This is a genomic window from Mycobacterium sp. E2479, assembly GCF_001667925.1.
In the GTDB taxonomy this organism is placed as follows: domain Bacteria; phylum Actinomycetota; class Actinomycetes; order Mycobacteriales; family Mycobacteriaceae; genus Mycobacterium.
Genome location: NZ_LZJR01000006.1, coordinates 56,152 through 96,649 on the forward strand (window position 1 = coordinate 56,152; position 40,498 = coordinate 96,649).

Below are 40,498 nucleotides of genomic sequence, written 5' to 3' on the forward strand. Positions count from 1 at the left end.
AACCAACGCGCCCCTCTACCCGCGCTTGCACGACTACTTCCGGGCCAGCCGGGTGCCGCTACTGGCGGTCTGGGGCCGCGGCGACGAAATCTTCGGCCCGGCCGGCGCCGAAGCGTTCGCCGAGGACCTGCCCGACGCCGAGATCCACCTGCTCGACGGCGGACACTTTCTGTTGGAGTCCGCGCTCGACGAAGTCGTCCCGCTGATCCGGAACTTCCTCGGACGGCGGGCCGCGGCCTGATCTGTTGTTTGGGCTGGATATCCCATAAATGGGAGCGCTCCCGGGTTAGCCTGACGCGATGGCCCATCCCGATGTTCGTGACGAACAACGGTTGACCGCCAAGGGGCGTGCCACCCGCGACCGGATCGTGCAGGCCGCCGCCCAGCTGATCGTCACCGAGGGGTTAACCGCGTCCAACATGGACAGCGTGCGCCGGGCGGCTTGGGTCAGCGGCTCACAGCTCGCTCACTATTTCGCCGACAAGGCGGCGCTCATCCGCGCGGTGATCAGGCGGCAGATCGACGTGGTCTTGGACTTTCACCGCCAGCCCACACTTCGGGGCCTGGGGTCGTTTGACGACTTCGAGCGGTGGATCGACCTCAACATGCGCTACCTGCGGCGCATCGGCTATTTCGGCACCCCCACCTACCACGCGCTGACCGCCCAGTTGGCGAAGTCCGACGACGCTACGCGCGACGCGTTGGCCGCCGGTTACCGACAGTGGATCGCGTTACTGGAGCAGGCAATTGCGCGAATGAAAGACGATGGGCTGCTAATTCGCGATGCCGATCCACACCAGCTGGCGCTGGTGATCGTCACCGCGCACCAGGGCGGTGGGGTGCTGACCTTCACCTATCACGAGCAGTGGCCGCACGCCGATGCGATTCGCTTCGCGGTGAACTACCTACGTCTGTTCGCCACCGACACCGCCGAACGAGCACCCCGTCCGCCGCGCCGGTCCCGTGGGCGTCGCACGGCACGACAGGTCGGCTGACCGATTGGTGGCTAAGGCGGCGAAGTGACCGAACGCAACTCAACGCGCTTCACGCGCAAGGGACTGGCGACGCGCGCGCGCATCATCGAGGTCGCCGCCCGGCTGATGTTCGAGCACGGCGTGGCCAACACCAGCATTGACCGGGTCCGGCGCGCGGCCGGGGTGAGTGGATCGCAGATCTCGCACTACTTCGAGGACAAACGCGACCTGACCCGTCATGTCATCGGCGCGCGCCGCAATGACGTGCAGGCCTTTCACACTCGGGCGCAGCTCGCCGGACTCGACAGCCTCGATGCCCTGCAGGCGTGGGCCGATGCCTGCGTGGCCGACATCGACGCCGTATACCGCGTCGGCGGTTGTGTCTACGGATCCCTGGCCGGTGAGCTGATCGAGGCCGACCGCGAAATACACGATGATTTGGCGGCGGGATACGACCAATGGATCGAGCTGTTCCGGGCCGGCCTGGAGTCGATGCGCGAGCGCGGCTACCTGCGTCCGGAGGCCGACGCGCGGCACCTGGCCGTAGCGCTGGTCGCCGCGCACCAGGGGGGCGCGATGCTCACCCACGTCACCGGCGATCCGCAACCACTGCGGGCCGCCGTCAATGCCGCCGTCGGATACGTGCGTTCCTTTGCTTCCCACACCCAGCCGGGCAGGGAGCGGTCCACGTTGTCTCGCAGTCGGATGACATCTTGAGCGGTGACATCCGCTGGACATAGTGAGTACGGTCGAACATAATAATGGGTCAGTTGGCCCATTATTTGCGGCGGCTACCCATCGTCGGCGCCGGCCAACACTTTGAAAGAGGCGTCAATGTCCATGCTCGAGTCACCTCAGCCACCGACCGCCCCGGCGGTCGTACGAGAGCAACCGGGCGGACAAACCATGCGGGCGATCATCTTGGAGAAGTTCGGCGGGCTGGACAGCCTGGTCTACAGCGACATCCCCAAGCCGCTGCCGAAGGACGGCGAAGTCGTCATTGCGATAAAGGGTTTCGGTGTCAATCACGCCGAGATGCACATGCGTCGGGGTGAATGGGCCGAAGCCGCGGAAGTGAGCGGCATCGAATGCGTCGGGCTCGTCGACTCGTGCCCGGGTGGTGAGTTCCCGGTCGGGGCCAAGGTGGCCGCGCTCATGGGAGGCCTGGGCCGAACCATCAACGGCAGCTATGCCGAATACACCCGTGTGCGCGCGGCCAACGTCGCGCTCATCGAATCCGACTTGCCGTGGTGGCAGCTGGCCGCGCTCCCGGAAACCTATGCGGTGGCCTGGACATGCCTCTTCCGCAATCTGGACCTCAAAGAGGGTCAGACCTTGGTGGTGCGGGGCGCGACGTCGTCTCTCGGCCAGGCTGCGCTCAAGATGGCGGTCGCCGCCGGCGCCCGGGTCATCGCAACCACACGCAGTAGCGCCCGGTTTGCCATGCTCGAGAAGCTGGGCGCCTCGCGTATCGAGTTGGAGCGCGGTGACCTGGCGACGCATATCGCCGAGAGCAAGCGGGTCGACGCCGTCCTCGATCTCGTGGGCAACAGCACCATCCTGGACTCCCTGGACATGCTGCGCCGTGGCGGCACGGCCTGCCTGGCGGGTTGGCTGGGCGGGCTGGATCCGCTCGGGGATTTCAACCCTTTGCTGCGCATGGCCTCAGGTGTGAACTGGAACTTCTTCGGCAGCTTTGTGTTTGGCACACCAGGCTTCCCGCTGTCCGATGTCCCCCTACAGCGCATCGCCCAGCAGGTCGCCGAAGGCGCGCTGGAGGCGAAACCATCTCGAGTCTTTTCTTTTGACCAGATTCATGAGGCACACCGGGTGATGGAGGCCGGAGAATCCGGCGGCAAGATGGTCGTTGCGATGGAGTGATTCCGCGTGAAACCGTCTGTCGGAGAACACGAGGAAGGACACGAAATGGGTCTGGCATGGCAGCAGGGCCCGCTGGCGGCGGGATCGCTAGGACACTTTTTGACCGAACAGCCCATGCCACCACGGCTGCTGTTCGCCGAGCCGCTGCGCCGCCGGATGCGGGTGCGTTTCGCGGATCGGTGGATCGCCGACAGCGAGGATGTGATCCTCCTGCACGAACCGGGTCGCTACCCGGTCGCCTACTTCCCCCGAGCTGATATCGAAGAGGAAACGCTGCTCGCCGAGGACCGGGTGACGCAGCACCGCGACCTTGGGGCCACACACTGGTTCACCGTCTCCGCCGCAGGACGCGAAACAAACCACAGCGCTTGGGAACACACCGGGCTGCCCGCCCACGCGGCCGTGCTCGCCGGCCGGGTGGCGTTTGCCTGGCGTGGCATGGACGCCTTCTACGAAGAAGAGGAACGGATCGTCGGACACGCGGCAGACGCCTACCATCGCATCGACATCCGTTCCACCGCAAGGCATCTCGTCGTCCGAGATGGCGACCAAGTGATCGCCGACACCCATCGCCCGCTGGCGCTGTATGAGTCCGGTTTTGCCCCCCGATGGTACGTGCCGCGCGAAGATACCGACGAATCCGCTCTGAAACTCATTGATATCCAAACTTTTTGCCCATACAAGGGGATCTGTAGCTATTACGACATCGGTGACCATCAGCGGGCCGCATGGTCTTACGTCGACGCCTGGACGGAGGTCGCACGGGTGCGCAATCTGGTGTCCTTCGAACCCGACAAGATCGAAGTGCACCTCGACGGCAGGCAACTTCAGCTGGAACCCGGCCAGACCGTTATCCCGCATGGTGTCGACCGCGGGCTCGACACCGACGAGGTGTTGGAGAAGAAGCCGGCGCGGGGCACCTCATGAGGGCGTCCATCGAAGTCGTCATTCTGCCGGTCGCGGATCCCGATCGCTCGTTACGGTTCTACCGTGACCAGGTTGGCTTCAACCTCGACGTCGATTACGCGCCCACCCCCCATTTCCGGGTCATCCAGTTGACGCCCGAGGGCTCGGGCACCTCAATCCAGTTCGGCGTGGGCCTTACCGATGCGCCGAGTGGGTCGGTGCGGGGCCTGTATCTCGTGGTCTTCGACATCGAGGCCTGTCGCGCAGAGTTGACCGGTCGCGGCATAACCGTCAGCGAGATACGTCATAAGGACACCGACGGCGGCTGGAGCGGCAGGTTCCTCCCGGGTACCGATCCCGGTCGCGGTGACTATGCGAGCGTCGCTGACTTCCACGATCCCGACGGCAATGCTTGGGTGGTGCAGGAGCGGAACCATCAGCCGGCCTGACGGCGGCTCAGGCACAAAGCGGCAGATCGGAAGGTAGCGGTGGCGGAACGAGACACCACTCCTGAGCGGGTGCGCGGGTTCTCCGATGGCGTCTTCGCGGTGCTCATCACCATCCTGGTGTTAGAGCTCAGGCCGCCGAGCGACCACGGTTTCCGCGCCCTGCTTCCGCTGTGGCCCACCGGGCTGAGCTACGTGGTGAGCTATTTGTTCATCGCGATCGTCTGGGTCAATCATCATCACCTGTTCAACTACGCTCAGGTCGCGACGCCACGATTGGTGTGGTCGAACTTCGCGCACCTGTTTTCGGCGTCGCTGATCCCGTTCACCACCGAGTGGATCGCCGACAGTAGGCTGGCCCCGGCGCCGGTATCCCTGTACGCCGCAGTCTTCGTCCTGGTCAACATCACCTACCTGGCGCTGTGTTGGGAAGCGGTGGATCGGCCGTCGCACCAAGGTGTTTCGGCGCGGATGCGCCGCATGCTGCAAATGAGATCGTTCATCACCCTCGGGGTTTTCGTGACGGCAGCGCTGATCGCCCTATGGTGGCCGGTGGCGGCGATGGCACTGATTGTGCTGTGCCTCGTGGGGTACCTGAGACCGGATGTTCCGCAACGAAAGAATGTTGAGCACTAACCATGGCGCCAGCACCCGCACCGTCCGTCCTCGTCTTCGACGTGAACGAGACGCTACTCGACATCGAGTCCCTCGCACCACTTTTCGGTGGGCTATTCGGTGACGAACGGATGGTGCGCGAATGGTTCGCGCAGCTGGTCATGTACTCGATGACCATCACGCTGGCCGAGCGCTATGTGACGTTTCCCGTGTTGGGTCAGGGGGTGCTGCGCATGCTGGGCGGCATCCACCGGGTGGGCGTCACGGACGACGACCTGGACCGCCTGAAGACCGCGCTGCTCACCATGCCGGCACACCCCGATGCCGCCGACGGCCTCGCCGTCCTGCGTGACAACGGTTTTCGGCTGGTCACGTTGAGTAACTCCCCGCCGAATCCGGATGGCCCGACGGCACTGCAAAGATCCGGGCTGGCAGACTTTTTCGAACACCAACTCAGTGTCGATGCTCGCAGCGTGTTCAAACCCTCGCCCGCCGTGTATCGGTACGTGTGCGAGACGCTCGGGGTGGCTCCCCCGGATTGCATGATGGTGGCCGCGCACGTCTGGGACATCATCGGTGCGCAGAACGTCGGCTTCAGTGGAGCTCTGCTCACCCGCCGCGGCAACACACCGCTACCGGTCGACGGACTACCGCAGCCGAATATCGTCGCCAATGATCTGCGTGAGCTCGCCGAGCTACTCGGGCCCCGCGATAATTGACCCATGGCCACTTCAGACGGATTTCATCCAGACTTCGACGACACGGCAAGGCCGGTCGCGCTGAACCGGATACGTCACATCAAGGCGTCGGAGATCAGCTCCGACACAGCACAATCGGAGGGGCTACGACGCTTCGCCGCCCTGTCCGGCAGCTCGGTCGGCGCGGAGAAGCTCTGGATGGGCGAGACGCACGCGTCGCCGCAATCGGCCTCGGACAACCACCATCACGGTGACTCCGAGACCGCCATCTACGTGCGAACCGGCAACCCGGAATTCGTCTTTCATGACGGCACCGGCGAGGTCCGCATCGCCGCTGCGCCTGGTGACTATGTTTTCATTCCGCCGTATCTGCCGCACCGGGAGGAAAACCCCGACCCCAACACCACTGCCGAGGTCGTGATCGCCCGCAGCAGCCAGGAAGCCATCGTGATCAATCTCCCGGCCCTGTATCCGCTGACCGACCCTCAGTAGACGGCGATCTCGATCAGGTTGCCGTCGACGTCACGGCAGTAGTGCGAGGTCATCTCCCCGAGCGCACCCACCTTGGTCACCGGTCCGCGGATCACTTCCACTCCACACGCGGCGAGATGGGCACGAACGTCCTGCGCGCCTGCACGGGTGACGAAACACAGGTCTTCGGAACCGGCGGCCTCCACCGACCCGGTGAACCAATTCGGATCGTCGGCCAGCGCCCCGACGGGTCGCAGATTGATCTTCTGATCCCCGAAGCGCAGGGCCGTCCTCTGCGACGGGCCGAACGTCTCGCGCCGCATGCCCAGCACCCGCTCGTACCACGCGGCGGTCGCCTCGACGTCGCGGCAATTCAAGACAATGTGGTCGAACCGCTCCACGGCGATCGGCACCTTCAACCCTCCCGACCCGCGCAAGGCCCGTACCCACCTGTGGTCGGCTGACCACGCGCGAAAACCATTCGCTACCAGAGTAATCCGTTCAACTGCCGCTTGCGCCACGGAGCCTCCCTTCACCCCCGGGCGGACAGAACGTTTTAATACATCTTGTGGCTTTTGATCAGTTGGACCTCGACATTGCCGACCTTCGGATATCCCGTGGCAGCGTGCCGGCCAGCACTCAACTCGCCGAAGGGCTCAAGGCGGCCATCGTCAAACAGCGTCTGCCCCGCGGCGCGCGATTGCCCACCGAGCGAGAACTCATCGATCGCACCCGCCTGAGCAGGGTGACCGTGCGCGCCGCCGTCGGGCTGCTCGAACGCCAGGGGTGGCTGGTACGAAAGCAAGGCCTGGGCACGTTTGTAGCCAACCCGGTGAAGCAAGAACTCGGGCCCGGCGTGCGCACCATCACCGAGGTGCTGGCGGGCTCCGGGATCACGCCGAACGTCGACGTCTTGTCGCATCGTGTCGAGGACGCGCCACAACGCGTTGCCGAGGCATTGGGCCTGTCCAAAGTCCTGTGTGTGCACCGGCGTTTTCGCGATGGTGAGCATCCCCTTGCCCTGATGATCGCCTACCTGCCACCGGGTGTGGGCAAGGCCGCGGAGCCACTTCTGAAGAGCGCGACCGACGAGCAGACCGCGCAGGCGATGGAAAGCACCTACACCATGTGGGAGCGGCGACTGGACGTTCCCATCTCCCGAGCCAACTACGAGATTCACGCGGCCGGTGCCTCGCTGGAAGTGGCCGGCGCTCTGAATCTGCCGTTGGGGTCTCCCGTGCTGGTGCTCGAGCGCACCAGCTACGGCCACGACGACAAGCCGCTCGAGGTGGTGGAGTTCCATTACCGTCCCGAGCGGTACAGATTTTCGGTCACGTTGCCGCGCTCGGTGCCCAGCCCCGGCGCCGGAATCGTGGAACGGCGCGAGTCGACCTGAGCGTGGGCCGAAACTCCCGCGAGGACGCGCTCACTCAGCGAATTCTCAACCGATTCTTCGGTGCCGCTTGGCTTGGCTCCAAGCATTCCCAAAGTCACGGGCCGGACCATCGAACTCATGACGAATGAGCAGCTGTGCGCGAACCTGGTCGAGCGTTACCTGCGCACCCGCGGGCGCCGATATTTTCGCGGCCACCACGACGGCGAATACTTCTTCGTCAGCAACGCTCCGCGGCGCCTGCATGTTCACTTCGAGATCTCTCCCGCGCACGACGACGTGTTGGTCATCCGCATCAGTCCCGCGTGCTACTTCCCGGCGGTCGATCGACCGTGGGTGACGTACTTCTGCGACCGATGGAACCGGCTTGACCGCCAGGTCACCGCGATCGTGCACGGCTCGTCGGATCCGCAGCGCGTTGGCGTAATGGCCCGCAAGTCGCAATGGATCCGAGACGACGTCACCTTCAACGATTTCGCTTCGTTCCTAGACCAGACCATCGCGGACGCCACCGAGCTTTTCGAGGAGCTGAACCCCCCGGTCGAATCGCCGCCCATGGAACGGCCGTTGCTGCGCGACGTCGGCTGACGTCAGCCTACCCCTTTTCCAGCAAACGGATATGGCATTCTCTCAAATGGAGAGGATGATATGCCAACCGGACGCTGAGGTTTGAGAGCGGCGTCGCATCGGCAACAACTAGCACGAGCCGGAACAGACAGCGAGGGGCCATGACGGGCAACGGTGTTGACGCGGCGGACAACTACGAAACCGCCAAATGGGATCCCGCTTTCACCGAGCAGGTGGCAAAGATGCTCGGACCGGCCATCAAGCGGTACTACCGGGCCGAGGTGCGAAACCTGGACAACATCCCATCCTCGGGCGGAGTCCTCTTGGTCTCCAATCACTCGGGCGGCATGCTGACCCCGGACGTGCTGATCTTCTCGCCGGCCTTCTACGACAGGTTCGGCTATGACCGCCCCGTCTACACGCTGGGCCACTACGGGCTGTTCATGGGGCCGTTGGACGGCTGGTTGCGCCGCCTCGGAGTGATCGAGGCCAGCCGCGAAAACGCCGCCACCGCCCTGCACTCCGGCGCGGTAGTGCTGGTATTCCCCGGCGGCGACTACGACTCCTACCGGCCGACCTTCAGTGCGAACACCATCGACTTCAATGGCCGCACCGGCTACGTGCGGACCGCCATCGAGGCCGGGGTGCCGATCGTGCCGACCGTATCCATCGGCGCCCAGGAGACTCAGCTGTTCCTGACCCGGGGCAACTGGCTGGCCCGCAAGCTGGGGCTGACCAAAGCGCGAATGGACATTCTGCCGATCAGCTTCGGGTTCCCCTTCGGCTTGAGCGTCATCTTCCCGCCCAACGTGCCCCTGCCGGCGAAGGTTGTCACCGAGGTTCTCGAGCCGATCGACATCACTGCCCAATTCGGCCGTGACCCCGACGTCGACGAGGTCGACGCCCACGTCCGTGCCGTCATGGAAGCCGCGCTCAAGCGGCTCGCCGGTGAGCGCCGGTTCCCGATCCTGGGCTGACCGTGAACGGGCCACGGGAGGTGGCGTGTGAAAAGACTCGACGGCGTGGACCCGAAGCCGCCCTACAGCCAGACGCCCAACCTACACACGCACTGAAGGTGGCAGTCATCGACCGGTCAACATCACGGTGTGGAGTTACGTGGACCGGCTCGGCGTCGCGGTGCTCACCGACGACCGGACCTTCAACGACCCGCACGAGGCGACGGATGCCATTGCCGCGTCATTCGCCGAATTGCGCGATGCCGCAGGCATTTCCGCTCAGCCGGCGAGCACGCCGTCCAGCACCGAATAGAACAGGCCCAGGCCGTCATCGGAGGGCCCGGTCAGCGCCTCGATGGCGTGCTCGGGATGCGGCATCAAACCCACCACGCGGCCGTTGGCCGAACTGACCCCAGCGATGTCATGCAGCGAGCCGTTGGCGTTCTCGTGGTATCGGAACACCACCCGCCCCTCGCCCTCGAGTTCCTCGATCACGTCAGCAGGCGCTACGTAGCGTCCCTCTCCCGATTTCAGCGGGACCAACAGGTCGGCGTCGGGCTCGAAGCGCGACGTCCAGGCCGTCGAAGTCGACGCCACCCGCAGCCACACGTCGCGGCAGATAAAGTGCAGACCCACATTTCGGGTCAGTGCCCCCGGCAACAGTCCTGCCTCGCAGAGCACCTGAAATCCGTTGCAAATGCCCAACACCGGCATGCCCCGCCGCGCGGCCGCCACCACCTCGGTCATCACCGGGGCGAACCGGGCGATCGCACCGGCCCGCAGATAGTCGCCGTAGGAGAACCCGCCGGGCACCACCACGGCATCCACGTTCTTCAGATCGGCGTCTGCATGCCACAGATTGACGGCCTCGGCGCCGACCCGCCGCGCCGCGCGTGCAGCGTCCACGTCGTCGAGCGTGCCGGGAAACGTGATGATCCCAATGCGTGCCGTCACTGCTTCTCCCGGCTGATCGTCCAGTCTTCGATCACGGTGTTCGCCAACAGCGATTCCGCGATCTCGGCGAGCGCCGAATCGTCGACACTGTCGTCCACTTCGAGCTCAAATCGCTTGCCCTGCCGCACATCTGAGATTCCCGGATGTCCGAGGCGACCCAGTGCGCCTACAATCGCTTGACCTTGCGGATCGAGAATCTCCGCTTTGGGCATCACGCTTACGATCACCCGGGCCACCGGCGCTCCTCCTCAGTTGGCGTTCCGGCGTCACTCTACCGGCGAAAGCGCAGCTCGGGGGTCACGGGCACGAGGCAATGTAGGCCTCGCACAGGGGTGCGCCCATGCCATTGAGCACCGGATCGTCGGCCATCGACGGCCAGGCCACCTGCGGCGGCGCCGTGGACCAGAGCGTGACCTCGCTGATCGTGCTGCTGGCCGGGTGGGCGAACAGGTAGGTGTGCATCACCACCGGGCCTCTGATCACGGCGGCCATCCGGTTCGCTTCGTCGCTGGTCAGCGACGGTGACTCCTGCGGTGCGCGCTGTTGGCAGGCCCGCAGGGCGGCGACGGCACTGCTGAAGGCCGTGGTCGCGATGGCCCCACCTCGGGCGGTGTCACCCCGCCAGTGCAAGACCTGGGCCTGCAGTTGCCACTGTCCGTCGGGATGCTGAACCGTCGCGCGAGCCGAGACGGCCGAGTCTCGAGGATCCCGGGGTATCGCCGGCGCCGCGCACAACTCCTCGAACCGGAACCGGGGGCCGGGCGCCGAACCGGTCGTCTGCGCGGCCTGGTCGGCGAGCGCTGGCCAGTGGTACACGGCGTCAAGTGGCACGGCATGCTGATCGATCCACGCGGTGTTCGGGATCCGATCGCACACGCTCGGGCAAGTCTCCGGGTCTGCGTGTGCAGGGATGACGACGGTCAGAGCAACGGCAAAAGTGCCGGCGACCAGCATCGTGGCCAGGATCACGCGCATCGGCAGCTTGTCCATCAAGGCACAATCGTAGATATGCAACTGACGCATTTCGGCCATTCGTGCCTACTTGCCGAGTTCGACCACACCCGCGTGCTCTTTGACCCCGGTACCTTCGCGCACGGTTTCGAGGGAATCACCGGCTTGACCGCCATCTTGATCACCCATCAGCACCCCGACCATGTCGACGCCAACCGGCTGCCGGCCTTGCTCGACGGCAACCCGGATGCCGCGCTGTATGCGGATCCGCAAACCACCGCGCAACTGGGCGCGCCCTGCCGCGAGGTCCGTGTCGGCGACGAGCTGCACATCGGTGAACTGACCGTTCGCGCCGTCGGCGGCAAACACGCGGTCATCCACCCGGAAATCCCTGTGATAGAGAACATCTCGTTTTTGGTCGGCGATGCCGACCACCGCGCCCGGTTGATGCACCCCGGTGACGCGCTGTTTGTGCCCGACGAGCCGGTGGACGTCTTGGCCACCCCGGCGGCCGCGCCCTGGATGAAGGTGTCCGAGGCGGTCGATTACCTGCGTGCGGTGGCTCCGGAGCGCGCCGTTCCCATTCACCAGGGGATCATCGCCCCGGACGCGCGGGGGATCTATTACGGCCGGCTCACCGAGATGACCAGCACCGACTTCCAGGTGCTGCCCGAAGAAGACGCCGTCACGTTCTAGCGCGGGGTAGCTCGGCCGTCGAGTGTGGGCCCCATGGACGAGTTGCGACGGGTAAACATACCTGTCCCCTACAGTTGGCGCCGGCTCGCCCCGTATCCGGCTACGTGATGTCGTCGGCGGCGCCGCGCCCGGCGGCGCGGCCCGAGAAGATGCAGCCACCCAGAAACGTGCCCTCCAAAGCGCGGTAGCCGTGCACGCCGCCGCCACCGAACCCGGCCACCTCGCCGGCGGCATACAGGCCGGTCAGCGGCGTGCCGTCGGACTTCAACACCCGCGAGGCGAGGTCGGTCTCGATGCCGCCCAACGTTTTTCTGGTCAGGATGTGCAGCTTGACCGCGATCATCGGTCCCGCCTTCGGATCGGTCAGCCGGTGCGGCGCCACCACCCGGCCCAGCCGATCGCCCAGATAGCTTCGCGCGGCATGGATCGCCGTGATCTGCCCGTCCTTGCTGAACTTGTTCGCCACCTCGCGATCCCGGGCGGTGACCTCGGCCTCCACCGTGGCGTAGTCCAGTGGCTGCACATCGGGCAGCTTGTTCATCGCGCTCACCAAGTCGCGCAACGAGTTTGCGCTGACGAAGTCCACACCCCGATCGACAAACGCCTGAACCGGGCCCGGCGGCCCGGAACGAGCCCGGTTTCGCAGCAGTTCGCGGATGCTCTGTCCGGTCAGGTCCGGATTCTGTTCCTGTCCGGAGAGCGCGAACTCCTTCTCAATGATCTTGGCGTTCAACACAAACCAGGTGTAGTCGAACCCTGATTTGGTGATGTACTCCAACGTGCCCAGCGTATCGAAACCGGGGTAGAGCGGGACCGGCAACCGCTTGCCACTCGCATCCAGCCACAGCGACGACGGACCCGGAATGATCCGGATCCCGTGCAGCGGCCAGATCGGGTCGTAGTTGGTGATGCCCTCGGTGTAGTGCCACATCCGGTCGGGATTGATAACCCGCGCGCCGGCCTGCTGCGCGATGGCGATCATCCGGCCGTCGACATGGGCGGGCACCCCGCTCAGGAGTTGCTCGGGGACGCGACCCATGCGTTTGGGCCAGTTCTTTCGCACCAGTTCGTGATTGGCACCGATGCCGCCACTGGTCACGATCACCGCGTCGGCACGGAATTCGAACTGCCCTACCGGTTTCCGCGATGACGCGACTCCCCTCGGCGTGGCCGTGGGCTCCAGCACCGTGCCCCGCACGCCGACCACCGCTTCGCCCTCGACGATCAACTCATCGACTTGGTGGCGGTGCGCAAAGCGCACCGATGAGCGGTCGCGCAGTTGACGAGCGAAAACCTCGACCAGCGCGGGTCCGGTGCCCCAGGTGATGTGGAAGCGGGGAACCGAATTGCCATGCCCCTGTGCGTCATACCCCCCGCGCTCGGCCCAGCCCACCAACGGGAAAAGCTTGAGTCCCCGCGTCCGCAGCCAACTGCGCTTCTCCCCGGCAGCGAAATCGACGTAGGCGTGTGCCCATTGGCGTGGCCAGTAGTCCTCGGGACGATCGAAGGCCGCGGTACCCAGCCAGTCCTGCAGCGCGAGTTCATGGCTGTCGCGGATACCCAGCCGACGTTGCTCGGGGCTGTCGACGAAGAACAGGCCGCCGAACGACCAAAACGCCTGCCCGCCCAGGTTGGCGCTGTTCTCCTGATCGACGATGAGCACCCGCAAGCCGCGGTCGACCAGTTCGCAGGCGGCGACCAAGCCGGCCAGGCCCGCCCCGACGACGATGGCATCAGCGTCGAAGCCGGCTACCGAAGAATCGCTCATATCGGACCAGGGTAATGCCCCGACGACCAGGTAAGACAGTCGCTTGGTCAGGCGGCGTGAAGCGCCGCTCTGGCCGGCTGCCAGCGGTACACGGTGGGCGTGCAGCCGTGCATCAACGCCAAGTCGACCGCGTCCACCATGGCCTGCAGCGGCCCGGGTTTGCGGAGGTGGCGTGCCGCGACCGCAACCCGCACGACGCCGCCGCGCCGGGCGATCCGCTCGGCGGACAGCACCATCATCCGGCACCACCACGGTTCGGTGAGGAAGCCCTCGCCGATGCCGAGCACGCGGGCGCGGACGGTGGTGTGGCGCACCAGATCGGTGATCCCATGCAGATCGGCCAGCAAGCGGAATCCGTTGTCCGGCAATGCTTTGACAACACCGGGCGACACCACCCAGCCGGGCGCCGCGAACAGGCGGGTCCGCAGCCCGAGGTGCTCGAGCACCCGGTCGGCGGCCATCAGTCGCAGGTTGGCCTCGTGCGCCCGCAGGATCGCGAATTCGCCGCGGCGCTTCTTGGTGGCCGCGTCGTCATAGCCGTGCAGCACAATGGCGTCGCCGCCGGCGCGGCGGTTGGTCAGCCAGTCGACGGTTCCCGGGTCCTGGTCGAGCCGGTAGTCACCGGACAGCCGCGGAGCCACGAGTAACGACACCGGTACGTCGCGGGCCTCCATCTGCGCGCAGAACGCCTCCACGTCGGGCAGGGTGCGTTCCCCAATCCCCGAGACCGAGACGATCAATTTTCCAGACACACCAGCAGTTTGCCGATCCCAGGTGTCGCAACGGTGAAGGACACGCAGACAGCAGGCGTATATGCACCCGCGCGCACACTAAGGTTTCGGCGCCCGCCGGGCCCGCGCCGACCACAACCGCCGCGCATCAGGGCCAACGCGATCAGTTCGATATGCTAACCAACGCCATGGATGAGGCCTCGTACGCGGCGGCCGGAACGCCGCCGCCCCACGCGCCGGCGGGGCAGCCGGGCGTCGAGGAACGGGAATATCCCGACAAGCTCGATGCCGCGCTGTTGCGGATCTCGGGTGTGTGCATCTTGGCCACGGTGATGGCGATCCTCGACGTCACGGTCGTCAGCGTCGCGCAACGGACCTTCATCGACCAATTTGCGTCCTCGCAGGCCGTCGTCGCCTGGACGATGACGGGCTACACGCTCGCGTTGGCAACCGTGATCCCGATAACCGGCTGGGCGGCCGACCGGTTCGGCACCAAACGGCTCTTCATGGGCTCCGTGGTGGCCTTTGTGCTGGGCTCGCTGCTATGCGCGATTGCGGCAAACATCGTGCAGCTCATCGCCTTTCGTGTGGTGCAGGGCATCGGCGGTGGCATGTTGCTGCCGTTGGGTTTCATGATCATGACTCGCGAAGCGGGCCCGGGCCGGCTCGGGCGCCTGATGTCGATACTGAGCATCCCGATGCTGCTCGCCCCGATCGCGGGACCCATCCTGGGCGGTTGGCTGATCGACACCTCGAGCTGGCGGTGGATCTTCCTGATCAATGTGCCGATCGGGTTTCTCACCATCGCCCTGGCCGCCGTCATCTTCCCGCGGGATCACCCGGCGCGGTCGGAGACCTTCGACGCCGTCGGCGTGCTGCTGCTCTCGCCGGGACTGGCGACGTTTTTGTTCGCGGTGTCCTCCATCCCGGGCCGCGGTACCGTGGCGGATCGCCACGTGGTGATACCGGCGATGATTGGGCTGGCATTGATCGCGGGTTTTGTCACGCACGCGTGGCGTTACGCCGATCATCCCCTGATTGACCTGCGGCTATTCCGCAATCCCGTGCTCACGCACGCCAACGTGACGATGCTGGTCTTCGCCGGCGCATTCTTCGGCGCCGGCCTGCTGCTGCCGAGCTATTTCCAGCAGGTTGCCCACCAAACGCCGATGCAGGCGGGAGTGCACATGATCCCTCAGGGGCTGGGCGCCATGCTGACCATGCGGCTGACCGGACCGCTGGTGGACAGGCAGGGGCCGGGAAAGATCGTGCTGGTCGGGATCGCCTTGATCACCACCGGTCTCGGCGCCTTCGCCTTCGGGACGGCCACCCAGGCGCACTATCTACCCACGCTGCTGGTCGGGCTGGCGATCATGGGCCTGGGCCTGGGCTGCACGATGATGCCGCTGTCGGTCGCCTCGGTGCAGGCACTGGCGCCCCATCAGATCGCCCGGGGAACGACGCTGATGAGCGTCAGTCACCAAGTGGGTGGCTCGATCGGGACCGCGCTGATGTCGATGATCCTGACAAACCAGTTCAATCGGAGCCCCGACATCCTCGCGGCTAACAAGCTCGCCGCACTGCGTCAGAGGGCGGCCGTCGACGGGGTGCCGGTCGACCAGTCCGCGATACCCGCGCAGTCGCTCGCCCCCGGGTTTTCGAGCAATGTGCTACACGACCTTTCGCACGCCTACACCGCGGTGTTCGTGATCGCCGTCGTCCTGGTGGTGTGCACCCTCGTTCCGGCGTGGTTCCTGCCGAAGAAGCCGGCAAGCGAAACGGCCGGGGAATAGCGCAGCTCCCCCGGTCCGTGGCCCGCATCGAGTGGCCTACGTCGACGGCTGGACCCCGGCGGCGGCCAACACCCAGGCGTATTGGAACGCGGTTTCCTCCCAGCCCTTGTAGCGACCGCTGACGCCGCCGTGCCCAGCGTTCATCTGGGTCTTCAACAGGACCGGATTACCGTCGCCGTTGGCGTGGCGCAGCGCCGCGACCCACTTGGCCGGCTCCACGTAGTAAACCCGCGTATCGTTCAGCGACGTCATCGCCAGAATCGCCGGATATCGCTTGGCCTCGACATTCTCATACGGTGAATAAGACTTCATGTAGGAGTAAACCTCCTTGTCCGCCAACGGGTTTCCCCATTCATCCCACTCGGTGACCGTCAGCGGCAACGAGGGATCCAGGATAGTGGTCAGCGGGTCGACGAACGGGACCAGCGCGAGAATGCCGGCGAAAAGCTCCGGCGCCAGATTGGCCACCGCTCCCATCAACAAACCGCCGGCGCTACCCCCCAGTGCCACAAGCTGATGCGCCCGGGTGACGCCAGCATCCACCAAATGCCGTGCGACCGCTACGAAGTCAGTGAAGGTGTTCTTCTTCTCCAAGAGCTTGCCGTGCTCGTACCACGGCCGGCCCATCTCGCCGCCGCCACGCACGTGGGCGATGGCGAACACCATGCCGCGGTCCAGCAGCGACAGCCGAGCAATGGAGAAGCTCGGATCGGTGCACAGCTCATAAGCGCCGTAACCGCATAGCAAAGCGGGAGATGGGAATTGGATGTCGGCGCGGTGCACGATGGACACCGGGATGCGGGTGCCGTCGTCGGCAACCGCCCAGTCACGCCGTTCTACGTAGTCGTCGGTTCGGTAATCGCCGAGTACGGGTTGCTCGCGCAGCAAGGTGCGTTCACCGGTGGCGAGGTCGATGTCGTAGACCCGTGCCGGGGTGACGAGTGATCCCACCCTGATCCGCAGCTTGGGTGCCGCCCAGTTGGGGTTGCCGGCCATTCCGGCGGTCATCAGCTCGGAATCAAACGAAATCTCTTCGGGCTCTGCGTATGTGCCGTCTGCGTTGATGGGCCACAGCTGCATCCGGGGCAGCGCCTCGCGCCGATAGCTGACGACCAGGAGGCCGGCGAAAGCATCCACCCCATCGAGCCGGACATCGTCGCGGTGCGGGATGAGGGTGCGCTGCTGTGCCGGATCACTGACTGGCGCCTCGGTGAGGGTGAAGTTGACCGCACCGTCGTTGTGCAGGATCAAGAACCGGTCCTGCCCGCCGATGACGGCATGCTCGACCGAATACTCGACGCCCTCGCGGCGCGGCAGCACGACGGTGAACTCGGCCTGCGGATCGGCGGCGTCGGCGTAGCGATATTCGGAGGTGATCGAGGATCCCGAGGCGATGAAGACGTAGGCCTCGCTGCGGGTGAGCCCCACGCCAAGCCAATATTTTTCGTCCGTTTCGTGATACACCAGCTCCGAGTCCGCACCGGAGCCCACCCGATACCGCCACACTTTGTCGGGACGGTGAGCGTCATCCAGGGTCGAGTAATACACGGTGCGGTTGTCGGCGGCCCACGTCGCGCCGGCCCCGATGTCGGCGATCTCGTCGGGGAACAGCTGGCCGTTGCGTAAGTCCTTGAACCGCAACGTGTAACGCTCATCACCGAGGGTGTCTACCGAGTACGCCAGCAGGTTGCCATCCAGACTCACCGTTGCGGCACCCAGGGAGAAGAACTCGTGGCCCTCGGCTTCGGCATTGGAATCGAGCAGGATCTGCTCGCCCGGGATCTCGGTGTCCTCGTCCAGGATCGGCGGATCCCAGTCGTCAGATCCGCTTATCGGACAACGGCATTGGACGCGATACTGCTTGCCCTCGTAGGTGCGCGCGTAGTACCACCAGTCGCCCTGCCGGGTCGGTACCGACAGATCCGTCTCTTTGGTGCGCGCCTTGATCTCGCCGAAAATCTGCTGCCGCAGCGGTTCGAGGTGGGCGGTCAGCTGATCGACGTAGGCGTTTTCGGCCTCGAGGTGGGCAATGACTTCCGGGTTGGTCTTTTCGCGCAGCCACTCATACGGGTCGATGAAGACGTCGCCGTGATGCTCACGCTGACTGTTTACTCGCTTGGCGACAGGGGGTACCGACCCCTCCAGGTGCGCTTCGGTCATGCGCTGGGGCCAATCCAGTCTGCGAAGCTCAAGCTGGAAATGCGTTCGTAGGCTTCGATGTACCGATCCCGGGTGGCGTCGATGATGTGTTCGGGCAGTGGCGGCGGGGGTTGTGAGCCGTGGCGGTCCCAACCCGAGTCGGGGCCGGTCAGCCAGTTGCGGACGAACTGTTTGTCGAAGCTCTTCTGGACGACGCCGACCTGGTACTCGTCGGCCGGCCAGTACCGCGACGAATCGGGCGTGAAGATCTCGTCGGCCAGCAGCAGGTTGCCTTCACGGTCGGTGCCGAACTCGAACTTGGTGTCGGCGATGATGATTCCCTTTCGGAGAGCGTGATCGGCGGCCTGAATATAGGTCTGTATCGTGCGGTCGCGCAGCTGGTTGGCGGGCACGGCACCGACCATCTCGATCACCCGCGCGAAGGGTATGTTTTCGTCGTGGTCGCCCAGTGCGGCTTTGGTCGCGGGGGTGAACAGTGGTTCGGCGAACCTGCTGGCTTCGACCAGTCCCGGCGGCAGCGCGATGCCGCAGACCGTTCCGGTCGCCTGGTAATCCAGCAATCCCGATCCGGTCAGGTAGCCGCGCGCCACACATTCCACGGGAAGCATTTCCAGCCGGCGCACCACCAGCGCGCGGCCCAGGACCTCGTCGGGGATGCGCGGATCATCAGGCGGGCCGGCCAGATGGTTGGGTGCGTCGACGAGTCCGAAGAAGAAGACGCTCATCGCGGTGAGGATGCGGCCCTTGTCCGGGATGGTGCTGTCCAGGACGAAGTCATACGCCGAGATCCGGTCGGTGGCGACGAGCAGCAGGTGATCGTCGTCGACGCGATACAGCTCGCGGACCTTGCCGCTGGCCAGATGCTGGTAGTCGGACAGTGCAGGCATCCGGTCAGCCTATCGGGCACCCTTAGATAGCCTTTGTGCTGGGATCGGGGCTATGACACCGCGGTTTCTGCCCTATTCCACCAGGCCCGGCCGGTTGGCTGTCCAGCTGTTCAGCGACTTCGTCGTCGTCGTGTGGACGGCGCTCTGGCTGCTCGTCGGCCTGGCCGTCTACGACGCCATCGCTACCATCGCCGACGCCGGCCGCCAGGTCGAGAGCGGCGCGAACGGGATCGCCGGCGACCTCGCGTCCGCCGGGCACGGCGCCCAGCACATTCCGGTGGTGGGTGACACGGTCAGCAAGCCGCTCAACTCCGCCAGCCACGCCGCGCTGGACATCGCCGGCGCAGGCCATGATCTGGACAGCGCGGCGAGCTGGCTCGCGGTGCTGCTCGCCATGGCCGTCGTGGCGGTCCCAATCCTCATCGCGGTGCTCCCGTGGTTGTTTCTGCGGCTGCGCTTCTTTCGGCGCAAGTTGGCCGTGACCGCACTGGCCGCAACACCGGCCGGTGCGCAATTGCTTGCGCTGCGCGCGTTGACCAACCGTCCGCCGCGGAAGTTGATCGCCGTGAGCGCGGATCCGGTCGGCGGTTGGCGGCGCGAGGATCCGGCCACCATCGGGGCGCTCGCCGCGCTCGAACTACGGTCGGCCGGAATCGCGATCCGCGGGAGTCAGCAGCACCCGCCGAGATAGGAGCAGCAGCCCCGCGACCACCAAAGTGAGCCACGCGGCCAGCCCATCCCAGAAAAACACCAGCGAAACGGTGAACAGCGAGGGCTGATTGATCTCGCGTGCCATGGCAAAACTTGCCGCGGAGTACATGCCCAACGGAAAGACAAAGGCCCACCACACACCGGCGAAACGCAGCACGTTGGGATACCGCCTGATGCGGTGCAGCGCGAAATAAATCAGCGGCGGTATCCACAACGTGGCCGCCACCCAGGTCACGATGGTGACCGCACGGACCGGCCCGGCCAGCCAGGCGGGAGCCACGGCGTCGATGTTGTCGCCGGCCAGCGTCGCAATCGCCATGCCCCCCATCAGGATCCAGGTATCGGGTTCGAAGCCGTCGCGGTCCTGCCGTTCGTTCACCACACGCCACATGGTCAGCCACGTCATCAGGCCGTAGATGCCCAGCGCCGCCACCCATCCGGTCACGGCCACCGCGAGCCACCAGTGATGACCGGTGTGACGAGCCGCCCGGGCGATGACGATCGCCAGACCTGAGGTTCCGACGCTGCCCAGTTGCCAGGCCCCGTGTGCGCGGTCACGCAGGTCTGTCCATCGCTGCGCCAACATGTTTCGCGCGCTGAACAGGATCAGTATCAGCCAGGACGCCAGGCCGACCCCGCCCAGTATCCGCGCCACCCAGACGTTGGACGACAGACGGGTGTCGATCACCGCACAGGCCGCCACGAAAGTGATCAGTCGCAGGGTGACGTCGGGATCGGTCAGGTCCCAGCACAACTTCTGGCCGGGGATGGCGGCCTTCGCGACGACCAGCGCAACCAGAAAAAGCAACCCGACGGTGGCGATGACACCCATCGTGTCGCTGATCAACCGGTAACCGTGATTGCGCGCGCCGATCGACAAAATCCCCGTCGCCATCACCGCGGCGAACACATCGGGCGAGGGCTCGACATCAGCGAACCGGATCGTCACGGTTGTCCGCGGAGCTCCACGACGAGGTGCCGGATGCCGGTGTGCCGATTGCTGCGGGTCCATTCGACCGGCCGGACGACTTGCACCCCGCCGAACCGAGACAGCAGCTCTTCGAACAACACCCGCAGCTCCAGCCGGGCCAGATTGGCACCCAGGCAGTAGTGCACTCCCTGGCCGAATCCCAGGTGTGGGTTCGGCTTTCGGGAAAAATCGAATTGGTCGGCGTTCGCGAACACGCCGGCATCGCGATTCGCCGAGCCTTCCCAGATCTGTATCTTCTGGCCGGCCTGGATCGACTGCCCGCCCAGCGTCACGTCGCGCGTGGCGGTGCGGCGTTTGGAGGGCGATGGCGATGTCCACCGCACCATCTCCTCGACGGCCGTGGGCAGCGCGTCGAGATCGGCGCGCAGCGACCGCAATTGGTCCGGATGGTGGGCCAACGCCAGCAGGCCGCCCCCGACCGCGTTGCGCGTGGTCTCCGCGCCGGCGCTGAACAACAGGCTGAAGAACAGGTACAGCTCGAGGTCGGACAGGGCCGATCCGGCACCGCCGTCGGAGTCATCCAGCATCGCGTTCGCCACGACCGACAGCATGTCGTCGGTCGGGTTCTCGCGCTTGGACGCGATCAGCTGCTGGCCATACTCATACATCCGCGATCCGGCCGCTGCGTCCCGTTCGGTGACCGACAGCTGCGATAGTGCGGCCTTGCGCGAGCCGCCGAAATCGAATTGCGGCTCAATGGCCTCGAACAGCCAATGTCGTTCGGATTCAGGGACTCCCAGCAGGATGCAGATCATCTGCATCGGCAATTCGGCGGCGATGTCCACCAGGAAGTCGAACGGCTCGCCCGGCACCACCGCGTCCAGCAGCCGCCGTGCCCTGGTCCGCAGGTCGTCTTCGACCAGCCGAATCATCCGCGGTGTCAGCCCCGAGCTGACCAGCCGCCGAATCTGCGAATGCCGCGGATCGTCCATCATGTTGAGCACCTGGCCCGCGATTGCCAGGTCCTGCAACAGCGTGCCGCCGTACGGCCGCGTGCCACCGGTGACCGATGAATACGTCACCGGATCTTTCAGCACCTCAAGCGTTTCCGCGTAGGTGGCCACCGACCAGAAGCCTTCGCCGTCCGGGGTGTTGTCGGTCGGTGAGTGCCAGTACACCGGCGCCTCACGGCGATGGATCGCGAACAGATCGTGCGGGAATCCGTTCGCAAAGTTGTCCAGATCGGTGAAGTCGATCTGGGCGAGCGCGTCGGCCAGCGTCACAGGATCGCGCCCGGGGCGTACTTGGCCGCGTCCGGATAGCGGCTTACCAGCGCGTCCACCTGCGCCGCTACCTCGTCCACCTGGTCACCGGCGGCGCCGGTGAACGCCTTCTTGTCTTCCAGCGCGGCATCCAGCGCGGCCCGGTCCAGCGGCAGCCGCTCGTCGGCGGCCAAGCGCTCGAGCAGGTCGGGCTCGGCTCCGCGTTCGCGCATGGCCAGCGCGGTGGCGACCGCGTGTTCGCGGATCACGTGATGTGCGGTCTCGCGCCCCACGCCGGCGCGCACCGCGGCGATCAACACCTTGGTGGTGGCCAAAAACGGCAGGTAGCGATCCAGCTCGCGACCGATCACCGCCGGATAGGCGCCGAATTCGTCGAGCACCGTCAAAAACGTCTCGATCTGGCCGTCGATCGCAAAGAAGCTGTCCGGCAACGCCACTCGTCGCACCACCGAGCAGAACACGTCGCCCTCGTTCCACTGCGCACCCGCCAGCTCGGCGGCCATCGAGGCGTAGCCACGCAGCACCACCTGCAGCCCGTTGACGCGTTCGCAGCTGCGTGTGTTCATCTTGTGCGGCATCGCCGAGGAGCCGACCTGCCCGGGCGCGAATCCCTCGGTGACCAGTTCGTGCCCGGCCATCAGCCGGATGGTGTGAGCCATCGACGACGGCCCCGCACCCAGCTGCACCAGCGCCGAGAGCACGTCGTGGTCCAGCGAGCGCGGATACACCTGCCCGATGCTGGTCAATACCGTTGCGAAGCCCAAGAACTCGGCTACGCGACGTTCGAGCTCGGCCAGCTTGGCCGCGTCCCCGCCGAGCAAATCGAGCATGTCCTGCGAGGTGCCCATCGGGCCCTTGATGCCGCGCAGCGGGTAGCGGTCGATCAATTCGCGCAGCCTGGTCAAGGCGATCAGTGTTTCCTGGGCCGCCGAGGCGAACCTCTTGCCCAACGTGGTGGCCTGCGCGGCGACGTTGTGGCTGCGTCCGGCCATCACCAGGTCGCGGTAGGCCACGGCCCGCTCCGCCAGCCTGGCGGCGACCGCCACGCCGTGGGCGAAGACCAACTCGAGCGAACGCCGAATCTGCAGTTGCTCCACATTCTCGGTCAGATCGCGACTGGTCATGCCCTTGTGCACGTGCTCGTGACCGGCCAGCGCATTGAACTCCTCGATGCGGGCCTTGACGTCGTGGCGCAGCACCCGCTCGCGGTCCGCGATCGACGCCAGGTCGACGTCCTCGATCACCCGCTCGTAGTCGGCGATGGCTTCGGCAGGTACCGAAACGCCCATTTCCGCCTGCGCGCGCAGCACCGCCAGCCACAGTCGCCGCTCGGCGATCACCTTGGCCTCCGGCGACCAGATCGCGACCATCTCGGCACTGGCGTACCGGTTGGCCAGCACATTCGGAATGCTCACTTGGTCCTCACGAACACACAGCTTACGGTCGCGCTGGTAGCGGCGGTCCGGCACCGCGAGAGTGCGATCGGCGACGTATCGCCCGAGCGAAGCGGTGGGTGGTTGCACTTTCGCGGCACAATGTGGCGGGTGTACTTCGTCGGCGTCGACCTCGCGTGGGCGGGCCGCAACCCGACCGGCGTCGCCGTCGTAGACTCCGGCGGCGATCTGGTGAGCGTGTGTGCGGTCCGCGACGACGAAGAGATCCTCTCCGCGCTGCACCCCTACGTACGCGGCGATTGCCTGGTTGCCTTCGATGCGCCGCTCGTGGTGAACAACCCGACTGGCCAGCGTCCCGCCGAGACCGCGCTCAACCGCGATTTCCGCAGGTACGAGGCCGGTGCCCACCCCTGCAACACGAGAAAACCCGAATTCGCCGACGGCCCCCGCGCGGGCCGGTTGGCCGTGGCACTGGGTCTGGATCTCGATCCGCGCTCGCCGGCCGCCCGGCGCGCCATCGAGGTCTATCCGCATGCGGCGACCGTCGCGCTTTTCCGCCTGGAGCGCACACTGAAGTACAAGGCAAGGCCCGGCCGCACCGTCGACCGGCTCAAATCCGAGCTATTGCTGCTGATGGACGGCGTCGAGCGGCTGGCTCATGCTCCCGCCCCGCTTCGCGTCGACGGGCATGAGGGATGGGTCGCGCTGCGCCGGGCCGTGACGGCCGCGCAGCGCAAAAGCGAGCTGCGCCGCGCGGAGGATCCGATCGACGCCGTCGTGTGCGCCTACGTGGCACTGTATGCGCAGCGCAAACCGAGGGATGTGACGATCTACGGCGACCTCGACACCGGGTACATCGTGACGCCGTCGCTGCCGGCAAGTCCGGTCCGCGCGTAGGGGTGGCTCAGATCTGCACGGGCCGCTGATCGATGGGCGCGAGCACCTCGATGAGGTCGACCACCGCACCCTGCGCCGCCGCGCGCGGATCGCGCCCCTCCACCAGGGCCGACACCACAGAACCGTCGACTGCGCAGATCAGCGTGCACACCAGTTCGATGTGCACCGAGCGGCCGGAGCGCTCGATGGCCTCGGCCACCGCCTCGGCTCGCTGGCGAAGGCTGCGCCGCATGGTCTCGCGCAGGGCGGGCAGGCGGATGCAGGCGACGTGCCGCTCATAGCGCGAGATCAGCTGTTCGGTAAGGCCCGGACCGGACACGTCACCCACGAGCAGATCGGCCAACACCTCCGCGATGGTCTCCGGCCCCCGGCGCCGCCGCGACAATGTGCTGACCCGCGACCGCAACTGCGCCACCTCGATCATGGCGATGTGTTCGACGGCGCGCGCGATCAGATCATCGAGCGAGGAGAAGTAATAAGTGGTCGATGCCAACGGCAATCCGGCCCGCCGCGCGACCGCCCGGTGTCGCACCGCTTCGAACCCGCCCTCGGCCAGCAGCTCGGCGGCGGCGCTCACGAGCGCATACCGCCGACGTTCTCCTTTTGGAGTAACCGCTGCAGTCACGAGTAGCCATCGTGCCAGCCAAAGTGGTACTGCATTGCCATTTCGGCCAAACGGCCAGGGCATAATGGCCCGCATGCCCGACTTGACCCGACGCGCCCTGCTCGGCCTCGGCGCCAGCGCGGCCATGGGGGCGGTGGGTGCCTACGGGTTCGACATCCTGTTAAGGCCCCGCACATCTCACGCCATGCCGGTAGCGACGGCCGGCACCCAGGTGCCGTTGGCACCGGCGCCGAACCCACCTCGCGATCCGGCTCCCCCGGCGGCGCCCGCACCGACCATGGTGACCGGTTCCTTCGTCTCAGCCGCGCGTGGCGGGGCGAACACGAATTGGGCGATCGCACGTCCGCCGGGTCAGACGAGGCCGCTGCGGCCCGTGATCGCGCTGCACGGCAAGGGCAGTGACGCCTCCACCGTGATGGCGGGCGGGGTCGAACACGGTCTGGCACAGGCCGTCGATGCCGGACTACCGCCGTTCGCGGTCGTTGCCGTCGACGGCGGCGGCGGGTATTGGCACAAGCGGTCTTCCGGTGAGGACAGCGGCGCCATGGTGCTCGACGAGCTCATCCCAATGCTGGGCAACCAGAATCTGGACACCTCGCGGGTGGCGTTCTTGGGCTGGTCGATGGGCGGCTACGGCGCGTTGCTGCTGGGCGGCCGGTTTGGACCGGCGCGTACCGCGGCGATCTGCGCAGTCAGCCCGGCGCTGTGGCTGTCTTCGGGTGCCGCCGCACCGGGAGCCTTCGACGGCCCGGACGACTTCGCGGCGAACTCGGTGTTCGGCATGCCCGCCCTGGCCTCCATCCCCATCCGGATCGACTGCGGCGACGGCGATCCGTTCTACGCCGCGACAAAGCAGTTCATTGCGCAACTGCCCAATCCGCCGGCCGGCGGGTTCTCGCCCGGCGGACACGACGGGGCATTCTGGAGTTCGCAGTTGCCTGCCGAGCTGACCTGGATGGCACCGCTGCTGACGGCGTAACGCTCAGACCGCGGGCTGGGCACTGCCCCGCAAACGGCGCGCCGCGATAGCACGCCGAAAGTCGCAGTGGCGTTACGCTCGCGAAGGTGACCACACCTTTCGACTGGACCTTCCCGTACGCCTGGCCACGCAAGCCCATCCTGGCGGAAAACGTTGTGTGCACATCGCAACCGCTTGCGGCTCAGGCTGGCCTGCGGATGCTCGCGCAGGGCGGCAGTGCGGTGGATGCGGCCATCGCCACGGCCGTCGCCCTGACGATCGTGGAGCCGGTATCCAATGGGATCGGTTCGGACGCGTTCGCCATCGTGTGGGATGGCACGAAGCTGCACGGACTGAACGCCTCGGGTCGTTCGCCCGCGGCGTGGACGCCGCAATACTTCGGCGGCAAGGGTGTTCCGATTTTTGGTTGGAATGCGGTGACCGTGCCCGGCGCGGTGTCTGCGTGGACCGAACTCCATACGAAGTTCGGCAAGCTCCCGTTCCAGCGGCTCTTCGAACCCGCAATAGACTACGGCCGCAACGGCTTTCTGGTCTCCCCGACGGTTGCCGAGCAATGGGCGGCGCAGCAGCCGGTATTTGAGAACCAGCCCGGTTTCGCCCAGGCGTTTCTGCCGGGCGGACGAGCGCCGAAACCCGGTGAGCGATTCAGCTTGCCCGATCATGCCACCACGCTCGAAGCGATCGCCACGACCAACGGCGAGGCGTTCTACCGCGGGGAACTGGCCACCAAACTCGAGGCGCACGCGCTGGACAACGACGGCGCCATGCGGGCCAGCGACCTGGCGGCTCACCGTGCCGACTGGGTCGGCACGGTCGACGGCGACTACCGCGGGTACACGGTGCACGAGATCCCACCCAACGGGCAGGGAATCGTCGCGCTGATCGCCCTGGGTATCCTGGAGCATTTCGACATGGGTTCGCTGCCAGCGGATTCCGCCGACAGCGTGCACCTGCAGATCGAAGCGGTGAAGCTGGCGTTCGCCGACGCGCAGGCCTACGTCGCCGACATCGAGCACATGCCACTGGGGCCGGAACGGCTGTTGGACAAGGAATATCTGAGGCAGCGCGCGGCGCTGATCGAGCGCGGTCGAGCCAAGCCCGCATCCGCCGGAGCGCCGGTGGGTGGAACCGTCTATCTGACCGCGGCCGACGCCGCCGGAATGATGGTGTCGATGATCCAGTCGAACTACATGGGGTTCGGTTCGGGCGTGGTGGTGCCACGCACCGGAATATCGCTGCAGAATCGGGGTGCGAATTTCGTTGCGACCCCCGGCCATCCGAACACCGTGGGCCCGAACAAGCGTCCTTACCACACCATCATCCCGGGGTTTGTGACCAAAGGCGGCGCCCCGGTCATGAGTTTCGGGGTGATGGGCGGAATGATGCAGCCCCAGGGTCATGTGCAAGTGCTGGTGCGCATCGCCGACCACGGGCAGAACCCGCAGGCGGCATGCGATGCCCCGAGGTTCCGCTGGGTGGAGGGTATGCAGGTCAGCTGCGAAACGGGTTTCCCGGGTGCGACGCTGGACGAGTTGCGCCGGCGCGGACACGATTTGGTTGCCGTCGACGACTACAACCAATTTGGCAGCTGTCAGGCGATCTGGCGTCTCGAGGGCGGCTACTTGGCGGCCAGCGATCCGCGTCGGGACGGTCAGGCCGCCGCGTTTTAGACGTGGATCTTCCCGTCGGCCGCCAGCAGGGCGATGTCGCTGCGGAAATGGCTGCCCGGCAGTCGAATTGAACGCACGACCTCGTAGGCTTTGGCCCGCGCGGCCGTCAGGTCGGCGCCCATGCCCACCACCGACAGCACCCGCCCGCCCGACGAGACGATCTCGCCATCGTCGCGCCGCGCCGTTCCGGCGTGCAGCACCCCGTCGGCTTCCGAGCCGACGATGACGTCACCCACCCGGGGGCGTCCGGGGTAGCTCTCCGCCGCCACCACCACCGTCACGGCGGCACCGCCGTGCCAGCGCAGCTCACCGAAGTCCGCCAATGTGCCACTGCCCGCGGCATACAACAGCTGCCCGAGCGGCGATTCCAGCAGCGCCAGCACGGCCTGTGTCTCGGGATCGCCGAAACGACAATTGAATTCAACGACCGCAGGTCCGTTCGCCGTGATGGCGAGTCCGGCATACAGCAGGCCGCAAAACGGGCTGCCGCGCGCAACCATCTCGGCCGCAACGGGTTCGACGATGTTGCTGACCACATCGCGATACATCTCATCGGGAAGCCACGGAACCGGCGCGTAGGCACCCATACCACCGGTGTTGGGCCCGCTGTCGCCGTCACCGACACGCTTGAAATCCTGCGCCGGCAGCAAGGGGACCACGGTTGCGCCGTCGACCACGCAGAACAGTGATACCTCGGGGCCGTCCAGGTAGGACTCCAGCAGTACCGGGTGTCCGGCCTCGAGGAGCCCGGCGGCGTGCGCGCGTGCGACACCGCGATCCGCGGTCACCACCACGCCCTTCCCCGCCGCCAGGCGGTCGTCCTTCACCACCCAGGCGGCATCCCCCACCGGGGGGCCGAACCGGTTTAGCGCCGCATCCAAATGCGCGGGGGTATCGACGATTTTAGTGGTCGCGGTGCGCACCCCCGCTGCGGCCATCACCTCTTTGGCGAATGCCTTTGAGCCTTCGATGCGAGCGGCGTCCTTGCTGGGGCCGAAGCAGACGATGCCGGCGGCTCGCACCGCGTCGGCCACCCCGAGGACAAGCGGCACTTCGGGACCGATGACCACGAGGTCGGCGCGGACCTCGCGAGCCAGGGCAACGACGTCTTCGGCCGAGGTGACATCGACCTCGTGCTGGTCGGCGAGCCGGGCCGTTCCGGCGTTGCCGGGAGCGATGGCGAGCCCCGTGACCTGGGGGTCTTTGCGAAGCGCCAAGAGCAACGCATGCTCACGGGCACCGGAGCCGATCACCAGGACGCGCACGACACGTCAGACTAGCCCGGTCAAATGTCTCACGCCCACACTCCCCGGATTCAGAGGATTTTTTCGAGCAGCGTCTTGAGGTCGTTGCGCTGCGAGGCGGTGAGGCGGCCGAGGCGCTTGTCGAACTCGTCGGAGAGCACGGTCAGGCCTTTTTTCGCGGCCTGACGCCCGGCCGGGGTGCGTAGCAGCCGATGGCGACGCAAATCGGACGGGTCGATCTCGCGACGCACGAACCCGGCGGCCTCGAGCCGCTTCAGGTAGAGGGTCACCGTCGCCTTGGGCATGCTCAGTGTCGCGGCCAGTTCAGCCGGATAAGGATGCTCGTCGATCTCTGCGAGCACAAACAGCTCCTTGGACTCGAGGCCCAGCGCGCGGATGTCGGCCTCGGCGCCCGAGATGACCGAGAGCAGCACCCGGTAGTTCAGTGACCAGATCTTGGCCGCATCGACTGCAGTCATCGACTTGCCATATTGTTCAGCTATGAACTAGTTTAGTAATGAACAACCCCATGGTCGAACAATCTACCAGGAAGTGGGCCCCATGCCGCTGGATCAATATGTGACACTCGGGCGATCCGGTTTGCGCGTCAGCCCCCTGTGTCTGGGCGCGATGACGTTCGGCGAAGACCTCGGCTGGGGCACCAGTGTGGAAGAGTCCCACCAGATCATCGATCGATACTTCGAGCTCGGCGGCAACTTCATCGACACCGCCAACTTCTACACCCGAAGCCACTCCGAAAAGATCATCGGCGACCACATCGGTCGCCACCCCGCCCGTCGCGATCGGGTGGCGATCGCGACCAAATTCAGCGGCAACCTGTATCCCGGTGATCCCAACGGCGGCGGCTCGGGCCGCAAGTCGCTGATCAACGCGTGCGAAAACTCGTTGCGGCGCTTGCAAACCGACTACATCGACCTGTACTGGCTGCACATCTGGGATGCGAACACCCCCATCGAGGAGACCATGGCGGCACTCGAGGACCTCGTTCGCGCCGGCAAGGTGCGTTACATCGGCGTTTCGGACACCCCGGCGTGGAAGATCGCCCAGGCCAACCTCATCGCCCTTTTCCGCGGCTGGTCGGCGTTCGTCGGATTGCAGGTCGAATACTCGTTGCTCGAGCGCGCCATCGAACAGGAACTCGTGCCGATGGCGTCCGAATTCGGTCTGGGTATCACGCCGTGGTCGCCGTTGAAGGGCGGCGTCCTCAGCGGAAAGTACACCCGCGCCAACGCCGGCCAGCACAACGCCGACCGCGGCGCCATGGTCGACTCCTTTCTCAACGAGAAGACCTACGCCGTCATCGACGAACTCGAGGCCATTGCGAAGGCGCACCAGACGAACGTCGCCAGCGTGGCACTGGCCTGGGCGCGCGCGCAGCGGGCCGTCTCATCGGTCATCATCGGGGCGCGCCGGCTCTCCCAGCTCGAGGACAACGTCCGAGCCGCCAACGTGAATCTCGGCGCCGAGGACCTGGCGCGGCTCGATGCGCTGACCAAACCGAGGTTCGGGTTCCCGCACAACATGCTGCAACTTGCCCCCGGCATCATCAACGGTGGAACGACGATCAACGGCGTCACCGCGCCGATCTCGGAGTATGTGATGCCCGAAGGCGTTCAGCCGTATTGATAGCTTCCTCAGCCGAGGCTTTGATAGATCAGCCGCGCGTATTTGCGGGTTCGATCGGTCCCGGATGGGGTGACCTGTCCCATCTTGTTCATCACATAAGCGAAGGTGGTGTGGCAGTACGGATTCATGACCACCATGGAGCCGCCCCATCCGCCCCAGAAGCAGACCTTCTCGTCCGGGATGTCCGGCACTGCCTCGGGTTGAGGTAACGCGAAGCCGATGCCCCATCGTGCGGGCATTGCCAGCACCAGGTCGGTGCCGTTGGCTTGCTCCTGGAAGATCAGGTCTATCGTGTCGGGGCTCAGCAGCCTTGCCCCATTGGCACTGCCACCCAAGGAGATCGGCGACAAAGCACGGACGAGCGAGCGCGCGTGCCCGTGACCGTTGCCCGAACCGATATCTGCGCGCCGCCATGCGGACGTCTCAGCCGCCAGCGCCATTTCCGAAGTGGGCGGCGTTGCGGCGAACGTCTTGTACATCGGATGGTCGTGAGGCACCGTGCTCAGCGGCACATCCAGCGGCGGGGGTGGCACGAGCTCGGCGATGCGGGCATCGTCTTTCGGCCCGGCACCGATCTGGAAGTCGGCTTCCAGCGGTTCGGCGATCTCCTGTCGCACAAACTCTTTCAGTGATTTGCCGGTGATCCGACGCACGACCTCCCCAATGAGGTGGCCGCTGGTCAACGCGTGATAGCCCGACGCGGTGCCGGGTTCCCACCACGGCGCCTGGGCCGCGAGTTGGGACGTGGACTTCTCCCAGTCGTAGATGTCCTCCAGCGTGAACGGCATCTCCCAGCCGGACACCCCCGAGGTGTGGCTGAGCACGTGGCGTACCTCCACATGGTCCTTACCGTTGGCGGCGAACTCGGGCCAGTACTTGGCAACGGGGGCGAACGGGTCGAGCAGGCCACGGTCGATCAGGATCAATGCCGCGAGCGCGGTCACGTTCTTGGTGCTGGAGAAGACGTTGACTATGGTGTCTTTTGACCATTCCCGGGTTTTCGCCCGATCGGCATGCCCGCCCCAGATGTCGACGACCAGCTCGCCGCCGACATCGACAGCGATGGCGGCGCCTAGCTCACCACCCGTGGTGACCTCGTCAGCCAGCGCGGCGACGAGATCCTCGAAGCGGCTGTCGTAGTGCCCGTGCAGGACATCCGTCGTGAAGTGGGCGTCGATCGAAGCGCGGTTGCCGGCAAGACCGGTTCTGGTGTTCATGTGTGACCTCCTAAACGTCCGACCAGCTCACTATGGGACAGATGAAGACGAAGAACATTCGCCAAAAGGCCTAGATCCGAGCGAATGCGGCAGAAGCCGCATCTAGGCATTTCTGCCGATGTTTGCTGTGTGCGACTACCGCATGCTGGCTAACATGACTGAGACCACCGGCCGACGCGCGGAAACGCCGCCGCTTGAGACTCTGAATTGGAGCGACTTGGGCGTAAGCGAGCTCCCGACTGGAACGGTGACGTTGCTGCTCGCAGACGTCGAGGGCTCGACGCGGCTATGGCAACACCACCCCGACGAGATGAGCGCCGCAGTTGCGCGCCTGGACCGGGCGGTGTCGGACCTCGTGGCCCAGCACGGCGGGGTGCGCCCGGTAGAGCAGGGCGAGGGCGACAGCTTCGTGGTCGCCTTCGCTCGCGCCAGCGACGCCGCCGCATTTGCACTGCAGTTGCAGCGCACTCCGCTGTCGCCGATCAGCTTGCGGATCGGCCTGCACACCGGCGAGGTGCAACTGCGCGACGAAGCGAACTACGTTGGGCCGGCCATCAACCGCGCCGCGCGGCTGCGCGATCTGGCGCACGGGGGCCAGACTGTCCTGTCGGCCACGACGAGTGACCTGCTCGCCGACGGACTCCCCTCTGACGTGTGGATGCTTGACCTCGGCACTCATCCATTGCGGGACCTGCCCCGGCCCGAACGGGTGACGCAGCTGTGTCACGCGGGCCTTCGCAACGACTTCCCGCCGCTTCGCGGTTCGAAAACCACTGGCAAGCAACATCTTCCACCGCAGTTTACGAGTTTCGTCGGCCGCGGCAGCGAAATCGCCATCCTGCGTGGGTTGCTCTTTGAACACCGGCTCGTGACGCTGACCGGCGCGGGTGGCGTCGGCAAGACGCGGCTGGCGGTGCAGCTGGCGAACGAGGTTGATGAAGATTTCGGGGACGGGATGTGGTACGTCGATCTGGCGCCGATCACGGACCCCGACGTCGTGCCGGTCGCGGTGACGCGCGCGCTGGGATTGCCCGATCAAGCCGGTCGTTCGACGATGGACACGCTGACCCGTGTCATCGGTGATCGGCACCTGCTCGTCCTGTTGGACAACTGTGAGCACCTGATCGACGCGTGCGCGTCGCTGACCGTTGCGCTGTTGGCGGCCTGCCCGCGGGTGACCATTCTGGCGACGAGCCGCGAGCCGATCCGGGTGGCGGGCGAGGTCGCATGGGCGGTGCCGTCCTTGTCACTGGCCGACGAGGCGATGGCGTTGTTCACCGACCGCGCCCGGCATGTCCGCCCCGATTTCAGCGTGGCCGACGGTGATTCGGCTACGGTGACGGAGATCTGTCGGCGCCTCGATGGCATACCCCTGGCGATAGAGCTTGCGGCCGCACGGGTTCGCGCGCTGTCGTTGACGCAGATCCTTGATAGCCTGCACAACCGCTTCCGGCTGTTGACCGGCGGCGCGCGAACGGCCGTGCGCCGCCAGCAGACTCTGCGGGCATCTGTCGACTGGTCGCACGAGCTGCTGACCGAGCCCGAGCGTGTCCTGTTCCGTCGGGCCGGCGTGTTCATGGGCGGATTCGACCTCGATGCGGCGCAGGCCGTATGCGGTGGCAGCGACATCGAGCGTTATCAGACACTCGATCAGCTCACGCTGCTGATCGAGAAATCCCTTGTCGTAACCGAAGATACGCAGTTCGGTGGCGCGCGATACCGGATGCTGGAGACCGTCCGCCAATACGCGCAGGAGAAGCTCGGTGAGTCCGGCGAGGCCGGCGCGGTGCGCTCCCGACACCGCGACCACTACACCGCACTCGCCAGCCTGCTCAACACACCAGTACGCTCCGGTCATCAGCGCCGGCTCGAGCAGGCCGAAACCGAGATGGACAATCTGCGGGCGGCGTTCGCGTGGTCGCTCGAAAACGCCGAATTCGCAACCGCATTGCAACTTGCGTCGGCCTTAGAGCCGCTGTGGGTGACTCGCGGCCGCGTGCAGGAAGGAACGGCCTGGTTCGACGCCGCGCTCGCCGATGCCACCGCCTGCGGCATGGAGCCGCCGCCCGCGGTTCGTGCCCGCGCACTCGCCGATCGGGCCATACTCGACGGCGGGCAAAACATCCATGACAACCTGGATAAGGCTTTAGAAGCGCTGGCCATCGCCCGTGAACTCGACGACCCAGCCTTGCTGGTCCGAGCGCTCACCGGTTGCGCCGGTCTGACCGCCTACGACGCCGACGCCGCCGGTTTGTACATCGACGAGGCGCTGGGGCTCGCCCGCGCGCTGGGCGACGACTGGAGTCTGAGCCAGATCCTGGAAGTTCAGGCGTTTGCGGCGATCACCGGGAAGGGCGACGCGATCGCCGCGCGTGCGGCCGGTGAGGAAGGACGCGACCTCGCCGACGCGATCGGGGACGGATTCAACTCGCGTATGTGTCGCTGGTGTATTGCCCTGGCGCAGTGGTTTGAAGGCGATGTCACCGGAGCCCTCGCGCAGTTCCGCGATCTGGTCGCCGAGTCGGAGGTGGCCCACGACGAGATGTCCCGGATGTCCAGCCTTATCAGCTTGAGCCACCTGCTCGCCTATGCGGGCGACACGAGCGAGGCACGGGCGGCCGCGAACGCGGCTGTCGAAGTCGCGGCGGATTTCGGCGCATTCAACCAGGGCTTCGCCTACGCGGCGTTGGCGGTCGCGACTCTGGCCGCAGGCGACCTCCCCGCGTCGGCCAGCGCCGTCGAGGCGGCCTGTCAACTAATGAACATCCAGCCCGAGCTGGCGGTCGTCAACGTCATCCCGCTTGCCCAAGTTGCGCTCGCTCAGGGGGATTTGACCGCGGCCCGCCACCGGGCCGACAATGCCGTCTCGGTGGCTCCAGGCGTGCATTTGATCCAGGCGCTGGCGACGCGTGCGCGCGTAGCGATCGCGCAGAACGAACCGGATCAAGCTGCGTGCGACGCGCACGACGCGCTCACGCGCGCAGCGGACCTCAAGAAGTACTTGGCCATTCCCGACGCGCTCGAATGCCTCGCCATACTTGCGGTCTGGGCGGGCGCTCACCGAGACGCCGCTCGGCTATTCGGAGCCGCACGGGGCGTTCGCATCCGCACCGGCTACGTGCGCTTCAAGATCTACGACGCGGCCCATGACGCGTCGGTGGCTGTGCTGCGCGAGGCGACGGCCGACAACGAATTCGAAGTCGCCTGGTCCGAGGGCGAGGCGCTGTCCATGGAAGAAGCGCTCGCCTATGCGCAACGCGGCCGCGGCGAACGCAAGCGACCGTCAACCGGGTGGGCATCGCTGACACCCGCCGAACTCAATGTGGTGAAACTCGTCAGCGAAGGGCTGCCGAACAAAGACATCGCCGCGCGCCTGTTTATATCCGCACGCACCGTGCAAGCACACCTGAGCAACGTCTACTCCAAGTTGGGTATCAGCTCGAGAGTGCAACTTGCGCAAGAGGCTTCACGCCACGCTTAGTCGCCCTTGTTGCCCCGGTGCATTTTGACCGCTCCCTCCACGTTGGCCTTCTTGTCCTCTCCGGAACCCTTCGCTGCGGCCTTCTTGCGTTTGGCGACGACGGCGTCGACCGCGCCGTTGAGCGCCGAACCCAACGGGAAGCCCAGGTAGTGGGTGAGGAAGACGGCCATCTCCTTCAGTTCGGTCTCGGTGAGCTCACCGTTGAGAAGCGCTGCGTTTATTTGGATCTCGGCCAAGTCGCGGTTTCCGATCGCGGTAACCGCCGTCAGCGTCATGATGCGCTTGTCGCGCATCGACAATCCCGGTCGCGTCCAGATGCTGCCGAACAGGTGGTCGACGGTCAGGTCGAAGTACGCGTCGCCTTCGATGTTTGGCATTTCCCAGCCGTAGACCTCGTTCATCTTCGCGAGGCCCTTGCTGCGCAGCTCGTCCATTACGCCTCTTTCTCTGTGTGCGGAACCCCGAGGTCCGCAGCCAACCGCTGAAAGGCCAACTGAGCAAACGGCAGGTCGACCGAGACCGCCTCGCCGAGAGCCAGCGCCAGGCTCAGGTCCTTCTCCCCCAGCCCGCGGGCGTGCACAAAAGACTGGTACAGGAAGTTATCCGGTTCAATGTCTTTCATGTTGTCGCGCACCATGATCGCCCCAGGACCACTTGTGAGGGCATCGGTGTGACGGACTACCCGGCCGAGGGCCTGCAGATCGAGCCCGGCCGCCTCGGCGAGTCTCATGGCCTCACACGCCACGGCATACGAGGTGAAGGTCAACATGTTGCGGGCCAACTTCATTCGCGTACCCGCCCCCGGCTCCCCGGCGTGGACGACGATCGCGGCCCAGTGTTTGAACGCCGGCTTGATCCGCTCATACACCTCGCGCTCGGCGCCCACCATCGTGGCGAGCTCACCTTGCGCCGCCGCGGCCACCCCACCACTGACCGGCGCGTCGACGATATGGATGTCTCGCGGCTTGTGCTCGGCCGCGAGCCCGACCGCCGTGGTATCGCTGATGGTCGAGTGGATCGCGATGACGGTGCCGGGTTTCGCGTGGGTCGCCAACTCGCCGACCACCTCACGCACCTGGGCGTCGTTGAGTACGGTGATGTGAATGATGTCGGCGGCGGCGACGTCGGCGACGCTGTCGGCCAGGCTGGCACCCTTTTCGGCCAGGGGCGCCATCGCCTCGGTCCGGATGTCGTAAACCGTTACCCCGCCCGGCCATTCGGCCATCTTCGTGGCCATCGGCGCGCCCATGTTGCCCAGGCCGATGTAGCCGAGCCTCACGTCCTCGGGTGCGGTCATGATCGGATTATCTGTCCGCCGTCAACGTTGAAGATCTGTCCGGTGATCCACGATGCCTCGTCGGAGAGCAGGAACAGACACATGCCGACCAGATCCGCGGGCGTGCCCATCCGCGACAGCGGCAGGCCCTTGACGATGTCGTCGACCATCTCTTTGGGGGTCGTGGTCCGGTTGGCCTCGGTGTCGATGGGCCCCGGAGCAATTGCGTTGATCCGGATCTTCTGGCCACCCAGTTCGCGGGAGAGCTGCTGGGTCAGACCGTTGAGCCCCACCTTGGCCAGGCCGTAGTAGTTCGCGTAAAGCCAGGCAGCGGTGGATGACTGGTTGACGATCGCGCCCCCGCCGCGTTTGGCCATCTTCTTGTATACCGCGCGGGTGCACCACAGCGCCCCGTCCAAATTCACGCTCATGAACTTCCGGTAGTACTCCGGGTCGATGGTGAGCAAGAAGTCCAGCTTCATGCCGCCAAAGATCGCGGCGTTGTTCACCAGGTAGTCGATGCCGCCGAATTCGGCCAGCGTGCGGTCGGCCATCTCCTTGGCGGACGCGGGGTCGGACACGTCGACCGGAATGCTGATGGCGGTTCCGCCGTCGCCGACGATCTGCTTGGCGACCGCGTCGGCGGCTTCGACGTTGATGTCGGCGACCACCACCGCCGCGCCCTCGTGGGCCAGCGCCTCGGCGTACGCCTGCCCGATGCCACCACCGGATCCGGTGACGATGCCGACCTTATTCTCGAATCGCATGTATTCCTCTCGGTCGCCGAGTTGGCGCGGTCACTGCACCGCTGTGGCAATGGTTTTGATTTCCAGGTACTCCTCGAAGCCGGCCAAGCCCATTTCTCGTCCATTCCCGGACTGCTTGTAACCGCCGAACGGCGCGTCGGCGGAGTACCAGACGCCGCCGTTGACATTGACTGTGCCCACCCGCATCCGCGAGGCGAAGTTGGCCGCACGTTCGGGGTCGACACTGAACACCGTGCCCGACAAGCCATATGGCGAGTCGTTGGCGATGCGCAGTGCGTCGTCGTCGCTGTCGTGGGCGATCACGGTGAGCACCGGCCCGAAGATCTCCTCACGGGCGGGCCGCGCGTCGTTGGTCAGGCCCGCGATCACGGTGGGCTCGATGAAGAACCCGCGATCCTTGTCTGCCGGGCGGCCACCGCCACAGGCGAACGTCCCGCCCTCGGCGATCGCCAGATCGAGATAGCCCTGCACTCGCTCCCGTTGGCGGGCGGAAATCACCGGCCCACACACGGTTCCCGGGTCGTCGGGGTTGCCGGGCTTGATCGAGCCCATGGTGCCCGCCGCGATCGCGACGGCCTCGTCGTAACGGGCTCGCGGCACCACCAGCCGGGTCGTGATGGCGCAGCCCTGCCCGGCGTGCATGGCCGCGGTGAACGCAGACATCGAGCACGCCCCGCCCAGGTCGGCGTCATCGAGAACGACGAACGCCGACTTGCCGCCCAGCTCCAGGAACACCCGCTTGATGGTCGCGGCGGCATCACCCATGACGCTGCGGCCGGTCGCGGTCGATCCGGTGAACGAAACCATGTCCACCCGAGGGTCTTTCGAGAGCAACGCCCCCATTCGGTGGTCGTTCGACGTGATGATGTTGACGACACCGGGCGGGAAGTCGGTGTGCTCGGCGATGATTTCGCCGAGCACCGCCGCACACCAGGGGGTGTCCGGTGCGGGCTTCAACACCACGGTATTGCCGGCGGCCAGCGCGGGTCCCAACTTGGCGAGATTGATCTGGTGTGGGAAGTTCCACGGGGTGATCGCGCCAACGACACCGACGGCCTCCCGCGCGATCGTGCGCCGGGTCGGGATGCCCATCGGCGATGCCTGTCCGAGGTCAGCGTTCCACTCGTAGGACTCGGCGGTGTCGGCCGCGAAGCTCAGGTCACCGACCGGTCCCTCCAATTGGGCGGCCGAAGTGAGCATCCGCGGGGCGCCGACCTCGGCGATGGTGATGTCGCGCAGTTCCTCGATGTGGTCGCGCATCGCGTCGCGCAGCTGCCGAATGCAACGCACCCGCAATTCGGTGTTGCGGGACCAGTCCGTCTCGTCGAAGGCGCGCCGCGCGGCGTCGATGGCGCGGTCCATGTCGGTGGCGTCGCCGTTTGCGGCAACGCCCAGCACCTCCTCGGTCGCCGGGTTCACCGTGGGGAAGTTGCCGGCGCTTCCGGCCGACAGCTTGCCGTCGATGAACAGTTCACTTACGCCGTCGGCCAACAAGGCCATGTCCCGCTCCCGTCTGTGCGCGGCGACCGCCCCGCCATTCTAATGGACAGTTGTCCGATATTGCCCGATCGAACCATAGTCGCCCGGTCATCGAAGGTGCAAGGGCCGATCCCGAAAGTCGTCCGCAAAACCGTAATACTCAGGTACTGAGCAGCGCATATCCGGATTAGGCTTGCTTCTCGCCGTTTCCTTCCACTAGCTTGGACATGTGTCCAGCGACGCACTGGTGACCATTACTTCCGACGGCGACTGCCAGACCGGTCAGCCGGCGCGTAACCGCCGCCAGGAGGAGACCTTCCGCAAGGTGTTGGCGGCCGGCATCGAAACCCTGCGGGAGAAGTCGTACGCCGGCCTGACGGTGCGTGCGGTCGCCGCCCGCGCCAAAGTCGCGCCGGCCACCGCCTATACCTACTTCTCGTCGAAGAACCACCTGATCGCCGAGGTCTATCTGGACCTGGTGCGGCAGGTTCCTTTCTTCACCGACGTCAACGAGCCGATGCCGGTCCGAGTGGACAAGGTGCTGCGTCACCTGGCGCTGGTGGTCGCCGACGAACCCGAGGTCGGTGCCGCGTGCACGACGGCACTGCTCGGTGGCGGCACAGATCCGGCGGTGGGTGCGGTGCGCGACCGCATCGGCGCGGAAATCCACCGGCGCATCGCGACGGCCATTGGGCCCGGAGCCGACCCGAATACGGTGGCCGCCCTCGAGATGGCTTTCTTCGGCGCGCTGGTACAGGCCGCCAGTGGCCAGTTCACCTATCACCAAATCGCCGACCGGTTGGCGTATGTGGTGAGTCTGATTCTGCCCGGGAAGACAAGCCAGGAGACAAGAACCTAAATGACCGTCCATGTGGGCGACCACGAGTTGGTCCTCGATCCCTATGATTACGACTTCCACGAAGATCCGTACCCCTACTACAAGCGCCTGCGCGACGAAGCCCCGCTGTATCGCAATGACGAGCTGAAGTTCTGGGCGCTGTCGAGGCACCAAGACGTGCTGCAGGGATTCCGCAACAGCACAACGCTTTCCAACAAGTACGGCGTCTCGCTCGACCCCGCGTCGCGAGGCCCGCATGCCAGCAAGACGATGTCGTTCCTGGCGATGGACGATCCCGCCCATCTGCGGCTGCGGACGCTCGTCTCAAAAGGCTTCACCCCGCGCCGGATTCGCGAACTCGAGCCGCGCGTCACCGAGATCGCGAGCAAGCATCTCAACACCATGCTGGACAAGGGCAGGGACGGTGCGGTCGACTACATCGACGAGTTCGCCGGCAAGCTGCCCATGGACGTCATCTCCGAGTTGATGGGAGTACCCGAGCCGGATCGCGATCAGGTTCGGACCTGGGCCGACGGGGTCATGCACCGCGAGGCAGGAGTCACCGACGTGCCACCGGAGGCCGTCGAGGCCTCCCTTAACCTGATCGTCTACTACCAGGGGATGGTGGCCGAGCGGCGCGAGCAGCCGACCGGGGATCTGACCTCGGCGCTGCTGGAAGCCGAGATCGACGGTGACCGGCTCACCGATGACGAAGTGCTCGGCTTCATGTTCCTGATGGTGATCGCCGGCAACGAGACCACCACCAAACTGCTTGCCAATGCCGCCTTTTGGGGTCACAAGAACCCTGACCAGCTGACGCCGATCTACCAGGATCTGTCACGGGTGCCGCTGTGGGTCGAGGAGACCCTGCGCTACGACACCTCCAGCCAGATCCTGGCTCGTACCGTGTCGGGCAAGCTCACCCTTTACGACACCACCATTCCCGAGGGTGACGTTCTGCTGCTGTTGCCCGGTTCCGGGCACCGCGACGAGCGGGTCTTCGACAATCCCGACCACTACTTGATCGGGCGCGAAATCGGGCCCAAACTGTTGAGTTTCGGTAGCGGCGCGCACTTCTGCCTGGGCGCGCATCTGGCGCGAATGGAAGCCCGGGTCGCGCTCACCGAGTTGTTCAAGCGAATCCGCGGACATTGCTCGAGTGGACGCGGACGGCGTTGGCCTCGTCCACCTCGTACCCGCGGATTCGCTTGA

The 40,498-nt window shown here is 65.8% G+C and carries 41 protein-coding genes and 1 pseudogene (1 of these 42 cut by a window edge); 23 read left to right on the plus strand and 19 right to left on the minus strand.

The window, feature by feature from the left end; genetic code table 11:
- From A5686_RS00805 to A5686_RS00845, 9 genes are all read left to right on the plus strand, one after another.
- A protein-coding gene (locus A5686_RS00805) for an alpha/beta fold hydrolase (RefSeq protein WP_067929864.1) crosses the window boundary here: on the plus strand, positions 1-241 show its end. Its footprint begins 629 nt before the window's first position; 241 of the gene's 870 nt are visible here — the last part of the coding sequence; its start codon lies beyond the left edge, outside the window; the stop codon is at positions 239-241.
- Between the two features lie 58 nt (positions 242-299).
- Positions 300-995, plus strand: coding sequence for a TetR/AcrR family transcriptional regulator (locus A5686_RS00810; RefSeq protein ID WP_067929865.1), 696 nt, complete (start codon positions 300-302; stop codon positions 993-995).
- Between the two features lie 24 nt (positions 996-1,019).
- Entirely contained in the window at positions 1,020-1,691 is a 672-nt protein-coding gene (locus A5686_RS00815) for a TetR/AcrR family transcriptional regulator (RefSeq protein ID WP_067929866.1), read from the plus strand.
- Positions 1,692-1,808: 117 nt separating this feature from the next.
- Positions 1,809-2,855 carry a zinc-binding alcohol dehydrogenase family protein gene (locus A5686_RS00820; protein ID WP_067929867.1) on the plus strand — a complete coding sequence of 349 codons (1,047 nt, stop codon included), beginning with the start codon at positions 1,809-1,811 and terminating at the stop codon, positions 2,853-2,855.
- Between the two features lie 45 nt (positions 2,856-2,900).
- On the plus strand, positions 2,901-3,782 hold the full coding sequence (locus tag A5686_RS00825) for a DUF427 domain-containing protein (RefSeq protein WP_067929868.1): 882 nt from the start codon (positions 2,901-2,903) through the stop codon (positions 3,780-3,782).
- Complete coding sequence (locus A5686_RS00830) at positions 3,779-4,210, plus strand: VOC family protein (RefSeq protein WP_067929869.1); 432 nt, start codon at positions 3,779-3,781, stop codon at positions 4,208-4,210. The genes A5686_RS00825 and A5686_RS00830 overlap by 4 nt, the downstream gene beginning before the upstream one ends.
- A 39-nt stretch (positions 4,211-4,249) precedes the next feature.
- The gene (locus tag A5686_RS00835; RefSeq protein WP_231986240.1) at positions 4,250-4,843 is read left to right on the plus strand and encodes a TMEM175 family protein; all 594 of its coding nucleotides are present in this window, start codon (positions 4,250-4,252) and stop codon (positions 4,841-4,843) included.
- A 2-nt stretch (positions 4,844-4,845) separates the two neighbouring features.
- The gene (locus A5686_RS00840) at positions 4,846-5,541 is read left to right on the plus strand and encodes a haloacid dehalogenase type II (protein WP_067929870.1); all 696 of its coding nucleotides are present in this window, start codon (positions 4,846-4,848) and stop codon (positions 5,539-5,541) included.
- Positions 5,542-5,544: 3 nt separating this feature from the next.
- Complete coding sequence (locus A5686_RS00845) at positions 5,545-6,012, plus strand: cupin domain-containing protein (RefSeq protein ID WP_067929871.1); 468 nt, start codon at positions 5,545-5,547, stop codon at positions 6,010-6,012.
- Here A5686_RS00845 and A5686_RS00850 read toward each other — a convergent pair.
- Entirely contained in the window at positions 6,006-6,404 is a 399-nt protein-coding gene (locus A5686_RS00850; RefSeq protein WP_067929872.1) for a VOC family protein, read from the minus strand. The two genes, A5686_RS00845 and A5686_RS00850, sit on opposite strands and share 7 nt — an antisense overlap.
- A 155-nt stretch (positions 6,405-6,559) precedes the next feature.
- Between A5686_RS00850 and A5686_RS00855 the strand changes: the two genes are divergently transcribed.
- From A5686_RS00855 to A5686_RS26260, 4 genes and pseudogenes are all read left to right on the plus strand, one after another.
- Entirely contained in the window at positions 6,560-7,387 is an 828-nt protein-coding gene (locus tag A5686_RS00855; RefSeq protein WP_067929873.1) for a GntR family transcriptional regulator, read from the plus strand.
- A 117-nt stretch (positions 7,388-7,504) separates the two neighbouring features.
- Positions 7,505-7,972, plus strand: a complete 468-nt coding sequence (locus A5686_RS00860) for a YbjN domain-containing protein (protein WP_067929874.1) — start codon at positions 7,505-7,507, stop codon at positions 7,970-7,972.
- A 140-nt stretch (positions 7,973-8,112) separates the two neighbouring features.
- Positions 8,113-8,928, plus strand: a complete 816-nt coding sequence (locus A5686_RS00865; RefSeq protein ID WP_067929875.1) for a lysophospholipid acyltransferase family protein — start codon at positions 8,113-8,115, stop codon at positions 8,926-8,928.
- Positions 8,929-9,040: 112 nt separating this feature from the next.
- Positions 9,041-9,220 (plus strand): annotated as a pseudogene (locus A5686_RS26260) (WS/DGAT domain-containing protein); the annotation flags it as partial.
- Here A5686_RS26260 and purQ read toward each other — a convergent pair.
- The 3 genes from purQ to A5686_RS00880 all read right to left on the minus strand — a co-directional run bounded on the left by purQ (position 9,187) and on the right by A5686_RS00880 (position 10,893).
- A complete protein-coding gene (gene purQ / locus A5686_RS00870) occupies positions 9,187-9,861 on the minus strand; it encodes a phosphoribosylformylglycinamidine synthase subunit PurQ (protein WP_067929876.1) in 675 nt (224 codons plus the stop codon). The pseudogene A5686_RS26260 and the gene purQ overlap by 34 nt on opposite strands.
- A complete protein-coding gene (purS, locus tag A5686_RS00875; RefSeq protein WP_067929877.1) occupies positions 9,858-10,097 on the minus strand; it encodes a phosphoribosylformylglycinamidine synthase subunit PurS in 240 nt (79 codons plus the stop codon). Before purS ends, purQ begins: the two co-directional genes overlap by 4 nt.
- A gap of 61 nt (positions 10,098-10,158) precedes the next feature.
- Positions 10,159-10,893 (minus strand): ATPase, encoded by a 735-nt coding sequence (locus tag A5686_RS00880; RefSeq protein ID WP_197520439.1) that lies wholly within the window; start codon positions 10,891-10,893, stop codon positions 10,159-10,161.
- Between A5686_RS00880 and A5686_RS00885 the strand changes: the two genes are divergently transcribed.
- Positions 10,870-11,508 (plus strand): MBL fold metallo-hydrolase, encoded by a 639-nt coding sequence (locus tag A5686_RS00885; RefSeq protein ID WP_067929878.1) that lies wholly within the window; start codon positions 10,870-10,872, stop codon positions 11,506-11,508. The genes A5686_RS00880 and A5686_RS00885 overlap by 24 nt on opposite strands.
- Positions 11,509-11,608: 100 nt before the next feature.
- Here A5686_RS00885 and A5686_RS00890 read toward each other — a convergent pair whose 3' ends face one another.
- Positions 11,609-13,276: an FAD-binding dehydrogenase gene (locus tag A5686_RS00890; protein WP_067929879.1), complete on the minus strand. Its 1,668-nt coding sequence runs from the start codon at positions 13,274-13,276 to the stop codon at positions 11,609-11,611.
- 47 nt (positions 13,277-13,323) lie between these two features.
- Positions 13,324-14,028 (minus strand): DUF2334 domain-containing protein, encoded by a 705-nt coding sequence (locus A5686_RS00895; RefSeq protein ID WP_067929880.1) that lies wholly within the window; start codon positions 14,026-14,028, stop codon positions 13,324-13,326.
- A gap of 152 nt (positions 14,029-14,180) precedes the next feature.
- On the opposite strand from A5686_RS00895, the gene A5686_RS00900 reads away from it, so the two are divergent.
- Positions 14,181-15,800, plus strand: a complete 1,620-nt coding sequence (locus A5686_RS00900; protein WP_231986241.1) for a DHA2 family efflux MFS transporter permease subunit — start codon at positions 14,181-14,183, stop codon at positions 15,798-15,800.
- A gap of 36 nt (positions 15,801-15,836) precedes the next feature.
- Here the strand turns inward: A5686_RS00900 and A5686_RS00905 are convergent, their stop codons facing one another.
- Positions 15,837-17,960, minus strand: a complete 2,124-nt coding sequence (locus tag A5686_RS00905) for a S9 family peptidase (RefSeq protein WP_067929881.1) — start codon at positions 17,958-17,960, stop codon at positions 15,837-15,839.
- Positions 17,957-18,847, minus strand: a complete 891-nt coding sequence (locus tag A5686_RS00910) for a phosphoribosylaminoimidazolesuccinocarboxamide synthase (protein WP_067929882.1) — start codon at positions 18,845-18,847, stop codon at positions 17,957-17,959. Before A5686_RS00910 ends, A5686_RS00905 begins: the two co-directional genes overlap by 4 nt.
- Before the next feature lie 52 nt (positions 18,848-18,899).
- Between A5686_RS00910 and A5686_RS00915 the strand changes: the two genes are divergently transcribed.
- A complete protein-coding gene (locus A5686_RS00915) occupies positions 18,900-19,538 on the plus strand; it encodes a hypothetical protein (RefSeq protein ID WP_067929883.1) in 639 nt (212 codons plus the stop codon).
- On the opposite strand, the gene A5686_RS00920 is transcribed toward A5686_RS00915, so the two are convergent.
- From A5686_RS00920 to purB, 3 genes are read right to left on the minus strand one after another with little or no spacing between them, the layout of a single operon-like run.
- Entirely contained in the window at positions 19,485-20,507 is a 1,023-nt protein-coding gene (locus A5686_RS00920; protein ID WP_067929884.1) for a tellurite resistance/C4-dicarboxylate transporter family protein, read from the minus strand. The genes A5686_RS00915 and A5686_RS00920 overlap by 54 nt on opposite strands.
- Positions 20,504-21,772, minus strand: a complete 1,269-nt coding sequence (locus tag A5686_RS00925) for a cytochrome P450 (protein WP_067929885.1) — start codon at positions 21,770-21,772, stop codon at positions 20,504-20,506. Before A5686_RS00925 ends, A5686_RS00920 begins: the two co-directional genes overlap by 4 nt.
- The gene (gene purB, locus A5686_RS00930; protein ID WP_067929908.1) at positions 21,769-23,187 is read right to left on the minus strand and encodes an adenylosuccinate lyase; all 1,419 of its coding nucleotides are present in this window, start codon (positions 23,185-23,187) and stop codon (positions 21,769-21,771) included. Before purB ends, A5686_RS00925 begins: the two co-directional genes overlap by 4 nt.
- Positions 23,188-23,316: 129 nt before the next feature.
- Here purB and A5686_RS00935 point away from each other — a divergent pair, with 129 nt between their 5' ends.
- The gene (locus A5686_RS00935; protein WP_067929909.1) at positions 23,317-24,063 is read left to right on the plus strand and encodes a DUF429 domain-containing protein; all 747 of its coding nucleotides are present in this window, start codon (positions 23,317-23,319) and stop codon (positions 24,061-24,063) included.
- A 7-nt stretch (positions 24,064-24,070) separates the two neighbouring features.
- Here the strand turns inward: A5686_RS00935 and A5686_RS00940 are convergent, their stop codons facing one another.
- Positions 24,071-24,688, minus strand: a complete 618-nt coding sequence (locus tag A5686_RS00940) for a TetR/AcrR family transcriptional regulator (protein WP_067929886.1) — start codon at positions 24,686-24,688, stop codon at positions 24,071-24,073.
- Between the two features lie 61 nt (positions 24,689-24,749).
- Here A5686_RS00940 and A5686_RS00945 point away from each other — a divergent pair, with 61 nt between their 5' ends.
- Both A5686_RS00945 and A5686_RS00950 read left to right on the plus strand, forming a co-directional pair.
- A complete protein-coding gene (locus A5686_RS00945; RefSeq protein ID WP_067929910.1) occupies positions 24,750-25,667 on the plus strand; it encodes an alpha/beta hydrolase-fold protein in 918 nt (305 codons plus the stop codon).
- An 86-nt stretch (positions 25,668-25,753) separates the two neighbouring features.
- Entirely contained in the window at positions 25,754-27,337 is a 1,584-nt protein-coding gene (locus A5686_RS00950; protein ID WP_067929887.1) for a gamma-glutamyltransferase family protein, read from the plus strand.
- On the opposite strand, the gene purD is transcribed toward A5686_RS00950, so the two are convergent.
- Together purD and A5686_RS00960 are read right to left on the minus strand one after the other, a co-directional pair.
- Entirely contained in the window at positions 27,334-28,602 is a 1,269-nt protein-coding gene (purD, locus tag A5686_RS00955; RefSeq protein ID WP_067929888.1) for a phosphoribosylamine--glycine ligase, read from the minus strand. The two genes, A5686_RS00950 and purD, sit on opposite strands and share 4 nt — an antisense overlap.
- A 50-nt stretch (positions 28,603-28,652) precedes the next feature.
- The gene (locus A5686_RS00960) at positions 28,653-29,060 is read right to left on the minus strand and encodes a MarR family winged helix-turn-helix transcriptional regulator (RefSeq protein WP_067929889.1); all 408 of its coding nucleotides are present in this window, start codon (positions 29,058-29,060) and stop codon (positions 28,653-28,655) included.
- A gap of 73 nt (positions 29,061-29,133) precedes the next feature.
- Between A5686_RS00960 and A5686_RS00965 the strand changes: the two genes are divergently transcribed.
- Entirely contained in the window at positions 29,134-30,228 is a 1,095-nt protein-coding gene (locus A5686_RS00965) for an aldo/keto reductase (protein WP_067929890.1), read from the plus strand.
- A gap of 8 nt (positions 30,229-30,236) precedes the next feature.
- On the opposite strand, the gene A5686_RS00970 is transcribed toward A5686_RS00965, so the two are convergent.
- Entirely contained in the window at positions 30,237-31,445 is a 1,209-nt protein-coding gene (locus A5686_RS00970) for a serine hydrolase domain-containing protein (RefSeq protein WP_082947400.1), read from the minus strand.
- Positions 31,446-31,587: 142 nt separating this feature from the next.
- Between A5686_RS00970 and A5686_RS00975 the strand changes: the two genes are divergently transcribed.
- Positions 31,588-34,926 (plus strand): LuxR C-terminal-related transcriptional regulator, encoded by a 3,339-nt coding sequence (locus A5686_RS00975; RefSeq protein WP_067929912.1) that lies wholly within the window; start codon positions 31,588-31,590, stop codon positions 34,924-34,926.
- On the opposite strand, the gene A5686_RS00980 is transcribed toward A5686_RS00975, so the two are convergent.
- From A5686_RS00980 to A5686_RS00995, 4 genes are read right to left on the minus strand one after another with little or no spacing between them, the layout of a single operon-like run.
- On the minus strand, positions 34,923-35,360 hold the full coding sequence (locus tag A5686_RS00980; protein WP_067929891.1) for a carboxymuconolactone decarboxylase family protein: 438 nt from the start codon (positions 35,358-35,360) through the stop codon (positions 34,923-34,925). The two genes, A5686_RS00975 and A5686_RS00980, sit on opposite strands and share 4 nt — an antisense overlap.
- Entirely contained in the window at positions 35,360-36,223 is an 864-nt protein-coding gene (locus A5686_RS00985; protein WP_067929892.1) for an NAD(P)-dependent oxidoreductase, read from the minus strand. Before A5686_RS00985 ends, A5686_RS00980 begins: the two co-directional genes overlap by 1 nt.
- On the minus strand, positions 36,220-36,969 hold the full coding sequence (locus tag A5686_RS00990; protein WP_067929893.1) for an SDR family oxidoreductase: 750 nt from the start codon (positions 36,967-36,969) through the stop codon (positions 36,220-36,222). Before A5686_RS00990 ends, A5686_RS00985 begins: the two co-directional genes overlap by 4 nt.
- A gap of 30 nt (positions 36,970-36,999) precedes the next feature.
- On the minus strand, positions 37,000-38,469 hold the full coding sequence (locus A5686_RS00995; RefSeq protein WP_067929894.1) for an aldehyde dehydrogenase: 1,470 nt from the start codon (positions 38,467-38,469) through the stop codon (positions 37,000-37,002).
- Between the two features lie 208 nt (positions 38,470-38,677).
- Here A5686_RS00995 and A5686_RS01000 point away from each other — a divergent pair, with 208 nt between their 5' ends.
- Positions 38,678-39,307 carry a TetR/AcrR family transcriptional regulator gene (locus A5686_RS01000; protein ID WP_067929895.1) on the plus strand — a complete coding sequence of 210 codons (630 nt, stop codon included), beginning with the start codon at positions 38,678-38,680 and terminating at the stop codon, positions 39,305-39,307.
- On the plus strand, positions 39,308-40,498 hold the full coding sequence (locus A5686_RS01005; protein WP_067929896.1) for a cytochrome P450: 1,191 nt from the start codon (positions 39,308-39,310) through the stop codon (positions 40,496-40,498).

Bases quoted from the DNA above. Each gene is read 5' to 3' on its own strand.
- A5686_RS00810 (WP_067929865.1), top strand. From the start codon at position 300: ATGGCCCATCCCGATGTTCGTGACGAACAACGGTTGACCGCCAAGGGG.
- A5686_RS00820 (WP_067929867.1), top strand. From the start codon at position 1,809: ATGTCCATGCTCGAGTCACCTCAGCCACCGACCGCCCCGGCGGTCGTA.
- A5686_RS00825 (WP_067929868.1), top strand. From the start codon at position 2,901: ATGGGTCTGGCATGGCAGCAGGGCCCGCTGGCGGCGGGATCGCTAGGA.
- A5686_RS00830 (WP_067929869.1), top strand. From the start codon at position 3,779: ATGAGGGCGTCCATCGAAGTCGTCATTCTGCCGGTCGCGGATCCCGAT.
- A5686_RS00840 (WP_067929870.1), top strand. From the start codon at position 4,846: ATGGCGCCAGCACCCGCACCGTCCGTCCTCGTCTTCGACGTGAACGAG.
- A5686_RS00845 (WP_067929871.1), top strand. From the start codon at position 5,545: ATGGCCACTTCAGACGGATTTCATCCAGACTTCGACGACACGGCAAGG.
- A5686_RS00860 (WP_067929874.1), top strand. From the start codon at position 7,505: ATGACGAATGAGCAGCTGTGCGCGAACCTGGTCGAGCGTTACCTGCGC.
- A5686_RS00865 (WP_067929875.1), top strand. From the start codon at position 8,113: ATGACGGGCAACGGTGTTGACGCGGCGGACAACTACGAAACCGCCAAA.
- A5686_RS00885 (WP_067929878.1), top strand. From the start codon at position 10,870: ATGCAACTGACGCATTTCGGCCATTCGTGCCTACTTGCCGAGTTCGAC.
- A5686_RS00880 (WP_197520439.1), bottom strand. From the start codon at position 10,893: ATGGCCGAAATGCGTCAGTTGCATATCTACGATTGTGCCTTGATGGAC.
- A5686_RS00890 (WP_067929879.1), bottom strand. From the start codon at position 13,276: ATGAGCGATTCTTCGGTAGCCGGCTTCGACGCTGATGCCATCGTCGTC.
- A5686_RS00900 (WP_231986241.1), top strand. From the start codon at position 14,181: ATGCTAACCAACGCCATGGATGAGGCCTCGTACGCGGCGGCCGGAACG.
- A5686_RS00905 (WP_067929881.1), bottom strand. From the start codon at position 17,960: ATGACCGAAGCGCACCTGGAGGGGTCGGTACCCCCTGTCGCCAAGCGA.
- A5686_RS00910 (WP_067929882.1), bottom strand. From the start codon at position 18,847: ATGCCTGCACTGTCCGACTACCAGCATCTGGCCAGCGGCAAGGTCCGC.
- A5686_RS00915 (WP_067929883.1), top strand. From the start codon at position 18,900: ATGACACCGCGGTTTCTGCCCTATTCCACCAGGCCCGGCCGGTTGGCT.
- A5686_RS00960 (WP_067929889.1), bottom strand. From the start codon at position 29,060: ATGACTGCAGTCGATGCGGCCAAGATCTGGTCACTGAACTACCGGGTG.
- A5686_RS00970 (WP_082947400.1), bottom strand. From the start codon at position 31,445: ATGAACACCAGAACCGGTCTTGCCGGCAACCGCGCTTCGATCGACGCC.
- A5686_RS00975 (WP_067929912.1), top strand. From the start codon at position 31,588: ATGCTGGCTAACATGACTGAGACCACCGGCCGACGCGCGGAAACGCCG.
- A5686_RS00980 (WP_067929891.1), bottom strand. From the start codon at position 35,360: ATGGACGAGCTGCGCAGCAAGGGCCTCGCGAAGATGAACGAGGTCTAC.
- A5686_RS00985 (WP_067929892.1), bottom strand. From the start codon at position 36,223: ATGACCGCACCCGAGGACGTGAGGCTCGGCTACATCGGCCTGGGCAAC.
- A5686_RS00990 (WP_067929893.1), bottom strand. From the start codon at position 36,969: ATGCGATTCGAGAATAAGGTCGGCATCGTCACCGGATCCGGTGGTGGC.
- A5686_RS00995 (WP_067929894.1), bottom strand. From the start codon at position 38,469: ATGGCCTTGTTGGCCGACGGCGTAAGTGAACTGTTCATCGACGGCAAG.
- A5686_RS01005 (WP_067929896.1), top strand. From the start codon at position 39,308: ATGACCGTCCATGTGGGCGACCACGAGTTGGTCCTCGATCCCTATGAT.